At 73.5% G+C, this 55,960-nt stretch carries 50 protein-coding genes and 2 pseudogenes; 23 read left to right on the forward strand and 29 right to left on the reverse strand.

All coding sequences use genetic code 11. The annotated features are described in order from the left end of the window. Positions 1 to 36: 36 nt before the first annotated feature. Positions 37 to 1,113: pseudogene (locus OP86_RS18645) on the forward strand (polysaccharide deacetylase family protein); the annotation flags it as partial. Between the two features lie 61 nt (positions 1,114 to 1,174). Here OP86_RS18645 and OP86_RS18650 read toward each other — a convergent pair. Then, entirely contained in the window at positions 1,175 to 3,205 is a 2,031-nt protein-coding gene (locus OP86_RS18650; protein ID WP_234434916.1) for a transglycosylase domain-containing protein, read from the reverse strand. A gap of 184 nt (positions 3,206 to 3,389) precedes the next feature. Here OP86_RS18650 and OP86_RS18655 point away from each other — a divergent pair, with 184 nt between their 5' ends. Beyond that, complete coding sequence (locus tag OP86_RS18655) at positions 3,390 to 4,499, forward strand: hypothetical protein (protein ID WP_030257172.1); 1,110 nt, start codon at positions 3,390 to 3,392, stop codon at positions 4,497 to 4,499. Positions 4,500 to 4,576: 77 nt separating this feature from the next. Here OP86_RS18655 and OP86_RS18660 read toward each other — a convergent pair whose 3' ends face one another. The 7 genes from OP86_RS18660 to OP86_RS18690 form a co-directional block, all read right to left on the reverse strand. Then, positions 4,577 to 5,476 (reverse strand): Gfo/Idh/MocA family protein, encoded by a 900-nt coding sequence (locus tag OP86_RS18660; RefSeq protein WP_030257170.1) that lies wholly within the window; start codon positions 5,474 to 5,476, stop codon positions 4,577 to 4,579. 64 nt (positions 5,477 to 5,540) lie between these two features. Beyond that, the gene (locus tag OP86_RS18665) at positions 5,541 to 6,212 is read right to left on the reverse strand and encodes an O-methyltransferase (protein WP_030257168.1); all 672 of its coding nucleotides are present in this window, start codon (positions 6,210 to 6,212) and stop codon (positions 5,541 to 5,543) included. 101 nt (positions 6,213 to 6,313) lie between these two features. Next, on the reverse strand, positions 6,314 to 6,982 hold the full coding sequence (locus OP86_RS18670) for a DedA family protein (RefSeq protein WP_030257166.1): 669 nt from the start codon (positions 6,980 to 6,982) through the stop codon (positions 6,314 to 6,316). Positions 6,983 to 7,271: 289 nt separating this feature from the next. After that, positions 7,272 to 8,087, reverse strand: coding sequence for a class I SAM-dependent methyltransferase (locus tag OP86_RS18675; RefSeq protein WP_030257163.1), 816 nt, complete (start codon positions 8,085 to 8,087; stop codon positions 7,272 to 7,274). A 204-nt stretch (positions 8,088 to 8,291) separates the two neighbouring features. After that, complete coding sequence (locus OP86_RS18680) at positions 8,292 to 9,095, reverse strand: spermidine synthase (protein WP_051830254.1); 804 nt, start codon at positions 9,093 to 9,095, stop codon at positions 8,292 to 8,294. 53 nt (positions 9,096 to 9,148) lie between these two features. Next, positions 9,149 to 10,120, reverse strand: a complete 972-nt coding sequence (locus OP86_RS18685; RefSeq protein ID WP_030059341.1) for an alpha/beta hydrolase — start codon at positions 10,118 to 10,120, stop codon at positions 9,149 to 9,151. Positions 10,121 to 10,289: 169 nt separating this feature from the next. Beyond that, complete coding sequence (locus tag OP86_RS18690; RefSeq protein WP_234434915.1) at positions 10,290 to 11,393, reverse strand: D-alanyl-D-alanine carboxypeptidase; 1,104 nt, start codon at positions 11,391 to 11,393, stop codon at positions 10,290 to 10,292. 148 nt (positions 11,394 to 11,541) lie between these two features. Between OP86_RS18690 and OP86_RS18695 the strand changes: the two genes are divergently transcribed. After that, a complete protein-coding gene (locus tag OP86_RS18695) occupies positions 11,542 to 12,945 on the forward strand; it encodes a selenium-binding protein SBP56-related protein (RefSeq protein WP_030059343.1) in 1,404 nt (467 codons plus the stop codon). Positions 12,946 to 12,964: 19 nt separating this feature from the next. Here the strand turns inward: OP86_RS18695 and OP86_RS18700 are convergent, their stop codons facing one another. Together OP86_RS18700 and OP86_RS18705 are read right to left on the reverse strand one after the other, a co-directional pair. Beyond that, complete coding sequence (locus OP86_RS18700) at positions 12,965 to 13,381, reverse strand: ferredoxin reductase domain-containing protein (protein ID WP_030257153.1); 417 nt, start codon at positions 13,379 to 13,381, stop codon at positions 12,965 to 12,967. Positions 13,382 to 13,488: 107 nt separating this feature from the next. After that, the gene (locus OP86_RS18705) at positions 13,489 to 14,382 is read right to left on the reverse strand and encodes a helix-turn-helix domain-containing protein (RefSeq protein WP_051830248.1); all 894 of its coding nucleotides are present in this window, start codon (positions 14,380 to 14,382) and stop codon (positions 13,489 to 13,491) included. Between the two features lie 157 nt (positions 14,383 to 14,539). On the opposite strand from OP86_RS18705, the gene OP86_RS18710 reads away from it, so the two are divergent. Continuing rightward, positions 14,540 to 15,658 (forward strand): NAD(P)-dependent alcohol dehydrogenase, encoded by a 1,119-nt coding sequence (locus tag OP86_RS18710; protein ID WP_078588646.1) that lies wholly within the window; start codon positions 14,540 to 14,542, stop codon positions 15,656 to 15,658. A gap of 120 nt (positions 15,659 to 15,778) precedes the next feature. Here OP86_RS18710 and OP86_RS18715 read toward each other — a convergent pair whose 3' ends face one another. The 3 genes from OP86_RS18715 to OP86_RS18725 all read right to left on the reverse strand — a co-directional run bounded on the left by OP86_RS18715 (position 15,779) and on the right by OP86_RS18725 (position 17,893). Then, a complete protein-coding gene (locus OP86_RS18715) occupies positions 15,779 to 16,141 on the reverse strand; it encodes a DUF6114 domain-containing protein (protein WP_051830256.1) in 363 nt (120 codons plus the stop codon). Between the two features lie 203 nt (positions 16,142 to 16,344). Further along, entirely contained in the window at positions 16,345 to 17,001 is a 657-nt protein-coding gene (locus OP86_RS18720; protein WP_030059348.1) for a DUF6230 family protein, read from the reverse strand. A gap of 139 nt (positions 17,002 to 17,140) precedes the next feature. Beyond that, entirely contained in the window at positions 17,141 to 17,893 is a 753-nt protein-coding gene (locus OP86_RS18725; protein WP_051830249.1) for a TetR/AcrR family transcriptional regulator, read from the reverse strand. Between the two features lie 429 nt (positions 17,894 to 18,322). On the opposite strand from OP86_RS18725, the gene OP86_RS18730 reads away from it, so the two are divergent. From OP86_RS18730 to OP86_RS18740, 3 genes are all read left to right on the forward strand, one after another. After that, entirely contained in the window at positions 18,323 to 18,991 is a 669-nt protein-coding gene (locus OP86_RS18730) for a hypothetical protein (RefSeq protein WP_030059350.1), read from the forward strand. 135 nt (positions 18,992 to 19,126) lie between these two features. After that, a complete protein-coding gene (locus OP86_RS18735) occupies positions 19,127 to 20,017 on the forward strand; it encodes an AAA family ATPase (protein WP_030257142.1) in 891 nt (296 codons plus the stop codon). Further along, positions 20,014 to 21,453 (forward strand): VWA domain-containing protein, encoded by a 1,440-nt coding sequence (locus tag OP86_RS18740; RefSeq protein ID WP_030257139.1) that lies wholly within the window; start codon positions 20,014 to 20,016, stop codon positions 21,451 to 21,453. Before OP86_RS18735 ends, OP86_RS18740 begins: the two co-directional genes overlap by 4 nt. A gap of 80 nt (positions 21,454 to 21,533) precedes the next feature. Here the strand turns inward: OP86_RS18740 and OP86_RS18745 are convergent, their stop codons facing one another. The 3 genes from OP86_RS18745 to OP86_RS18755 all read right to left on the reverse strand — a co-directional run bounded on the left by OP86_RS18745 (position 21,534) and on the right by OP86_RS18755 (position 27,529). Beyond that, the gene (locus OP86_RS18745; protein ID WP_030257136.1) at positions 21,534 to 22,514 is read right to left on the reverse strand and encodes an alpha/beta fold hydrolase; all 981 of its coding nucleotides are present in this window, start codon (positions 22,512 to 22,514) and stop codon (positions 21,534 to 21,536) included. A 176-nt stretch (positions 22,515 to 22,690) separates the two neighbouring features. Further along, a complete protein-coding gene (locus OP86_RS18750) occupies positions 22,691 to 26,191 on the reverse strand; it encodes a S8 family serine peptidase (protein WP_030059354.1) in 3,501 nt (1,166 codons plus the stop codon). 486 nt (positions 26,192 to 26,677) lie between these two features. Beyond that, the gene (locus OP86_RS18755; protein WP_030257133.1) at positions 26,678 to 27,529 is read right to left on the reverse strand and encodes a siderophore-interacting protein; all 852 of its coding nucleotides are present in this window, start codon (positions 27,527 to 27,529) and stop codon (positions 26,678 to 26,680) included. Positions 27,530 to 27,610: 81 nt separating this feature from the next. On the opposite strand from OP86_RS18755, the gene OP86_RS18760 reads away from it, so the two are divergent. Next, the gene (locus OP86_RS18760) at positions 27,611 to 28,405 is read left to right on the forward strand and encodes a TetR/AcrR family transcriptional regulator (RefSeq protein WP_030059357.1); all 795 of its coding nucleotides are present in this window, start codon (positions 27,611 to 27,613) and stop codon (positions 28,403 to 28,405) included. 174 nt (positions 28,406 to 28,579) lie between these two features. Beyond that, positions 28,580 to 30,367 (forward strand): S8 family peptidase, encoded by a 1,788-nt coding sequence (locus OP86_RS18765; RefSeq protein WP_418952600.1) that lies wholly within the window; start codon positions 28,580 to 28,582, stop codon positions 30,365 to 30,367. A gap of 73 nt (positions 30,368 to 30,440) precedes the next feature. Here OP86_RS18765 and OP86_RS18770 read toward each other — a convergent pair whose 3' ends face one another. Next, entirely contained in the window at positions 30,441 to 30,638 is a 198-nt protein-coding gene (locus OP86_RS18770; protein ID WP_033332425.1) for a hypothetical protein, read from the reverse strand. A 152-nt stretch (positions 30,639 to 30,790) separates the two neighbouring features. On the opposite strand from OP86_RS18770, the gene OP86_RS18775 reads away from it, so the two are divergent. The 3 genes from OP86_RS18775 (at position 30,791) to OP86_RS18785 (ending at position 33,172) form a co-directional block, all read left to right on the forward strand. Beyond that, positions 30,791 to 32,161: a D-alanyl-D-alanine carboxypeptidase family protein gene (locus OP86_RS18775; RefSeq protein WP_418952599.1), complete on the forward strand. Its 1,371-nt coding sequence runs from the start codon at positions 30,791 to 30,793 to the stop codon at positions 32,159 to 32,161. A gap of 39 nt (positions 32,162 to 32,200) precedes the next feature. Further along, a complete protein-coding gene (locus OP86_RS18780) occupies positions 32,201 to 32,611 on the forward strand; it encodes a PPOX class F420-dependent oxidoreductase (RefSeq protein ID WP_033332427.1) in 411 nt (136 codons plus the stop codon). A 162-nt stretch (positions 32,612 to 32,773) separates the two neighbouring features. Beyond that, on the forward strand, positions 32,774 to 33,172 hold the full coding sequence (locus OP86_RS18785; RefSeq protein ID WP_030059360.1) for a PIN domain-containing protein: 399 nt from the start codon (positions 32,774 to 32,776) through the stop codon (positions 33,170 to 33,172). A gap of 178 nt (positions 33,173 to 33,350) precedes the next feature. Here the strand turns inward: OP86_RS18785 and OP86_RS18790 are convergent, their stop codons facing one another. Beyond that, positions 33,351 to 34,520: an RNA-guided endonuclease InsQ/TnpB family protein gene (locus OP86_RS18790; protein ID WP_033332429.1), complete on the reverse strand. Its 1,170-nt coding sequence runs from the start codon at positions 34,518 to 34,520 to the stop codon at positions 33,351 to 33,353. 370 nt (positions 34,521 to 34,890) lie between these two features. On the opposite strand from OP86_RS18790, the gene OP86_RS18795 reads away from it, so the two are divergent. The 3 genes from OP86_RS18795 to OP86_RS18805 are packed head-to-tail and all read left to right on the forward strand — an operon-like array spanning position 34,891 to position 37,891. After that, the gene (locus tag OP86_RS18795) at positions 34,891 to 35,082 is read left to right on the forward strand and encodes a hypothetical protein (protein WP_030062015.1); all 192 of its coding nucleotides are present in this window, start codon (positions 34,891 to 34,893) and stop codon (positions 35,080 to 35,082) included. After that, positions 35,079 to 37,394: a heavy metal translocating P-type ATPase gene (locus OP86_RS18800; protein WP_063832408.1), complete on the forward strand. Its 2,316-nt coding sequence runs from the start codon at positions 35,079 to 35,081 to the stop codon at positions 37,392 to 37,394. Before OP86_RS18795 ends, OP86_RS18800 begins: the two co-directional genes overlap by 4 nt. After that, a complete protein-coding gene (locus OP86_RS18805; RefSeq protein WP_078588645.1) occupies positions 37,391 to 37,891 on the forward strand; it encodes a copper chaperone PCu(A)C domain-containing protein in 501 nt (166 codons plus the stop codon). Before OP86_RS18800 ends, OP86_RS18805 begins: the two co-directional genes overlap by 4 nt. Before the next feature lie 49 nt (positions 37,892 to 37,940). Here OP86_RS18805 and OP86_RS18810 read toward each other — a convergent pair whose 3' ends face one another. Then, positions 37,941 to 38,129: a hypothetical protein gene (locus tag OP86_RS18810; protein ID WP_030062018.1), complete on the reverse strand. Its 189-nt coding sequence runs from the start codon at positions 38,127 to 38,129 to the stop codon at positions 37,941 to 37,943. Between the two features lie 236 nt (positions 38,130 to 38,365). After that, on the reverse strand, positions 38,366 to 39,241 hold the full coding sequence (locus tag OP86_RS18815; RefSeq protein ID WP_030062019.1) for a universal stress protein: 876 nt from the start codon (positions 39,239 to 39,241) through the stop codon (positions 38,366 to 38,368). Positions 39,242 to 39,660: 419 nt separating this feature from the next. Here OP86_RS18815 and OP86_RS18820 point away from each other — a divergent pair, with 419 nt between their 5' ends. Next, positions 39,661 to 41,358 carry a sensor histidine kinase gene (locus OP86_RS18820; protein WP_030062020.1) on the forward strand — a complete coding sequence of 566 codons (1,698 nt, stop codon included), beginning with the start codon at positions 39,661 to 39,663 and terminating at the stop codon, positions 41,356 to 41,358. A gap of 958 nt (positions 41,359 to 42,316) precedes the next feature. Then, positions 42,317 to 42,760: a class I adenylate-forming enzyme family protein gene (locus OP86_RS18825; protein ID WP_030062021.1), complete on the forward strand. Its 444-nt coding sequence runs from the start codon at positions 42,317 to 42,319 to the stop codon at positions 42,758 to 42,760. 85 nt (positions 42,761 to 42,845) lie between these two features. Here the strand turns inward: OP86_RS18825 and OP86_RS18830 are convergent, their stop codons facing one another. The 9 genes from OP86_RS18830 to OP86_RS18870 form a co-directional block, all read right to left on the reverse strand. Next, positions 42,846 to 43,565, reverse strand: coding sequence for a response regulator (locus OP86_RS18830; protein ID WP_030062022.1), 720 nt, complete (start codon positions 43,563 to 43,565; stop codon positions 42,846 to 42,848). Between the two features lie 108 nt (positions 43,566 to 43,673). Further along, positions 43,674 to 44,207: a hypothetical protein gene (locus tag OP86_RS33650; RefSeq protein WP_051830250.1), complete on the reverse strand. Its 534-nt coding sequence runs from the start codon at positions 44,205 to 44,207 to the stop codon at positions 43,674 to 43,676. Between the two features lie 45 nt (positions 44,208 to 44,252). Next, positions 44,253 to 46,070, reverse strand: a complete 1,818-nt coding sequence (ctaD, locus tag OP86_RS18840) for an aa3-type cytochrome oxidase subunit I (protein ID WP_483414670.1) — start codon at positions 46,068 to 46,070, stop codon at positions 44,253 to 44,255. Positions 46,071 to 46,342: 272 nt separating this feature from the next. Beyond that, positions 46,343 to 46,615, reverse strand: a complete 273-nt coding sequence (locus tag OP86_RS18845; protein WP_157849780.1) for an NHL repeat-containing protein — start codon at positions 46,613 to 46,615, stop codon at positions 46,343 to 46,345. 55 nt (positions 46,616 to 46,670) lie between these two features. After that, positions 46,671 to 47,756, reverse strand: a complete 1,086-nt coding sequence (locus OP86_RS18850; RefSeq protein ID WP_234434914.1) for an AI-2E family transporter — start codon at positions 47,754 to 47,756, stop codon at positions 46,671 to 46,673. A gap of 98 nt (positions 47,757 to 47,854) precedes the next feature. After that, complete coding sequence (locus OP86_RS18855; RefSeq protein WP_033332435.1) at positions 47,855 to 48,952, reverse strand: winged helix DNA-binding domain-containing protein; 1,098 nt, start codon at positions 48,950 to 48,952, stop codon at positions 47,855 to 47,857. After that, a complete protein-coding gene (locus OP86_RS18860) occupies positions 48,949 to 49,659 on the reverse strand; it encodes a glycerophosphodiester phosphodiesterase (protein ID WP_030056716.1) in 711 nt (236 codons plus the stop codon). The genes OP86_RS18855 and OP86_RS18860 overlap by 4 nt, the downstream gene beginning before the upstream one ends. Positions 49,660 to 49,815: 156 nt before the next feature. Beyond that, the gene (locus tag OP86_RS18865) at positions 49,816 to 50,232 is read right to left on the reverse strand and encodes a TOBE domain-containing protein (protein WP_030056715.1); all 417 of its coding nucleotides are present in this window, start codon (positions 50,230 to 50,232) and stop codon (positions 49,816 to 49,818) included. A 112-nt stretch (positions 50,233 to 50,344) separates the two neighbouring features. Then, positions 50,345 to 51,529 carry an ROK family transcriptional regulator gene (locus tag OP86_RS18870; RefSeq protein WP_030056714.1) on the reverse strand — a complete coding sequence of 395 codons (1,185 nt, stop codon included), beginning with the start codon at positions 51,527 to 51,529 and terminating at the stop codon, positions 50,345 to 50,347. A gap of 186 nt (positions 51,530 to 51,715) precedes the next feature. On the opposite strand from OP86_RS18870, the gene OP86_RS32985 reads away from it, so the two are divergent. From OP86_RS32985 to OP86_RS18895, 6 genes and pseudogenes are all read left to right on the forward strand, one after another. Next, positions 51,716 to 52,963 carry an MFS transporter gene (locus OP86_RS32985; protein WP_106973451.1) on the forward strand — a complete coding sequence of 416 codons (1,248 nt, stop codon included), beginning with the start codon at positions 51,716 to 51,718 and terminating at the stop codon, positions 52,961 to 52,963. 64 nt (positions 52,964 to 53,027) lie between these two features. After that, positions 53,028 to 53,174 (forward strand): annotated as a pseudogene (locus OP86_RS39195) (dienelactone hydrolase family protein); the annotation flags it as partial. Between the two features lie 91 nt (positions 53,175 to 53,265). Then, positions 53,266 to 53,967 carry a TVP38/TMEM64 family protein gene (locus OP86_RS18880; protein ID WP_051830251.1) on the forward strand — a complete coding sequence of 234 codons (702 nt, stop codon included), beginning with the start codon at positions 53,266 to 53,268 and terminating at the stop codon, positions 53,965 to 53,967. A 52-nt stretch (positions 53,968 to 54,019) separates the two neighbouring features. After that, positions 54,020 to 54,535: a DinB family protein gene (locus OP86_RS18885; RefSeq protein ID WP_030056710.1), complete on the forward strand. Its 516-nt coding sequence runs from the start codon at positions 54,020 to 54,022 to the stop codon at positions 54,533 to 54,535. A 283-nt stretch (positions 54,536 to 54,818) separates the two neighbouring features. Continuing rightward, positions 54,819 to 55,211: a cell division protein SepF gene (locus OP86_RS18890; protein ID WP_051830252.1), complete on the forward strand. Its 393-nt coding sequence runs from the start codon at positions 54,819 to 54,821 to the stop codon at positions 55,209 to 55,211. 159 nt (positions 55,212 to 55,370) lie between these two features. After that, positions 55,371 to 55,960, forward strand: a 590-nt coding sequence (locus tag OP86_RS18895; RefSeq protein ID WP_063832409.1) for a TetR/AcrR family transcriptional regulator, incomplete at its 3' end; no start/stop codon positions are given.

Consider the following 55,960-nt stretch of genomic DNA (forward strand, 5'->3'; position numbering starts at 1 on the left):
AGATGTGTATAAGAGACAGCCCCAACCCCCACCCCCACCTGGGACGGCCAGGTCAAGGTGCTCGGCGACGGCTCCACCTCCTACACCGGCCCGCAGCCCAAGCAGCCGACGCCCGAGAAGCTGAAGCCCGGCGAGAAGCCGCCACAGTTCGTCGTCTTCTCCTGGGACGGCGCGCTGGAGGGTGACGACCGGCTGTTCTCCCGCTTCCGCAAGCTGGGCGCGGAGAACAACGCCCAGATGACGTTCTTCCTGAGCGGCATCTACACCCTGCCCAAGTCCAAGCGCACCCTCTACCACCCCCCGCAGCACGACCCCGGCTCCGCCGCCATCGACTTCGCCACCGACGCCCACATCAAGGACACCCTGGAGCAGCTGCGCCTGGCCTGGCAGGACGGCAACGAGATCGGCACCCACTTCAACGGGCACTACTGCGAGTCCAAGGGCGGCAAGGACTGGAGCGCCGAGGAGTGGAAGAGCGAGCTCGACCAGGCGGTCTCCTTCGTCACCAACTGGAGGACCAACACCGGGTTCAAGGACCTCCCGCCGCTCCCCTTCGACTACACCAAGGAGCTGGTCGGCGGGCGTGCCCCCTGCCTGGAGGGCCAGAAGAACCTGCTCCCGGCCGAGAAGGCGGCGGGCTTCCGCTACGACGCCAGCTCGCCGGGCGAGTTCCAGGTCTGGCCGGTCAAGAAGGAGGGCATCTGGAACTTCCCGCTCCAACTGCTGCCCTACCCGGGCAAGTCGGCCCAGGTCCTCTCGATGGACTTCAACTTCCTCGCCAACCAGTCCGGGAACACCACCAAGGGCGACCAGAGGAAGTACGACGCGTGGGAGAAGGAGACCCGGGACGGCTACCTCGCCGGCTTCGAACGGGTCTACAACGGCAGCCGGGCCCCGCTCTTCATCGGGAACCACTTCGAGGACTGGAACGGCGGCATCTACATGCAGGCCATCGAGGACGTGATGAAGAACGTCTGCACGCGCGAGGAGGTCCGCTGCGTCTCCTTCCGGCAGGTCGCCGACTGGCTGGACGCCCAGGATCCCCAGGTGCTCGACAAGCTGCGCCAGCTGGACCCCGGGCAGCCCGCCGACTGGCCGCGTCTGGTCAGGTGAGCCCGGCCGTGGGGCCCGTGACAACACCACGGGCCCCACGATCCCCCCGCTCACACCCGACTCACCTTCCGCTCGCCGCCTTCATGTACGAGGTCCAGATCCGGGTCGGCAGCGCCGAGTCCGGGGTGTCCGGGGCGGCCCCGCCCAGGCCTTCCAGCGAGAGCAGCTTCATGTCCTTCAGGTCCGCCCGGAAGACGGTGACCGCCGTGGCCATCCGCCCGTCGTAGCCGACGGACCACCCCGCCGTACGGTCCGCCGTCGTGCCGGGCAGCGCGGCCACGTCCGGCCCGGCCTCCGCCGCCGGCCGGGCGCTCCCGTCGCGCACCGCGCCCTTGAGCGCCGCGTCCACCTCTCCCGCGACGGCCGGGGTCAGCGCCTGCGCGGCGGCGGGCAGCCGCAGCGCGAGCGGTGCGCCGTTGCGGCTGATCCTGAGCACCGAGTAGGGGTCGGTACGGCTGCCTCCCGCGGCGAAGGCGGTGTACGCGTCGGCGGTCCTGATCGCGCTCGGGGTGGAGTTCCCGACTCCGAAGGCCGGCACCAGTTCGCCCATGCTGTTCGGGAGCAGGCCCAGGTCGGCGGCGGTCTTCTGCACCCGGTCGAGGCCGACGTCCATGCCGAGCTGCATCATCGGCCCGTTGACGGACTGCTCCACCGCGCTTCGCAGGCTGACCGGGCCCCAGTTCCGCTTGCCGTCGTTGGCGGTCTTCACGATCTTCCCGTCCCGCCCCCAGTACGGCCCCTCGGGGGTCAGCACGTTCACGCCGTTGTCCCCGTTGTACGTGGTGGTGGGCGTCACCGGGGTCCGGCTGCCGCCGCGCTCGCGCTGTACGCCCTGGCCGAGCCCGGCCGCGTACACGACCGGGGTGAAGGCCGAACCGACGGGCACTGTCGAGGTGTTGGCGTTGTTGAAGCCCTGTTTCAGGTAGTCGGGGCCGCCGTAGAGCGCGACGATCCGCCCGTCCAGGGCCACCGAGGCCGCGCCGACCTTCAGCGCCTTGTCGGTCTCCCGAGTGCCGGGATCGATCCCCTTGGTGGCTTCCTGGACGGCCGCGGCGAGGGCGTCGACCTTCGGCTTCTCGAAGGTGGTGTGGATCTGGTAGCCGCCGAGGTCCAACTGGGCCGAGGTGATGTCGCTGTGGCTCTCCACGTAGGCCCTGGCCATGTCCACCAGGTAGCCGACCTGCCCGCTCAGCCCCGCCGACTTCGGCTGCGGCCTGGGCTCGGGGAACACCGTGTACCGGGCCCGCTCGGCGGCGGAGAGCTTTCCGACGTCCACCATCCGGTCCAGGATCCAGGCCCACCGGTCCTCGGCCCGCTGGTGGTTCTCCGGGCTGAGCGCCGGATCGTACTGCCCGGCTCCCTTCAACAGGGCGGCCAGGAAGGCGCCTTCGCTCGGATCGAGCTGTGAGACGTCCTTGCCGTAGTAGGCCGCCGCCGCGCGTTCGATGCCGTAGCTGCCGCGCCCGAACCAACTGGTGTTCAGATAGCCGGCCAGGATGTCCTGTTTGCTCATCCGGTGGTCCAGCTTGACCGCGATGACGATCTCGCTGAGCTTGCGGGACATGTCCTGGCGCTGGTTCAGGTAGGTGTTCTTGACGTACTGCTGGGTGATGGTCGAGCCGCCCTGGGTGTCGCCGCCCGAGAGCATCGTGTAGACCGCCCGGCCGATGCCCTTCACGGATATCCCCGGGTCCGAGTAGAAGGTCTCGTTCTCGGCGGCCAGCACCGCCCACTGCACCGACTGCGGCACCTGGTCGAGCGGCACCTCCTGCCGGTTGGTCGGGCCGATCCGCGCCATCTCGGTGCCGTCCGCCCAGAAGTAGACGTTGTTCTGCTGGGTGGCGAAGGCGTTCAGGTCCTCCGGGACCTTGGTGATCGTGTAGAACCAGGCCGCCAGGCCGGTCAGTGCCGCCACCCCGATCCCCGACAGCAGGAGCAGCTGCCGCCAGGACGGCAGCCAGCGCCGCACCCCTCGCCGCCCGGCGCGCGGATAGTCGATCCACCGGAACGGGCGCCACCGCCGACGCCCGGTCTCCTCCGGCTCCTCGCCCTCGCCGCCGCCCTCGCCCTCGCAATCGCCGCGTGTGCGCACAGTCCGGTCTCCGATCCGCTCGTGGGACAGCCCCCTCCGTACAGATAGATGCGTCGGGGCCCTTCCAGGGAGGTCAGGAACGGTTGTGATCATGGTCATACCGCGCGACTGCGCAGCCGTCTCCCCCGGCCGGCACCGGCGCCCGACGCCGCGACCGCGCCGATCGACCGTCAGAATGGGCGCCATGAGGTTGATCCACACCGTGCTCGGCGCGCTGCTGCTCCTGCTGGTCGTCGGCAGCATCCTGCGCACGCTGGTCGTCCCGCGGGGGCTCTACTCATCCCTGGTGAACCGGCTGTGGGCGGTGCTGCGGGCGGTGCTGCGGCTCTCCGCCGCGCCGATCGGCGGCTACCGCGCGCAGGACCGGGCGCTGACCTGGCTGGCGCCGCTGGTCCTGCTGGGCATGCTCACGGTCTGGCTCAGCGGGATGCTGCTCGCCTACACCCTGCTGCTGCACGGCACCTCGGAGTTCAGCTGGACGATCGCCATCCGCGAGGCCGGCTCCAGCCTCTTCACCCTCGGCTTCGCCAGCGGTGAACGGCTGCAGCTGTCCGCGATCGACTTCATGGCCGCGGCCAGCGGCCCCCTGGTGATCGCCCTGCAGATCTCCTACCTGCCGACCCTCTACGCCGCCTACCAGCGGCGCGAGACCGAGGTGACGCTGCTCCAGTCCCGGGCCGGCGAGCCCGCGTGGGGCCCCGAGCTGCTGGCCCGCCAGTCCCTGGTCGACACCGAGACCGCGCTCCCCCAGCTCTACCGGGACTGGGAGCGGCTGGCCGCCGACATCGGCGAGAGCCACTCCAACTACCCGGTGCTGCTCTCCTTCCGCTCCCCGCAGCCGAACCGCAGCTGGGTGGTCGGCCTGATCGCCGTGATGGACGCCGCGGCCCTGCACCTCGCCCTGTGCCCGCGCTCGGCCCCGCCCGAGGCCCGCCTGGTGCTCCGCGCCGGGTTCACCGCGATGCGCGACATCGCCACGTCACTGCGGATCGACTTCGACCCGGACCCGGACCCGAGCGTGCCGATCCGGCTGAGCTACGCCGAGTACCTGGGCGCCGTCGCGATGATCAGCGCGGCCGGCTTCCCCCGCGAACGCCCGGTCGAGGACGCCTGGCCGCACTTCCACGGCTGGCGCGTCAACTACGAGGCCGTGGCGTACGAACTGGCCCGCCGCAGCGACGCCGTCCCCGCCCTCTGGACCGGCCCGCGCGACTTCCGCGCGGCCGTCATCCCCCCGGCCCGCCCGACCGACCGCCGCCCGGGGCCGTCCCAGCCGCCCCTGCCGCCGGTCTGACCGGACTGGCTGACGCACGACGCCGGGCGGGGCACGTCGGTGCCCCGCCCGGCGTCACGTCTCCCCTCGGACGGCTTTCAGACCTCCACCGGTCCGCCGACGGCCAGCGAGCGTTCGGCCGCGGCGAGGATCTCCACCACCCGCAGGCCGAAGTCCGCCCCGCACGGATGCGGCTCCCCGGAGGCTGCGGCGGACCACAGGGCGTCCAGCGCCCGGTGCAGGGCGGCGAGCGGGCCCTCGCCGCGCTCCGGCAGGTGCACCACGCCGTGCTCGCCGCGCAGCTCCATGCCCGTCCCGCCCGCCGCGACCGGCGCGGTCAGGCTGAGCGCCAGCGTGCTCGACGCGCCGCCGGCGTGCCGCAGCACCAGGTGCACGGCGTCCAGCGGGCCGGCCACCGCCGTCACCTGCGTCACGTCGCCCAGCACCGGCAGCAGCACGGACAGCGCGTGCGGGCCGACGTCCCACAGCGAACCCTTCTCCTGGCGCCACGGCGAGGCCGCGTACGGGCTGGAGCTGCCCGGCGCGAACACCGAGCCCAGCCAGTCGGAGCGGCCGGTGTACCAGCCGCCCAGCGCCGCCTGCTCCTCGATCCACGGGATCTGCGGGCCGCCGAAGCGCACCGTGAAGAACACCACCGAGGCGACCCCGTGCTTGCGCACCGCCTCGGCCACGGCCCTGGCGTCCGGCACGGTCAGCGCGACCGGCTTGTCCAGCAGCAGGTGGCAGCCGGCCTCGGCGGCCCGCACCGCGAGGCCCGCCTGCACGGTCGGGGGCAGCGCGATGGAGACCGCGTCCACGTCGGCCAGCAGCCGGTCGAGGTCCGCGTACCCGGGCACGCCGTGCGCCGCGCCCAGCGCCTCGGCGGCCTCCGGGCGCCGACCCCAGACGCCGGCGAACTCCAGCCCGGGGTGTTCGGCCAGTACGGGCGCGTGCACCCGCTCCGCCCAGGGGCCGGTGCCCAGCAGTCCGATCCGCACGATGTCTCCGTTCCTCTTGTTCCGTGATTCAGCCCTGTTCGCGGGCTCAGCCCTGGACGCGGGCTCAGCCCTGGACGCGGGCGAGCGTGAACCCGTCGTAGCCCTTGCTGCCGACCGTCTGCACCGAGGTCGCGGAGACCCTCGGCTCGGCCGCGATCAGCTCGTGCAGGGCCCGGGTGCCGACCACCGCCGGGTCGGCGCTGTCCGCGTCGGCGACGGTGCCGCCGCGCACCACGTTGTCGACGATGATCAGCGAGCCCGGCCGGGTCAGCTGGAGCGCCCGGCGGAAGTACTCGGGGTTGCTCGGCTTGTCCGCGTCGATGAAGACCAGGTCGAAGGGCTCGACGCCCTGCTCCACCAGCTCCGCCAGCGAATCGGCGGCCCGGCCGACCCGCACCTCGGCGACCCGATCCAGCCCGGCGGCGGCCAGGTTGCCGCGGGCGACCTCGGCGTGCCGGGGGTCGATCTCCAGGGTGATCAGGGTGCCGTCGGCGGGCAGTGCCCGGGCCAGCCAGATCGCGCTGTAGCCGCCGAGCGTGCCGACCTCCAGGATGCGCCGGGCGCCCTGGGTCAGCGCCAGCAGGTGCAGCAACTTGCCCTGGTTGGGGGCCACCGCGATCTGCGGCAGCCCGGCCGCGTCGGCAGCGGCCGCCGCGTCCTCCAGCACCTGGTCGTGCCCGACCAGCTGCTCGGAGAAGTAGGCGTCCACGGCATCCCACGTCGACTGTGACGACATCGGGCCCTCCAGAGTGCAAGATCGGCAGGTGCTCCGCCGATGCTACTCCGAGGGCCCGATGGCTCCGGGACGGCCGTCGGGCGACCGTCAACCGTTTCCTGTCACTCCGCGACCGGGGCCTTGGCCGCCGCAGCGGCGGCCGCCGCTGCCTCCTCCGCCTCGATCCGAGCGTGGGTCTTCGCGGCCCGGCGCTTCATGATCCAGGCCGAGAGGGCGCCGATCACCACGGCCGCGGCCAGGCCGGCCCAGGAGAAGCGGGCCAGCCACGGCTCGATGCTCTTGCCCACCTTGTAGACCAGCAGCGTCGTACCACCGGCCCAGACCACGCCGCCCAGCACGTTGGCGATGAGGAACTTCCAGTACGGCATCTTCAGCGCGCCCGCCAGCGGACCGGCGAAGATGCGCAGCAGGGCGATGAACCGGCCGAAGAAGACGGCCCACATGCCCCACTTCTGGAAGGAGCGCTCCGCGGTGGCCAGGTGGGAGGGCCCGAAGTGCTTGGGGAACTTGCGTCCCAGCTTCTCGAAGAGCGGCTTTCCCCCCTTGCGCCCGATCGAGTAGCCGATCGAGTCGCCGATGATCGCGCCGGCGATCGCGCAGGCCGCGACGCCCCACGGGCTCACCACGCCCTTGACGGCCATGAGCGACGCCGTGACCAGGGCGATCTCGCCGGGCAGCGGGATGCCCAGGGACTCGATGCCGATGATCAGACCGACGACGGCGTACACCGCGGTCGGCGGAATGCCCTCGATCCAGGCGTCGATGTGCAAGGCCAGTACCTCCGTGGCAGGAGCGGGACGGGCCCGGCTCCCCGTGGAGCCGCGGGCCCGTCCCGTCATTTGTCATCCGATGGCGGCAGTCAGGCCGCGCCCCCTCAGGGCAGCCTAACGTGCCGGGCGGCCTGTCCCCCCGGCCGATCACCCGTGGTTACGACGTACGCCCCCCGGGCCATGGTTCCAGCTTGACCAGCATTTCCTCAAGATTCGGCAAAGTCACTCAGCGTTCGGCGCCCAGTGCCCAGCGCTCAGCACTCAGTGCCCAGCGCTCAGTGCTCAGTGCTCAGTGCTCGGCGAACCGCAGGGCCACCACGGACGGCCGCCGCTTCACCCGGCGCGCGAGCGGCAGCAGGGCGCGCACCGCTCCGCGTCCGCCCTCCGGGTACACCTCGCGCACGTCGGTGACCGCCGGGTGGGCGGTGGCCAGTTTGCCGTGCTCGTCCGCGTCCATGCCGAACGGCATCGGCGGCGCCTGGTAGTTCCGGTCCTTCAGCTTGCCCTCGGCGGCCCTGCGGCTGAACCAGCGCGGCACCGCGTCGAACACCAGCGACCCGCCGGGGAAGCGCTCGGCACAGGCCGCGATCAGGGCGCGGACCTCCTCCGGCCGCAGGTACATCAGCAGGCCGTCGGCGCTGATCAGCACCCCGTTGGTCGGGTCCACCGCGTCCATCCAGCCCGGGTCGGTGGCCGAGTGGGCGAGGATCCGGTGCCGCTCGTCCGGCGGCAGCAGCCGCTCCCGCAGCGCGGCCGTCTCCGGCAGGTCCACCGACAGCCAGTCCGCCCGCCCGTTGTCGACCCGCCAGGCCTGTGTCTCCAGCCCGTCCCCGAGCCCGACCACGGTGCCGCGCGGGCACCGGTCCAGGAAGTCGGCCACCTCGCGGTCGAAGCAGGCCGCCCGCAGCGCCTGCAGCTGGCTGACCGTCGCGTTGCTGCCGAACCGCGCCTCGAACGGGAAGTCGATCCGGTCCACCAGCTCGACCGCCTTCGGGTCCGCCAGCACGGTGTCCGGCCGCCGTGCCTCCACCGCCCGGTGCCACAGCGTCCACAGCGCCGTCTCGGGCACCGCTCCCAGCTCGGGCCGCTCCGCGCCGCCAGTCATCGCTCGCTCCTTCGACGTGCTCCACGCTCGGGCATGAACCCGCCGATTCTGACACCCCGTCCGGGCCGCCCGATCCGCCGACGCGCCGGGCCGGCGCGGGCGGGCCAGGGTCTGTCCGGCCCGGGCGGGCCGGCGGTTCGACGTGAGAAGTCGGCCACGCCGACTTCTCACGCGCGGCCCTTGCCGGGATCGGCTCGACTCCGCTCAGCCGACGCTGAAGGCGCCGTCCGGCGGGGGCGGGGAGTCGGTGGCGTCCGCGTCCGTGACCGGGGCGGCGCGGCCGACCAGCGCGGCCAGGTCCTCCCCCTCCACCAGCCGGGCCGGGAAGATGTCGCCCGCGAAGAGCCGGGCCAGCTCCGCCGCCGGCAGCGGCGCCGTGGAACCGGCCAGCAGCACGTTGCCGTACCGGCGCCCGCGCAGCACGGACGCCTCCGCGACCAGGCAGACGTACGGGAACACCGCGCGCACCGTCGCCGCCTGCGCCCTGGCGAAGGCCAGCGGCGGGCCGTCCGCCAGGTTGGCCGCGTAGCAGCCGCCCTCGCGCAGCGCGGCCGCCGCCAGGCGGACGAACTCCACCGAGGTCAGGTGCGCCGGAGTCCGGGACCCGTGGAAGACGTCCGCGATGACCAAGTCCCGCGATCCCGAAGGGAGTTCGGACAGGGCCACCCGGGCGTCGCCGACCGTCGCGGCGATCCCCGCGCCGTCCGGATCCGGGCCCGGCCAGGGCAGGTGCTCGGCGACCAGCTCCAGCAGCGGCCCGTCCACCTCCACCACCCGCTGCCGCGAACCGGGCCGGGTCGCGGCCAGGTAGCGGGGCAGGGTCAGCGCGCCGCCGCCCAGGTGCAGCACGTCCAGCGGCTGCCCGGCCGGGGCCAGCGCGTCGGCGAGGTGGCCGAGGCGCCGGGTGTACTCGAACTCCAGGTGCGTCGGATCGGCGAGGTCGACGTACGACTGCGGGGTGCCGTCCAGGGTGAGCAGCCAAGCGCCGTCCCGGTCGATGTCCGGCATCAGCTTGGCGAAGCCGAGGTCCGTCCGCCGGCCGACCGGCACCGGCTCGTCCGTCACGCGCTCTCCCCGACGGGCCGCACGTCCAGGTACGCCGCGAGCCACTGGTCCAGCTCGGCGAAGACCTGGGTGCGAGCCTTCTCGCCGGAGAGCACGAGGTCGTGCATGCCGCCCTCGATCCGGACGATCGTCACGTGCCGGCCCAGCCTCGGGCCCTGGGCCGCGATGTCGTCGGCGCGCAGCACGGCGTCGGCGTGGTGCAGGGCGTTGTGCCACTTGGTGGTGGCGATGGACTTCGTGGAGGCCATCAGCAGCACCGGCACGTCGATCCCCAGCCCGTGCCGCAGCCGGCGGTGCCCCTGGTGGATCGCCGACAGCCAGCCCGCGAACAGCGGGAAGCCCTCGGCGGGCTTCAGGGTGAGGTCGAAGTCCCACTCGCCCTTGTGGTCCTTGTGCAGGCTGTGCGTGTAGTGCGGGTTCAGCGTCGACGGCAGGACGCGGGTCGGCGCCAGCCGCGCGATCGCCGTCACCACCGGCCCGCCCGCCGTCCGGACCGCGGGCGCGGCCGGCATCGACAGGAACGGGCTGTTCAGGAACAGCCCGTCCACGACCCCGCGCCCGGCCCGGCGCCCCGCCCACAGCGCCCCGACCAGCCCGCCGGTGGAGTGCCCGTTCAGCAGCAGCTGCCGGTGCCCGTCCACCTCGCGGATGATCCGCACCGCCTCGTCGATCTCCTCGTCGTACTCCGCGAGGTCCCGGACGAAGTTCGGCGACTGGTGCGGCCGCAGCGACCGCCCGTACTTGCGCAGGTCGAGCGCGTAGAAGGAGAACCCGAGCGCGGCGAAGTGGTCGGCCAGGTTGGTCTGGAAGAAGTAGTCGTTGTACCCGTGGATGTACAGGACGGCCCGCTCCGCCCCCGGTACCAGCCGCCGCACGAGCGTCGCGCACACGGCCCCTTCGGCATCAGGCCGCAACTCCAGCTCCGCCGCCTCGTAGGGCGCACCCAGGATGTCTTCCCGAAACTCCATGGGCCTGACTGTACTGGCTCGTCCGCCCCCGTCCACGGCATCGATGAGCTGGCGGGATGTGATGCTCGCAATGCTCTCGCGACGCCGATGACCGACGAGGCCCCCGGCCGGCTGGCCGGGACGTGGGATAGCCCGCTCGACCCGCCCGGGAGCCTCGTCGGTCCTTCCGTCACAGGACGGGCTTGTGGTCCGACCGGTGGGCGGCGTCCTCCCGGCACGCCTCCTGCTGGAGGATCACGGCGATCTCGTCGACGTCGTCGTTGACGTCGAAGAAGCCCTGGATGTTCGGTACCGCCGCGCCGTTGACGCCGACGAAGAAGGTGTAGAGGTGGCCGTCGTCCGCCTCCAGGTAGCCCGCGAACGTCTGCGCGTTGATGGCGAACTGCTGGTTGAGCTGGTCGAAGCCGATGATGGTGCCGGGCTTGGCGAAGACCTTGCCCTTGGCCGGGCAGTCGGTGGTGCAGAAGAGCGCGCCCGTGCCGGACACCCCGAGGATCGGCAGTGAGGTGCGGAACGCGTCCGCGTCGGGGGTGCGCAGCCAGTACGCGAGCAGCTGGTTGAGCCCGGTGGGCGTGACGCGGTCGACCGGGACGTCACCGCGGCCGTCCGCCAGCTGGAACTGGGTCGGGTCGACCTTCGCCGTCTGGCTGAGGAAGTCGTGGACGACCGGGAAGCCGTCGAAGCAGTTGCTGCTGCCGCGGTTCACGGCCATGTTGCACAGGGCCAGGTTGGCGCCGAGGTTGTGGCTGACGTTCAGGATCAGCTTGGCGTACTCGCGGTACGGCGGTGAGACGAAGGCGGCCACCCTGGGGTCGCCGGTGTACGAGGCGGGCAGCTTGCCGTCCGGGTTGGGCCCGGTCGGCAGGTCGATCACGTTGTCGTTGATGATGAGGGGTGTCGGCTGGGGGTTGAGCTCCGGGGGCGTGAACAGCCGCGCGTCGATGACGACGTCGCCGTCGACCGTGGTGATGCCCGAGTCGCGGACCTGGTGGGCGATCTCGTCCAGGCCGGCGAGCGGGTCCTCCGGCGTGAGGGTGGCGCCCGGGACGTCGTCGGCGTAGGTGTGGTCGATGGGGGTGAAGTCGACCGACCCGTCCGGCTTGGTCCGGCCGCCCATGGTGAGGTCGCCCTGGGCGACGAGCGCCAGGTTCCCGGTGAGGGTCGACCCGTTGCGGACGCCGACCGCGTTCACCGGCGTGGTGAAGCGGTGGTCCGGGCCGAGGGCGTGCCAGGCACCGGAGATGGTGATCAGCTTGACGGTCGAACCCGGCATGAAGAACTGGTCGGGGTACAGCCGTCGGGGCTGTCGGAGGGGGCCGTCGGTGCTCTCTGCGCCTCTCCACCACTCCTCGTGCGCCTGCTGTGCGCCGGTGCTCGTGTGGAACGCTTCCCGGACGGACAAGGCGAGTTGGGGAGTCTGCATGCAGCACGAGCACAGCGATCCGTCGCTCTACCGGTCGGCCTCGGAGGCGATCGCCGCGCCGCCGGAGAGGCTGGCGTACGTCGCGGGGTTCGACCGGGCGGGGCAGCAGCCGGACGCGTTGCTCACCGTCGACACGGATCCGGCGTCGGCGAGCTACGGGAAGGTCCTCAACTTCGCCGAACTTCCCACCCTTGGCGACGAGTTGCACCACTTCGGATGGAACGCCTGCTCCAGCGCGCTGGCGCACGCCTGCCACGAGAACCCGGAGCGGCGCTACCTCCTCCTCCCCGGACTGCGGTCGTCCCGGCTGCACGTGATGGACACCCGGCCGGATCCGGTGCGGCCCCGCCTGGTCAGGACCGTCGAGGCGGAGGAGCTGGCCGCCAAGGCCGGCTACTCGCGCCCGCACACCCTGCACTGCGGCCCGGGCGGCGTCTTCCTCTCCTGCCTCGGTTCCGGCGAGGGCTCCGACGGGCCGGGCGGGGTGGCGGTCCTCGACCACACCACCTTCGACGTGCTGCGCGCCTGGGAGACCGAGCGGGGGCCGCAGCACTTCGCCTACGACGTCTGGTGGCACCTGGGCACCAATGTGGCGGTGACCAGCGAGTGGGGCACCCCGTGGATGGTCGAGAACGGGGTGGTGCCGGAGCTGCTGCTGGGCCGCAAGTACGGGCACGCGCTGCACTTCTGGGAGCTGGACTCCGGTCGGCACCTCCAGCGGATCGACCTCGGCGACCAGTACCAGATGGTGCTGGAGCTGCGCCCGGCGCACGATCCGCAGGCGGAGTGGGGGTTCGCCGGGGTGGTCGCGAACGTGGAGGACCTCTCGTCCTCGATCTGGCTCTGGTACCGGGACGGGGCGGCGTTCACCGCGCGCAAGGTGATCGACATCCCGGCCGAGCCGGCCAAGGCGGAGGACCTGCCGCCCGCCCTGCAGCCGTTCGGCGCGGTGCCGCCGCTGGTCACGGACATCAACCTGTCGGTGGACGACCGCTGGCTGTACGTGTCCGCCTGGGGCACCGGCGAGTTGTTCCAGTTCGACGTGTCGGACCCGTTCCACCCCCGGCTCGCCTCCTCCGTACGCCTCGGCGGGGTGACCGCCCGCACCCCGCACCCGGCCGAGCCGGGGCGGCCGTTGAGCGGGGCGCCGCAGATGGTGGAGATCAGCCGGGACGGCCGGCGGCTGTACCTCACCAACTCCCTCTACGGCGCCTGGGACGACCAGTTCTACCCGGGCGGGATCGAGCCGTGGCTGGTCAAGCTGGACGCCGACCCGGTGGCCGGCGGGCTGAGCATCGACGAGCGCTTCTTCCCGCACGGCGCCGACTTCCGGGGCCTGCGCGTCCACCAGACCCGTCTCGCGGGCGGCGACGCCTCCTCGGACTCGTACTGCTTCCGCTGATCACGCAGCGACCGGCCCGTCAGCGTTGCCATGCGTGGTCGTACCGGACCTGCCCCAACGGGACTCCGGTCGCCACGAGTCGGCTTCGGACGGAGGACACCATGCCGACCGGGCCGCTGACGCAGGCCAGGTGGTCGCGCCAGTCGCCGGCCGCCGCGACGGCGTCGGCGAGGCGGCCGGCCGTCACCGGGGTGAGGCTCAACCACGGTTTGTGCAGGACGAGTTCGGCGAGGTCCTGCCAGTCGTAGAGGTCGGCGCGGTCGCGGGCGCCGACGAACAGGTGCACCCGGCGCCCGGTGGGGCGGTGGGCGGACGGGGCGAGGAGTCGGCGCCGTAGGCGCATCGCGTGGTGGCGGGCGATCAGCCGGTCGTACTCGGCGGTGGTGGCTGCGGTGGCGGTGCCGTCGGCAGGGTGTGTGCTGCTGCTGTTGTCCATGTCCTGCCCAGTCAACTGCGGGGCCGCCGAGCACGAGAAGGGCCGATCGCCCCGGGCGGACCCGGGACCATCGGCCCCTTGCGCCTCCGCGCGCGACCCGGGTGCCGCTACCGGGCCTGTTCGGCGGCGGACCCGGCCGTCTCCTCGGCGGCCCGGGCCTGGAACTCGGTGGCCGCCCAACTGGCCAGCAGACGCAGCGACTCGGCGGAGGTCGAGCCCGGTTCGGCGTGGTAGGTGACGAGCACCTGGTCGGCGTCGGCCGGGCGCAGCGTCTCGTACTGCAGGCTGAGCCGGCCGACCACCGCATGGTGCAGCCGCTTGGTGCCGTGGCCCTTGTCCTGGATGCCGTGGGCGGCCCAGAGGCGGCGGAACTCCTCGCTCTTGACGGAGAGTTCGCCGATCAGCGAGGCGAGCCGAGGGTCGTCCGGGTCGCGTCCGGCGTCCAGGCGCAGCATGCCGACGACGTCGGAGGCCTTGCCCTCCCAGTCCAGGTACAGCTCGCGGGCACCCGGGTCGAGGAAGAGGTGCCAGGCCATGTTGCGCTGCTCGGGCGGCATCGCGGCGAAGTCCCCGAGCAGGGCGGTGCCCAGACGGTTCCAGGCGATGATGTCGAGGCGCCGGCCGAGGACGTACGCGGGCACGCCCTCCATCGCGTCGAGCAGTTGCTGCAGCTCGGGGCGGACCCGCTGGACCCGGGCGGCGGCCCGGCCGGGGCGGCGGCGGGCGGGCTTGGTGAGCCGGCCGAGGTGGTCGCGCTCGGCGGGGGTGAGCCGCAGCACCCGGGCGATGGCGTCCAGTACGGCGGTGGAGACGTTCTCGCCGTGGCCCTGTTCGAGCCGGGTGTAGTACGCGGTGCTGACTCCGGCGAGCTGGGCCAGCTCCTCGCGGCGCAGCCCGGGCACCCGGCGCCGGGTGGTGGTGTCCGGAAGTCCCACGTCCTCCGGTCGCAGCCGGGCGCGGCGGGATCGGAGGAACTCGCTGAGTTCGGTGCGCTGGTCCATGTCTGCAGTATGCGGGCGATCCGCCGGCCGGGGACGGGCGAGGCTGATACTGCCGTGCGTACGTTGCGGGGTCGTACGTCCGGCCTGCCTAGGTCCGCCGCTCGTACGATGATCTCTGGTCTGGTTGCCCCCATCGACCCGGCGCACGCTTGGGGACATGACGAACGAGACGACGAACAGCACCACCACGACGAGCACCACCACGACGAGCACCACCGCCGCCGGCACCACCCGCACCGTCGCCGCCTACGCGGCGCAGCAGCCCGACGCCCCGCTGGCGAAGACCACCGTCACCCGCCGGGCCGTGGGCGCGCAGGACATCGTGATCGACATCAAGTACTCCGGCATCTGCCACTCCGACATCCACCAGGTCGGCGAGGACTGGGGCACCGGCATCTTCCCGATGGTCCCGGGCCACGAGATCGCGGGCGTGGTCGCCGAGGTCGGCTCCGGCGTCACCCGCTGGAAGGTCGGCGACCGCGTCGGCGTCGGCTGCTTCGTCGACTCCTGCCGCGAGTGCGACAACTGCCGCGCCGGCCTCCAGCAGTACTGCACCGGCGAGGGCGGCGTCGTCTTCACCTACAACAGCACGGGCAAGGACGGCCTGCCGACGCACGGCGGCTACTCGGCGGAGCTGGTGGTGGACGAGGCGTACGCGCTGCGCATCCCCGACAACCTGCCGCTGGACGCCGCCGCGCCGCTGCTGTGCGCGGGCATCACGCTCTACTCGCCGCTCGCCCACTGGGGCGCGGGCCCGGGCAAGAAGGTCGCGATCGTGGGCCTGGGCGGCCTCGGCCACATGGGCGTGAAGCTCGCCCACGCGATGGGCGCGGAGGTCACCGTGCTCAGCCAGTCGCTGCGCAAGCGCGAGGACGGTCTGAAGCTCGGCGCCGACCACTACCGCGCCACCGCGGACCCGGCGACCTTCACCGAGCTCGCGGGCAGCTTCGACCTGATCGTCAACACCGTCTCCGCCGACCTCGACCTCAGCGCCTACCTGGGCCTGCTGCGCGTCGACGGCACGATGGTGCAGGTCGGCGCGCCGGAGAAGCCGGTCTCGGTCAACGCGCACGCGCTGCTCACCGGGCGCCGCTCGCTGGCCGGGTCGATGATCGGCGGGCTGCCGGCGACCCAGGAGATGCTGGACTTCTGCGGTGAGCACGGCATCACCGCCGAGATCGAGCTGATCCGGGCCGAGCAGATCAACGAGGCGTACCAGCGGGTGCTGGACGGCGACGTCCGGTTCCGCTTCGTGATCGACGCCTCGACCATCTGATCGCAACGCCCCGGCGGTCAGGTCCTCCGACCGTCAGGCGATCCTCCGCAAGGAGGCGGCCCGCCCCGCGTCCCGGTGCTCTCCCTTCACCGGAACGCGGGGCGGTGCCGTCGGCGCCCGTCAGGCCCCGGCGGCCCCGGCCGTCCGCCGCTCCTCGCGGCGGTCCAGCCGCCGCTGCCGGCCCCGGCGCAGCGGCTGGTCGGGCAGCCACCCGAAGGTGAGGCAGGAGCCCACCACCCCGAGCAGCATCCCGATCAGGAAGCCGCCCAGGTTGGAGGTGACCCAGCTGCCCAGCGAGGCCAGGACGGCGAGGATGGAGTAGAACAGCCGCTGCGCCGGATTGAACAGGATCAGCAGGCCGCACAGCACCATCACCGCCGGTACCAGGTACCCGGCCAGCCCCTCCATCCCGATGTGCAGGATGACGGGCAGCGGGGCCTTCAGCGTGAACAGGATCTCGGCGCCGCCGAGCACCACCAGCAGCCCGCCCCAGAACGGTCGCCTGCCCCGCCAGTCGCGCTTGGCCGGGCGGGCGGCGGGCCCACCGGTCGGCCCGGTGGCGGGCGCGGCGGGGGCCGGGGCGACGGCTCCGGGTGCGGCGGCCGTCCCCTCGGCCGCCGCCCCCTCGGCGCGGGCCGCGGCGCTCTCGCCGGCTCCGTCCGGCTCCGGTACGGACGCCGCCATGCTCAGCAGCCCGTGGAGCTGAAGCTCAGCCGCAGGTTGGGCAGTTTGAACCCGACGGCGGTGCTCGCGTAGTTGTGCTGGTTCACGTGCGTCATCTTGACGGTGTCGGCCTGCTGCCCGAAGACGCCGGGGTTGCCCTTGCCGATCGGTCCGGCCTTGGTGTAGGTGCTGGCGTCGCCGCCGATCTCGATGTTGGTGAACTCCGCGTCGCCGGACAGCAGATCGGAGTCGGTGGTGAGGTTGCTGGCGGTGACGGGGGTGCCGCCGTCGCCCGCGTGGATCACCAGGTTGACGCCGCCGAGGTCGACGCTCTGGCACAGGTTGGTGATCTGGGCGCTTCTGATCGCCGACACCGCGACCAGCACCTGGCCGCCGGTGGAGCCCGCGTTGGGGCTGTCCGGGATCATCGAGTCCAGGGCGCCGAACTGTGCGAAGCCGTCGCCCTTCAGTTCGTCGGCGGTGATGGTGAACGGCATGCCGGAGATGGAGAACTGCGCGGCGAGCACGCCCTGGGCGGTCAGCGCCATCAGGACGCCCCCGGCCGCGATGGCGGGTACGGCCATCAGGGCGGTGCGCTTCAGCCGTACCCGGCCTCTTCTCGGCCCGGTCGGCGTCTGCTCGGTCTCGGCCGCCGCGGCGGCGTCCTCGGACATGGCCATGTGTGCTCCCTGTGGGTGGATTGGGTGTGCAGGCACTGGCACGTTGCCCTGGCGCGGACAGCGTTCCACCGCACGACCTTGCCTTCCGGCCCTCGGCAGCGGGGCGGATCCGGTCGGAGCGCGGTGAGTAACTGGGAAGCTACTGCCCGGTATTGGCCCGGTCAATACGGGTGCACGAAGGATCTTCACCGATCTCCGTCGCGAGCCGTACGGCCGCCTCCGCCGGGCCGAGGAACGGAGCCAGGCAGAACATGCTCAACATCGGTAGGAGTTCCGGCAGTTGCTCGGTCCCTCCGGAGTCGACCCGCCGGTGGATCGCACTGTAGACGCCGCCCACCACGGCATCCACGAGGTCCTGCACCCCTACGCCGCACGGCAGTTGGGGCACCTCGGCGAAGAACCCCCGGAACTTCTTGAGGAGTTGCTCGCGCTCCTGCCGCCCGGCGCGGCCGACGGCCTCCACCTCGATCACCGCCATGGTGGCGAACGCCGGTGTTCCCGCGAGGAGTTGAAGCAGCACGCCGAGCGACTTGCGGATCCCCTGACACCAGTCCGATTCGGCCGAGAAGGCCGCCGACATCCGCCGGATCACCACCCCGGTGCCGTACCGGTGCGCGGCCAGGAAGGCGTCCTCCTTGCCGCTGAACAGCTCGTAGAAGACCGGCCTGGTCACACCCGCCGCGCGGCAGATGTCGCTCACCGTCGCATGCTGGTAGCCGCGTTCGGCGACGGTCTGCACCAGCCCGTCCAGCAGCCGCTCGCGCTGGGTCGCGGCGACCACACACGCGGGCATCCGGCGCGGGCCCGGCTTGATCGACCGAGCGGGGTCACGGCCCGTCCGCGCACCGGGCAGCAGGACCACGTCGGCACTCCGCAGGTAGTCCCGATCCATCACCAACTCCTGTGTCCTGTATTGACATTGACGTAATACCGGGTTTACAACACTGGCAGGTTTCCAACCGGTGGGCGAGCAGGCCCCCACCGGCCGACCCCCAGGGGCTCCCACGGCGGACCCAGGCCCGCGGCGGTGGCAGCCGCCGACGTGCACCCCCACTCAGCACCGCACGTCCGCACCGGCTTCGGCGCAGTGCCGCAATGCTGCTGTGTTCGGCAGCGCCGTTCCACCGTCTCCGCCGTAGCGCCGTACCGCCGTAGCGCCGTACCGCCGTACCGCACGAGCGGGCCCGTGGCGCCGGGCCCGTCCGATCCCGCAGCCCCGCCGGAGCCCCCGGTACGCCATGCACCTCCCCCGTCGTGCACACCACCACACCCGCACACGGGGATTCCCCCACCCGTCCCCCGGACGGAGAGAGGTACCCTCATGCGCATCCGCCGCACCCTCGCCACCGCCACCCTGGCCGCCCTCGCCCTCGCCGGCGCGGCCGTGGCACCCGCCGACGCCGCCTCCGCCGTACTGACCACCGGAAGCCCGAGCGGCCCGGCCGTCGCCGTCGGCGACGTCCTGACCGCCAACCTGGTCTCCGGCAGCTACGCGACCTTCTACAACAGCGCCACCGGGACGAGCGGCATCAAGTGTGCCGCCTCCGCCTTCTCGGCGACCGTGACCGACAACCCGGCCGCCCCGGGCAGCGCCGTCGAACAGCTCAACTCCCAGACCTTCGGCTCCTGCAGCTCCAACGTCCTCGGCGTCACGGGCGTCAAGAGCATCACCGTCACCAACCTGCCGTACACCAACACGGTCAGCGACGCCCCCGGCAACCCGGTCAAGCTCACCCCCGGCGCGGCCGGCACGATGGGGACCACCGTGGTGCTCAGCACCATCCTGGGCAGCATCAACTGCAACTACCAGAAGTCCACCGGGATCAACGGCACCACCTCGAACACCGGCAACACCATCGGCTTCTCGGCGCAGCCGTTCACCCTGGTCTCCGGATCGGGCCTGTGCTTCGCCACCGGCTACTTCAGCGCCACCTACGGCCCGGTCACCGACAGCTCCGTCGCCGGCAGCCCGGCACTGTTCGTCAACTGACCCTCCGGCGGCGTACGGCACCGGCACCACGCCGTACGCCGCTCCCCCACCCACCCGTCCACCCCCGAGACACCGAAGTGACCGGCCGGTAGGGTGGCGCCGCACGGACACGGCGACGCGGAACGGGGCAGGCGGATGACCAGCGGCAGCAACGGGAACGGCGACGGCACGGGCTTCTTCACCTCGGTCGCGGACGCCGCCGAACGGCTCGCCGCCACCGGCTACCTGGCCTCCACCGCCGTGGCCACCACCGTCTTCCTCGCCGACCGGCTCGGCAAGCCGCTGCTCGTCGAGGGCCCCGCCGGGGTCGGCAAGACCGAACTCGCCAAGGCCCTCGCCGAGATCGGCCGTGCCCGGCTGGTCCGCCTCCAGTGCTACGAGGGCATCGACGAGGCCCGCGCGCTCTACGAGTGGAACCACGCCAAGCAGCTGCTGCGGATCACCGCCGGCCGCGACCAGGGCTGGGAGGAGGCCCGCACCGACATCTTCGGCGAGGAGTTCCTGCTCACCCGCCCGCTGCTCACCGCCATCCGCGGCGAGGAGCCGACGGTGCTGCTCATCGACGAGATGGACAAGGCCGACGTCGAGGTGGAGGCGCTGCTGCTGGAGGTGCTCAGCGACTTCCAGGTCACCGTCCCCGAACTCGGCACCATCACCGCGACCCGCCGCCCCCTCGTCCTACTCACCTCCAACGCCACCCGGGAACTCTCCGAGGCCCTGCGCCGCCGCTGCCTCTTCCTCCATCTCGACTACCCGGACGCCGAGTTGGAGCGCCGGATCGTCCGGCTCAAGGTGCCGGGACTGGACGACACCCTCGCCGAGTCGGTGGTCCGGATCGTCGGCGCGCTGCGCGCCATGGAGCTGCGCAAGGCCCCGTCCGTCGCCGAGACCATCGACTGGGCCCGCACCCTGCTCGCCCTCGGCGCCGATACCCTGGACGACACGGTCGTCCGCGACACCCTCGGGGTGATCCTCAAGCACCAGGACGACGTCCGCAAGGCCGCCCAGAAGCTCACCCTCGGATGACCGCCCCGGCCCCCGCCGACACCGCGGCCCGCCTCACCGGCCTGGTCCGCGCCCTGCGCGGGCACGGCCTGCGGATCGGCCCGGCCGAGACGGTGGACGCCGCCGCCGTCCTGGACGTCCTGGGCTTCGCCGACCGCGAGCAGATGCGGGCCGGCCTGGCCGCCGCGCTGCTGCGCTCCGACGGCCAGCGGGCGGTCTTCGACGCGACCTTCGACCTGTTCTTCCCTCTCGGCGTCGGCACCCCCGAAGCCGTCCGCGCCGAGCCGCCGCCCGTCCCCGACGACCCGGAGCCGCCGCGCTTCGGCCGCCCCGACCCGCTGCGCGACGCCCTGCGCGAACGCCTCGCCGCCGCCCTCGCCGCCGACGACCGCGCCGCCCAGGCCCGGCTGGCCGGCGAGGTGGTGGAGGCCTTCGGCCGCTACGGCGCGGGCAGCACGCCCGGCTCCGACGGCTGGTCCGCCCAGCAGGCGCTCGGCCGGCTCTCCCCCGAGACCCTGCTCGCCCGGATCCTGGCCGCCCTGCGCGAGCGGCACGGCACGGCGGACCCCTCCGACCGCGACCTTTCCGACCGCGTCCTCGCCGACGAGATCCGCCGCCGCATCCGCGACTTCCGCGCCCTCGTCTCCGGCGAGGCCCGCCGCCGGGTCGCCGAACTGCGCGGCCCCGAGCGGATCGCCGAACGCGCCGTCGCCCCCACCGCCGATCGGATCGACTTCCTCTACGCCGGCCGCGACCAGCTCGCCGAACTGCGCCGCACCGTCCACCCCCTGGCCCGCAAGCTCGCCACCCGCCTGGCCGCCCGACGCCGCCGCGCCGCCCGCGGACAGATCGACCTGCGCCGCACCCTGCGCCGCTCGCTCACCACCGGCGGGGTCCCGCTGCGCCCCGCGTACCGGCTGCGCCGCCCGGCCAGGCCGGAGCTGGTGCTGCTGTGCGACGTCTCCGGCTCGGTCGCGGGCTTCGCGGACTTCACCATGCTGCTGGTCCAAGCGATGCGCGAACAGTTCAGCAAGGTACGGGTGTTCGCCTTCGTCAACCGCACCGCCGAGGTCACCGACCTGCTCCGCCACGGCGACGACCCCGCCCGGCTGGCCGCCCGGATCCTCGCCGAGGCCAAGGTCATGGGCTACCACGGCAACAGCGACTACGGCTCCGCCCTGGGCGACTTCGCCGAACACCACCTGGACGCCGTCGGCCCCCGCACCTGCGTCCTGGTCCTCGGCGACGCCCGCAACAACCACCGCGACCCCAACCCGGACGCACTGCGCCGGATCGCCGCCCGGGCCCGACGGGTCTTCTGGCTCAACCCCGAACAGCCCGCCCTCTGGCCCACCGGCGACTCCGCCGCCCTCACCTACGCCGGCGTCGTCGAGATGCACCCCTGCCGCAACGCCCACCGCCTCGGCGAACTGATCACCCGCCTCCTGCCGGTCTAGGCCCCAGGTCGTCTCCTCGGCAGCACCCGGGCGGCCGGAGCACCGGCCGCCCGGGCCTGTCGAGACGTTCGAACCGGCCGTCAGTCCAGCGACTTCAGGAAGTCCAGCAGCGCCTCGTTGACCTCGGCCGGCCGCTCCTGCTGCGTCCAGTGCCCGGTGTCCGGCAGCCGGACGTGCCCGCGCAGCTTCGGCAGCCGGCCCAGCAGGTGGGTCAGCACCTCGGGCGGGACGATCGCGTTCACCAGGTCCTGCTCGCCCGCGATGAACAGCGCCGGCACCTCGACCGTCACCCCGTTGAAGGCCGCCAGCAGTTCGGCGTTGCGGTCGATGTTGCGGTACCAGTTGAGCCCGCCGGTGAAGGCGCGCTCGCCGTGCGTGGCGTACTCGGCCGTGAAGGCGTCGAGGTCGGCGTCGGTGAGCCAGTCCGGCAGCCGCTCCGGCTCCGGGATGGTGTCCAGCAGCTTCCCGCCCGCGGGGACGATCCACGGCCGCGGCACGCCGTCCGGCTGCTTGCCGGACAGGATGCGGCGCAGGCTGGACTTCACGTCGGCGGCCAGCTCGGCGTCGGCGCGGCCGGGCTCCTGGAAGTAGATCTGGTAGAAGCCCTCGCCGAAGGCCGCCCGGGAGGCCTGGAGCGGCGGCGGCCCGCCGACGGGCAGCGGCGGCACGCTCAGCCCGGCGACGCCGCGCACCAGGTCCGGGCGCAGCGCGGCGGTGGTCCAGGCGACCGGGGCACCCCAGTCGTGGCCGATCACGACCGCCTCTTCCGCTCCCAGCGCGCGGATCAGCGCCGTCACGTCGCCGACCAGGTGCAACAGGCTGTAGGCGTCCACGTTCTGCGGCTGCTCGCTGCGGGCGTAGCCGCGCTGGTCGGGCGCCACCACCCGGTAGCCGGCCTCGGCGAGCGGCGCGAACTGGTGCCGCCAGGAGTACCAGCTCTCCGGGAAGCCGTGCAGCAGCAGGACCAGCGGCCCCTCCCCCTGTTCGGCGAGGTGCAGCCGCACCCCGTTGACCTCGATCTCGCTGTGCTTGATCGCCTCGTACGACACGGAACTCCCCATCGGTAGAACATCGGTAGGAACGTCGGTAGGAACATGCGTCCGTTTCCGTACGTGCCCAACCGCCCGCCCCCGGAACCCTCGCCCTGCCGCCGGTGGGAAAGCAGCCGAGGCCGCCCCGGGAATCCGGGACGGCCTCGGCCTCACAGTGCTCGGACGACGTGTCGATTCACCGCGTGTCAGTTCACCGTGTAGCTGTACGGGATCGCCGCGAGCACCGAACCGGTGGTGCCCAGGGAGTTGTTGGCGGTGGCCACGCCGGTCGGGCCGGACACCAGGTACAGCACGCCCTTGACGGTGCTGCCCTTCGGGCCGGTCGGGGTCAGCGTCACCTGCAGCGAGCCGGTGGCGCCCGGCGCGACGGTCACCGGGTTGGCGGCCTGGGCCGAGGCGTTCACCGCGGCGGCGTACGGGTCACCGGTGCTGGAGGCCAGCGCCGGGTCGAACGCCTGGGTGTGGGCGGTCGCCGTGATGGTGGAGGTGCCGGTCGGGGCGCCGCCGTTGCCGAACGGGCCGATCTGCTGGACGAAGGTGCTCCAGTTGCCCTGGACGATCGGCTGCTCGGCGCTGCCGTTGTCGGTCACGACCGAGATGGTGGAGCCGTTCTGGGCCTTCTTCAGGTCGCCGAACATGTCCGGCGAGCCGGTGGTGGCGCTGACCTCGATCTGGGCCGGCGTCGAGGACGCCGCGACGGCCTTGAGCTGGTCGGTGCCCGGGGGCACCAGGAAGCCCGGCACCGAGGAGCTGAGGCTCAGCGGCAGGTTGACCGACCCGGAGGTGCCCTGCGGCACCAGCGGCACGTCCACCCGGCGGTCGAGGCGGCCGTCGGCCGCGATCTTCTGGGTGGCGACGGTGTTGTTGGTGTAGTTCACCTGGACGGTGACCGGCTTGCCGGCCGCCAGCTTGGTGTGCGCGTCGTTCGGCAGGCCGGCCGCGGTGGCCTGGTTCTGGTTGAACGCGACGGTGCCGGTGAAGTCCTGGGCGAGCTGCTGGCCGCTGACCGGGCCGAGCACGTTCAGGACGAACCGCCAGCGGCCGGCGGCCGGGTTGACGGTGGTGGCCGAGACGCCGGCCGCGGAGCCGGTCAGGTTGCCCTGCGCGTCGAACAGGCCGTTGCCCTCGATGTCGATCGGGGTGCCGTTCGGGCTGATCAGCGCGCCCTGCATGAGCAGGTTGGAGTCCTTGCCGACGGTGACGCCGACCCGCAGGTCCTTCTGGCCCTTCGGGACGTCGAAGCCGTAGGTGAAGCTCTGCGTCGGGGAGGCGCTGCGGCCGTTGCCACCGGTGATGGTGCCGGTGAAGGTGCCCTTGTCCTGGTTGACCGGGACGAGGCTGCGCAGCACGACCGGGACGCTGGTGCTGTTGCCGTTGGAGCTGGAGACGACGATCGCCTCGCTGGAGTCACCGCTGGTCGCCGGGGTGGTCAGCTGGACCTTGAGGGTCTTGGTCTGACCGGGCTGCAGCTCGGTGCTGCTCGGGCTCACGGCGCCGGCCGGCACCGCGCGCTGGGTGGCGGTGCCCAGCTGGACCGGGCCGGTGAAGCCCTTGCCCGCCGGGGTGTAGAGGATCGCGGTCCACTCACCGGCCACCGGGTGCGGGACGTCGACCAGGCCGAAGTCGGCCGGGGTGGCGCCGCCCTGCGGACGGGTGTTGGTCTCGAAGCGGCCCGACGGGTCGAGCAGCGTCATGCGGACCACCGGGCCGTTGGTGACCGGGTTGGGCGCACCGTGCCAGGCGATCGAGGCCGCCAGGCGGTCGGCGCCGGCCGGCACCGTGAACTTGACCTGCTTCTGCACCCAGTCCGTACCGTTGGTGGCGTACTTGAAGGTGTCCTTGGAGGACGCGTCCAGCTGGACGGTCTGCTGGTTGCTCGACTGCGGGGCGAAGCTGCGGGTCGCGGCGCTCACCGTCTGCGGCTCGTCACTGGTGTTGGTGACGGAGACGTCGGTGGTGTGGGTCGAGCCGGGGGTGCCGGCGATGTCGACCTGGCCGGTGTTGACCACGACGGTCTTGGCGCCCTCGGTGCCGTCGCCGTCGTCGTAGCCGCGGGCGGCCTCGACGGCGGCCCGGACGTTCAGCAGGCCGGCGCCCTGCTCCTCGGCCGGAACGCCGAGGTCGCTGGCGGTGCCGGTGAGGAACTTCTTCACCAGCGCCGGGGTGGGCGAGTCGCCGCCGTGGGTGTCGCGGTAGGCCTGGATGACCAGGGCCGCGGCGCCGGTGACGAACGGGGCGGCCTGGCTGGTGCCGCCGAAGGGCTGGATCGGCGAGGCCTGGCCGTTGAAGCCGGTGCACTCGGTGTACTTGGTGACGTCGGGGGTGCACAGCGCCCAGTCCGACTCACCCGGCGCGACCAGGTCGACCGTGCGGCCGGCCTGGGTGAAGCCGCCCGAGGACAGCGCGGAGATGCGGCTGTTGCTCCAGGTCTTGTTGGAGAACTGGGAGGCCGCGTAACCGGTCTGCTGGTAGTTCTGGTTGTCGGTGGACGCGCCGACCGAGATCACGTACGGGTCGGTCGACGGCGTGCCGACGGTGCCGCTGATGCCGGCGTCGCCGGAGGAGACGGCGACGGTGACACCGGCCTTGACGGCCTGCTCGTTGAAGAGCGAGATGGTGTCGTGCGCGCCGCTGTCCGGGGTGACGTTGCCGCCGAAGGACTCGTTCAGGACGTCCACGTGGGCGACCCGCACCGCGTAGTCGATCGACTGCAGGATCGACGAGTTGGACATCAGCTCGCCGCCGGCCTTCAGGGCGACCAGGTCGGCGTCCGGGGCGAGGCCGCGGATGCGGATGTTGCAGCCGGCCGGGAGCGGGTGCGAGGCGTTGACGAACTTCGAGACGTCGTAGGTCTGGCGGCCCTGGGCGATGACCGCCGAGGCGTCGCCGAAGGCCTCGGCCGCGCCGGTCGGCGCGTCCCAGCCGTCGCCCGCGAAGTCCTTGTAGTCGACCACGGCGTGCGAGCCGTCGGCCCGGATGAAGTCCGGGTTGTTGGGGTCGAGGCCGTCCGCGATGTAGGCGACCTTGACGCCCTTGCCGGTCGCCAGGTTCTCGACGCCGGGCTTGCCGTTGCCGGTGTAGGCCCGGACCGAGTACAGGCCCTCGGGCTCCAGCAGGGGCTTGCTCGGGTCGGAGGGGCAGACCGTGTTGGTCGCGTTCTCCTCGGCGCCCTGGCCGTTGCTGCCCGTCACGGCCTGCGCGGCGGCGGCCTTGGGCGCCTTCGCGCCGGAGGCGGCCGCGGTGTCGGCGGCGTCCTTGGCGGTCTTGGCCTTGCCGGCGGCGGCCGGGGCGACCTGGACCTGGGTGTCCGCCACCACGGAGGAGACGGCCGGGTCCGCCTGCAGCTGGGCGCGCAGGGCGGGGCTGACCGTGGCCGAGAAGGCGTTGCCGACCACGAAGCTCTTGATGTTGGTGCCGCCACCCGCCTTGACCTTGTTCAGCAGCGGCGCCTGGGAGTCGGCGGTCTTCTGCTGGCGGGCCCCCAGGTGGCCGTGGTCGGCCGGGGCGTCGGCTATCTGGTCCTTCAGGATCACGATCACCGGCACCGGGGTCCCGTCCGCGGACGCCTGGGCGTTCTGCGGGTCCGGGGTCGGAGCTGCGTTGGCGCCGGTCCCGAAGCTCAGGACCATGGACGCGGTGGTGACCGTGACGGCAGTTGCTAGCAGGGATTTCCGCCAGCCGATCATGGACATCCTTTCGTCTGATGAGACGTCAGGTAGCACGGGCGAGCGTACGCGGATCCTGGTCGGACGCGTGGTTGCTCGGACCGCGCGTCCCGACAGCGCTCGAATTCCAGCGCATCCGACACGACCACGACAAGGGGGGAAATCCCCATCAGAAAGTAAAAATGACCATCAGAAAGTAAAATTCACGGCAGAAATCGGGCCATGTCCGCCCCTTTTCACCGATCAGACCCGCCCGGAACCGACCGAACCCGCACCGGAAATGTCGGTGGCGAACTCTCGTCAGTGGCGAAACACCGCCACCGGCCGCAGGTCTGCCGACAGCTGCCTATTTGTCGACTCGGCCATAATCCCGGCCCCTCCGCCCCACCGTTCCTTCCCCGCCGACCCCGGCTGAAACCGGACATGACAGCCGGGGCCGACCAAGCCGCGCCAGAGCGGCCGGGAGTTCGCCCACGCACCTGTGGCCCGCGGGATCGACGTGCGGGATCAGTAGGCGGCCGACCGTTCCTGAGCGTCCGCCAGGTCCTCCGCGGTCGGCGCGTCGTCCTGGGTCAGCCGGTGGCGCCAGTACCCGGCGAAGTCCACCGAGGGCCTGGGCACGCCGCGCTCCTCCACCAGGTGCCGGCGCAGCGCCCGTACCGCACCCGCCTCCCCGGCCAGCCAGGCGAACGGCGTGCCCGGCGGCAGCTCGGCGGCCCGGACGGCGCCCGCCAGCACGACGCCGGGGGCCGCGCCGTCCCGGTGCAGCCAGTGCACGGCCAGGTCGGCCCGGCTCTCCAGCGGCTGCCGCTCGGCCTCGTCCGCGACCTCGACGTACGCCAGCGCCCGCACCCCGGCCGGCAGCGCCCCGACCAGCGTCGCGATCGCGGGCAGGGCGGTCTCGTCCCCGGCCAGCAGCACCCAGTCGGCCGCCGCGGCGGCCTCGGCGAAGGGGACCGGCGGGGCGTACAGCGCCGAGGGGCCGACCATGCCGAGCCGGTCCCCCGGCGCGGCCCGCAGCGCCCAGGCGGCGGCCGGGCCGGTGTCGCCGTGCAGCACGAAGTCGATCTCGACCAGCCGGGTGCCGGGGCGCCGGCGGCGCAGCGTGAAACTGCGCATCAGGGGGCGCTCGGCCTCGGGGATCGCCAGGTAGGCCCGGTACCAGCCCATCGGGTCGTCCTGGTGCGCGGGCAGCACCGGCTCGGCCTGCCCGGCGCGCGGGAAGCAGAGCTTGAGCTGCTGGTCGGGCGCGGTGCCGACGGTGTCGGCCAGTTCCTCGGCCGCGAAGGTGATCCGGGCGGTGCGCGGCGTGATCCGGCGGACCTCGACGACCTCGACGAAGGTGACGGGCAGTGTCATCGCGAAACCCCTTCGATTGGTAACCTTACGGCATAAAGAGTTGCCGTCGCGGCGATACTTTACGCCATAAGGAGATGTCGGATGACCGTCTACGCCGGACAGGGAGACGCCCGCCGGTCGCTCGCCCTGCTGTGGGGCGCGCCCGAAGAACCGCGCGCCGGGCGCAGCGGCCCCAAGCCGGGCCTGAGTGTGGACGCGATCGTGTCCGCCGGAATCGCCGTCGCCGACGCCGAGGGCATGGCCGCACTGTCGATGCGCGCCGTGGGCGAACGACTCGGCCGCACCGCGATGGCGCTCTACACGTACGTGCCCGGAAAGGCCGAACTGCTCGACCTGATGCACGACCGGGCACTCGCCGAACTCCCGGCCGGGCCACCGCCCGTGGACGACTGGCGCGCCGCCGTCACCGCCTGGGCCGAGGAGCTCCACGCCTGCTACCTGCGCCACCCCTGGGTGCTCCAGGTCTCGCAGGCCCGCCCGGTCCTCGGCCCGGCCGAACTCGCCGCGATGGAAGCCCTGTTGCTCGCCCTCCGGCCCGCCGGCCTGGCGCCCCGGCGGCTGCGCGGGGCCGTCGCCGCCCTCTGGCAGTTCGTCCGCGGCCTCGCCGCCACCACCGCCGACGCCCGCGCCGCCGCAGCCGCCACCGGTGTCACGGACGAGGCCTGGTGGACCTCTCGATCCATCCAACTCGCCGACCTGGCACCGGACTTCGCCGACCGCTTCCCGCTGCTCACCGCCCTGCAGAGCGCCGCCGACGGCACCCCCGGCGGCGCCCCCGAGGACAGCCACCGGGAGGCCTTCCACACCGGCCTCGGCATCCTGCTGGACGGCATCGCCTCCCCGGCCCCCGCCGACCCTGCGGCCGGCTCGGAGTAGAAGGCGTACGGCGGTCGCGGAAAGTCGTCGGGCGTAAAGTCTTCCCCAAGTCCTCCCCTATCTGGCATGTTTCCTTCAATTCCTGTGCGATCCCCCTCACGCACGGACCGAATCGGAGGACACGTGTCATCCCTGATACCCCGGCGGCTCGGCCGACCGGCCGCAGCCCTCGCCGTGCTCTCGGCCATGGCGCTCGCCACCCCCACGGCATTCGCGACCGCCGCCCCCACGACCACCACGCCCACCGTCCCCGGCGGCGTCCCGGCGCCCGCCGCCCCCGCGGCCGCGCAGGCCCCCACCGCGGCGGGCACCGCCGCCGGCTGGGCCGCCGGCACCCGCGCCTACCTGGTGATCAGCGCACCCGCCGACATCGCCGCCGCCAAGGCCGCCGTCACCGCCAAGGGCGGTACGGTCTTCGCGAGTTACGACCCGATCGGCGTCCTCGTCGCCCACTCGACCGACACCGGCTTCGCCGCCGCCCTGCGGACCGTCACCGGCATCCAGCAGGTCGGCGCGACCCGCACCTCCGACGTGCCGGCCGACGCCTACACCCCGGCCCTGCCCGCCAACCCCGCGCAGTCGGCCACCACGCTCACCGAGTCCAACCGCTGGGACATGACCCAGATCAAGGCCGACCAGGCCTGGAACGTGACCACCGGCTCCCCGTCCGTCAAGGTCGGCGTGCTCGACACCGGCGTGGACGACCAACACCAGGACCTCGCGCCGAACTTCGACGCCGCCGACTCGGTCTCCTGCGCGTACGGCAAGCCCGACACCCGCACCGGCGCCTGGCGCGACGTGGACACCCACGGCACCCACGTCGCCGGCACCATCGCGGCCGCGAAGAACGGCAAGGGCGTCATCGGCGTCGCGCCGGGCGTCAAGATCACCTCGGTCCGGATCGCCGAGCCGACCAGCACCCTGTTCTACGCCGAGAACACGGTCTGCGGCTTCGTCTGGGCCGGCGACCACGGCTTCAAGGTGACCAACAACAGCTACTACACCGACCCGTGGCAGTTCAACTGCCCGAACGACCTCGACCAGGCGGCCGTCATCGAGGGCGTCAAGCGCGCCCAGGAGTACGCCGAGGGCAAGGGGTCGCTGCAGGTCGCGGCCGCCGGCAACGCCGACTACGACCTGGCGAACAAGACCACCGACACCGCGAGCCCGAACGACTCCACTCCGACCACCCGGACCATCAGCAACGCCTGCCTCGACATCCCCACCGAACTCCCCGGCGTGGTGACCGTCGCTGCCACGGGCAGCGGCAGCGGCAAGGCCTCCTACTCCAACTTCGGCCGGGGCGTCATCGACGTCGCCGCGCCCGGCGGCGACGGCGCGACCGGCGTCTACTCGACCCTGCCCGGCGGCAAGTACGGGACCAAGAGCGGCACCTCGATGGCCTCCCCGCACGTCACCGGGGTGGCCGCGCTGATCGCGAGCACCGACCCGACGCTCACCCCCGCCGACATCCGGGCCCGGCTGGCGGCCCAGGCCAACGACCTGGCCTGCCCCGCCACGGACAGCCGCTGCACCGGCACCACCGCCGTCAACTCCTTCTTCGGCGAGGGCCAGGTCGACGCACTGAAGGCCGTCAGCGGCAGCACCCCGCCCACCGGGAAGTACTTCGAGAACACCGCCGACGTGGCGATCCCCGACAACACCACGGTGGAGAGCCCGATCACCGTCACCGGTGTCACCGGCAACGCGCCCGCGGCGCTCAAGGTCGGCGTGGACATCAAGCACACCTACCGCGGTGACCTCGTCCTCTCCCTCGTCGCCCCCGACGGCACGGTCTACCTCCTGGAGGACTTCCCGAACAACGACAGCGCCGACGACGTCGCCAAGACCTACACCGTCAACGCCGCCGCGAGCGCGGCGAACGGCACCTGGAAGCTCCGGGTGAAGGACGGCGCCTCCGGCGACACCGGCACGATCGACGCCTGGAACCTCACCTTCTGACCGCACCGCACCACCCCCGCGGCCCCGCCGCCCGCCGCCCGCCGCAGGACGCCCGCCGCAGGACGCAGGACGCCTAACCGCGGCGGGCGGCGGGGATCGCCAGCAGGACGCCGAGCAGCAGCAGGGTGGCGTACCCGACGGTCTCGTGACCGTCCGGCACCAGGAAGCGGACGAAGCCGAACAGCCGGAAGCCGCCGAGCCAACCGGACAGCAGGCCGGAGGCGCCGCCGAGGATCAGGACGAAACCGAGGTAGCCGAGCAGGGTCTTCATACCCCCGAGCCTAGGAATCCGCCACCGCCCGGACATCCGACTTTCGGCGCGACCGCGTACCACCAAAGTCGTGCGCGCCGACCGCACCCCGGCCGCCACCGGACGGAGCAGCAGGCACGGCGGCGCGGCGGCGGCCCGGGTACGTTCGCCGTGTGCCTCCCAAGCGCATGCAGCAGAAGCCCCCGTCCGCCGCCAGGGCCGCGGCCGGCGCCGCCGCCTCGGCCCTGGTGCTCGCCGTCGGCGCCCCGATGGCCCTCGCGGCCCTCGAACAGGACGCCGCCGGCCCGGTCGGCGGGGAGCGGCTCGCCAGCCCGAACGTCCAGGTCGCGCCGCTGGCCGGGGCCCCCGCCCTGCCGTCCGAACTGTCCGGCCGCTCCTGGCTGGTCGCCGACGCCACCACCGGCGAGGTGCTCGCCGCCCGCAACGCCCATCTGCAGCTGCCCCCGGCCAGCACCCTCAAGATGCTGTTCGCGGACACCGTGCTGCCCAAGTTCGACCGCTCGCTGGAGCACCAGGTCACCCCGGCCGAGCTCGCCAACCTCGGCGCCGGCAGCAGCCTGGTCGGCGTCAAGGAGAACCTGCCGTACCGGGTCGAGGACCTGTGGCGGGGCGTCTTCCTCAGCTCCGGCAACGACGCCGTGCACGTCCTCGCGCACATGAACGGCGGCATCGCGCAGACCGTCGCCGAGATGCAGGCCCGCGCCCGCACCCTGCAGGCCAAGGACACCAAGGTCGTCTCCCCCGACGGCTACGACATGGACGGCCAGGTCTCCTCCGCGTACGACCTCACGCTCTTCGCCCGCGCCGGGCTGCGCAACGCCGACTTCCGCTCCTACTGCGCCACCCGCACCGCGCGCTTCCCCGGCGGGCTGGACAAGCTCAGCGGCCAGCGCACCAGCTTCGACATCGCCAACACCGACCGGCTGCTCGGCAAGTACCCGGGCCTGATCGGCGTCAAGAACGGCTACACCACCAACGCGGGCGCCACCTTCACCGGCGCCGCCGAACGCGGCGGCCGCACCCTGCTGGTGACGGTGATGCACCCCGAGGCGCAAGGCAAGGTCTACGACGAGGCCGCCAGCCTGCTCGACTGGGGCTTCGCGGCCGCCGGAAAGGTCCAGCCGGTCGGACAGCTGGTCGAGGACACCGCCGCCCCGGCCTCCTCCCCGGCCCCGGAGGCCGCAGCCCCGGGCGGCTCGACGCCGGAGGCCGCGGCCGCCTCCCAGCTCCCCCCGTGGGCCCGGCCGCCCGTCACCAGCAGCGACACCCCCGGCCTGGCTCCCGCCGTCTGGACGGCCGCCGTCCTCGCCACCGCCCTCGCCGCCTGGGCCACCGCCCACACCGCCGCCCGCCGCCGCACCGCCGCCGCCGCACCGGCCCCGGCCCCGGCACGGGCCCACCGCGGCGGCGCCACCGGCATCGGCGGCGCCACCGGCGTCGGCGACCGCAGCCACCGCCGCCTCACCCGCCGCGCCCGCGCCCTGGTCCACTCCGCCCGCACCAGCCGCCGTGTGCCACGCTGACCAGCCGCCGCACACCGGACAGGCCCTAGACTTCCGGCCATGACCACGCCCGACCCCTCCGCCGCGGACCGGCTCGCCCGGATCGTGCGGCTCTCCTCCGGGAGCTACCTGCTCGTCACCACGTACAAGAAGGACGGCACCGCCGTGCCGACCCCGGTGTGGGTGGTCCGGGACGGGGAGGCGCTCGGCGTCTGGACCGTCGCGGACTCCTGGAAGGTCAAGCGGATCCGCAACCGGGCCGACGTGCTGGTCGGCCCGTGCGACGTCAAGGGCCGCCCGACCGGCGACCAGTACCCGGCGACGGCCGAGATCCTCGGGCCCGAGCGCACCGCCGCCTACCGCACCCTGCTGCGCCAGAAGTACGGCCTGCTGGGCGTGCTGACGCTGCTCGGCAGCCGGCTGCGACGCGGCGAGCGCGGCACCGTCGGGATCCGGATCACGCTCGACTGACCCGGGGACAGGTCCTGGATGCGCTCGGCGATCTCGTCGATGCGTGTCTCCATGGGCTCGCTGCCTTACGGACGGCCGGACGGCCCCCGCGCAGGCGGCGCCGGACCTGCCGGGCGCGTCGCCGGTTCGGCTGAGCGCGGCCCGGGGTGGCACGCTCAGGCCATGAGAGAGAACGAGGCCGCCCCGGCCCTGCTGGTGGTGGACGGCGCGAATGTGGTCGGCTCGGTGCCGGACGGCTGGTGGCGGGACCGGCGGGGCGCCGCCGAGCGGCTGCGGGACGCGCTGGTCGCCGTCGCCGCGCGGGGCCTGCCGGAGCGGCCCGGGCCGTTGGAGGTGGTCCTGGTCGTGGAGGGCGCGGCCCGGAGCGTCGCCGGGCTGCCCGAGGTGCGGGTGGTCGAGGCGGGCGGCAGCGGGGACGACCGGATCGTGGAGCTGGTCCGCGAGGCCCGCGCCGGGGATCCGGCGCGGGCCTGCCTGGTGGTCACCGCCGACCGCGAACTGCGGGCCCGGGTGGGCGCGTTGGGCGCCGACGTCACGGGCCCGCGGAGCGTGCGGCGCTGAACCGGGGCCCGGGTCAGCGGGTCTGGACGGCGTGCATGCCCCAGTGGATCGACGGGTCCGAGGTGAGCACGTTGACTGCTCCCCTGCCTGAAGGCGGGGGATGCCGCCTTCGTCCGGGGGATTTCTGACTCGGGCTGCATGGTGGCCCTGCGGGCCGCCGTGTCTTATGCCCTCAACGTCAGCCGGGTACGAGTCCAGCCCGGATGAGCATCACGTGTGCGGAGTTCTTGTCCCTGGGGGATGAGACTCCGCACGCGGTGCAGGTGTAGGTGCGCATTCCCAGCGGCAGTGCATGCTTGGCTCTCGCCATGCAGTGCGCGCAGTCCATCGTGGTGTGCGCGGGGTGGACCAGATGCACGGCCCTGCCGTGCTTGCGGCCCATCTCGATCAGGGCTCGCTTGGTCGCGCCGATGGCGGCGTCGGCGGCCTTCTTGGCCATGGTGGTCCTGGCGAGGAACTTCGGTCGGAAGTCCTCGACGGCTATCGCGTCGTGGTCGCGAACGACCGTCTTGGCCCACTTGCGGGCGGTGTCGTTCCGCTGGTCGGCGACCTTCCTGTGGAGCTTGGCGGTCTGCCGCTTCGCGTCGCGGTAGCCCTTGGACGCGGGCTTGCCCTTGGGGGGCTTGCGGCGTGCCATACGGCGCTGGTACTTCGCGAGTGCGGCGGCGGCGTTCTTCCCGTGCTGCGGGTGGGGCAGATCGTACGGGTCGCTGGTGGTGGTCGCGATCTCGCGCACGCCCCAGTCGATACCGATCACGTTGCCGGTGGCGGGCAGCGGCTGCGTCTCGGTTGCCACGACGAACGAGGCGTACCAGTGCCCGACGCTGTCGCGGTACACGCGAACGCTGGTCGGGTCGGCGGGAAGGCCGCGGGACCACACCACGGTCAGCACGATCCCGCCTGCAAGATGCAGACGACCGTCCTTGATCCGGAATCCTCGCCGCGTGTAGTTCAGGGAGGGCAGCGCCTCACGCTTCTTCTTCGGCTTCGGCATCCCGGCGCGTCGATTGACCGGCAGCTTCGCCTTGACGTCCTTGATCGCCTTCGCACGGGACTTCGCGAAGTCCCGGATGATCTGCTGCTGCGGAACCGAGCTTCCCTCGCGCAGCCATCCCATCGCCGCACGGGCCTGCGTCAGCATCCGGTCCAGCTGCGCCGGACCGGCAGTGCGCTTCTCGGTCCCGTCGGGACGACTGCGGTTGAACACGTGCGCCTGCCGGGACTGGTGGACGCACTCGTTCCAGATCCACCGGCACCGCCCCCACTCGGCTTCAAGGGCTGCGAGCGCGGTGGACGACACGCGCAAGCGGTAGGCGTACCGGGCATGCCCGGTCTCCTCCGCCGACATCGATGTCGTCACGACGGCATCACGATCCTTTTCGCACTCAGACTCCCCGAAGACTTGCACACACGACTGACAGCCAAGCAGCTATGGACCGAAGTTCCATCAACTCCGAGATCCTGCACCTGCTTGAGGCCGCTCTCAACGCCGTCCATTCCGAGACACCGGACCGCCTCGACGGCGATTCAGCTGCCCCTGACCCGCTACGCGGGAAGCCGGATTCCTCCCCCGGCTGAAGCCGGGGGCATCCTCCGGATACTCGGTGATCGTAGACGGCGCACCGACGGCACGGGGCGCTGCCCGGAGGATCTCCGACTACGCAGAGGATTGTGGAGCGTACGGGAACTGACGGCGGTGCCCGTCCGACTGGTGGGAGGTGAAAGCGAAGTCGCCGGGCGTCCGGCCGTTGAGTGTGCTGGCGGGGTTCGCCCTGCTGCTGGTGGTGGTGTTCGTGGTCGCCTACGGGGTGGGCCGGCAGGTGGGGCCGGTGGCACCCGGGCTGCGGCCGAGCAGCGGGGGCGGGGAGTCGCCGGGGATGGGCGGGCACGACATGGGCGGGATGCGATGAGCGCGGTCGCGGGGGCCGGCGCCGACGCCGACGCCCTGGTGTCCACCGATCTGGCGGTCGGCGGGATGACCTGCGCGGCGTGCGTGGGCCGGGTCGAGAAGCGGCTGGGCCGGATCGACGGGGTGACGGCCGGGGTGAACCTGGCCACCGGCCGGGCCCGGGTGCTGCACCCGGCCGAGGTGCCGGTGGCCGAGCTCGTGGCGGCGGTCGAACGGGCGGGCTACACCGCCGAGCCGGTGGCCGCCGGGGCGCCGGTCGGGGCGGCGGCGGAGGAGGAGCCGGACGAGCGGTGGCGGCTGCTGGTGACCGCCCTGCTGGCCGTGCCGGTGCTGGTCCTGTCGATGGTGCCCGCGCTGCAGTTCACCGCCTGGCAGTGGGTCTGCTTCGCGCTGGCCGTCCCGGTGGTGACCTGGGGGTCGGCCGCGTTCCACCGCCGGGCCTGGCAGGGCCTGCGGCACGCGGCGGCGACCATGGACACCCTGGTCAGCCTGGGCGTGGTGGCCTCCTTCGGCTGGTCGGCGTACGCGCTGGTGTTCGGCGGGGCGGGGGATCCGGGCATGCGGATGCCGTTCTCGCTGACCGCCGACGGCGGCGGCGCGGCGCACGTGTACCTGGAGGCGGCGGTCGGCGTGCCGCTGTTCGTGCTCGCCGGGCGGCTGCTGGAGGGCCGGGTGCGCCGGCGCAGCGGCTCCGCGCTGCGGGCGCTGGCCGAGCTGGGCGCCAAGCAGGTGTGCCTGCGCGGCGCGGACGGCGAGGAGCGCCTGGTGCCGATCGAACTGCTGCTGCCCGGGCAGGAGTTCGTGGTGCGCCCGGGTGAGCGGGTGGCCACCGACGGGGTGGTGGTCGAGGGCGGTTCGGCACTCGACCTGAGCCTGCTGACCGGGGAGAGCGTGCCGGTGGAGGTCGGCCCCGGGGACGCCGTGGCGGGCGCCACGGTGAACGTCGGCGGCGCGCTGGTGGTCCGGGCCACGGCCGTCGGCACGGACACCCAACTGGCCCGGATCACCGCCCTGGTGGCGGACGCCCAGGCCGGCAAGGCGCGGGCGCAGCGGCTGGCGGACGCGGTGGCCGGGGTGTTCGTGCCCTGTGTCCTCGCGGTCGCGGCCTCCGTGCTCGGTTTCTGGCTGGGCGCGGACGCGGCCCCGCAGGCGGCGGTCACGGCGGCCGTCGCGGTGCTGGTGGTGGCCTGCCCGTGCGCGCTGGGGCTGGCGACGCCGACGGCGCTGCTGGCGGCGACCGGGCGGGGCGCCGAACTGGGCGTGCTGGTGCGCGGCCCGGAGGTGCTGGAGAGCCTGCGCCGGGTGGACACCGTGGTGATGGACAAGACCGGCACGCTGACCACGGGCCGGATGGAGCTGGCGGCGGTGGCCACGGCCGACGGCGTCGCGGAAGCCGAGGCGCTGCGGCTCGCCGGGGCGGTCGAGCACCGCTCCGAGCACCCGATCGGCCGGGCCGTCGCGGCGGCGGCCCGGGAGCGCTGCGGGGCCCTGCCGGCCGTGGACGGCTTCGCGGCGGTCACCGGGCTCGGGGTGTCCGGGACGGTCGAGGGCCGGGCCGTCCGGGTGGTCCGGCCGGACGACGCCGTGCTGCCCCCGGCGCTGGCCGAGGCGGTGGCGCGGGCCGGGGACGCGGGCCGCACCGGCGTCGTGGTCGAGCTGGACGGGCGGCCCGCGGCCGTCCTGGCGGTCGGCGACACGCTGCGCTCGGGCAGTTGGCGAGCCGTCCACCGGCTGCGCGGGCTGGGCCTGGAGACGGTGCTGCTGACCGGGGACGGCCCCGGCGCCGCCCGGGCGGTGGCGGCCGAACTCGGCATCGAGCGGGTGCACGCCTCGGCCTCGCCCGAGCGCAAGGCCGAGGTGGTGGCCGAACTGCGCGCCGCCGGACGGACCGTGGCGGTCGTCGGCGACGGCGTCAACGACGCGGTCGCCCTCGCCTCGGCCGACCTCGGGGTGGCGCTGGCCTCGGGCAGCGACGCCGCGATCGGCGCGGCCGGGCTGACCCTGGTGCGCGGCGACATCGAGGCGGTGGTGGACGCCGTACGGCTGGCACGGCAGACCCTCGCGACGATCCGAGCCAACCTGCTGTGGGCCTTCGGGTACAACGTGGTGCTGATCCCGCTGGCAGCGGTCGGGCTGCTCAACCCGATGTTGGCGGCGGTGGCGATGTCGCTCAGTTCGCTGCTCGTGGTGGGCAACAGCCTGCGGCTGCGCACCTGGGCGCCGGGGCGCGGCGGCGCCCGGGTGCACGGCGACGGGGTGCGCGGCGACGGGGTGCGCGGCGACGGGGTGCGCGGGAAGGGGGCGCGGCGATGAACGCACCGGCGATGAGCGTGCTGGAACGGCTGAAGGTCGTCGGCCCGCCGGTCGGCGCGGCGGCGCTGGCGCTGGTGCTGCTCACCGGGTGGACGGCGGTCGGCGGGGCCGGCCGCTCCCGCCCGGTGGAGGCCGGGCCGGGCTGGGTGCTGCTGCCGACGGCGGGCGCGGCCTCGGCCACGGCGGCCTTCTTCACGATCCGCAACCCCGGCGACATACCGGACGAACTGACCGGCGCCGAATGGGAGTTCGGCGGGCGCATCATCCCCAAGCGGCACCTGCACCAGGGCGCGGCGGGCAGCTGGGAGCCGGTGGCCGCGCTGCCCGTACCGGGCCGTGGCGAACTGGCGATGTCCCCGGAAGACGCGGACCTGATGATCCCCGCCCCGCCGCCCCTGCGGGCCGGCCAGTGGGTGGAGTTCACCCTCACCTTCCGCCACAGCCCGGAACTGCGGCTCAGGGCACAGGTACTGGCCCCGGCCGACCGGCCGCGCTGAACGGCCTCCGGGGCTCGGACCGCCGGCGGGCGCTGCGCGGCCGGGCCCCTCAGGACCCCGCCGGCCCGGCCAGTGTCTCCGTCACCGCCCGGCGGGGCGTGGCCGCGCCGGGCGGGCCGTAACCGGCGCGCAGCACCAGCTGCACCTGGCTCGGTCCGGTGGCCGGGTCGCGCAGCGCCCACCGGGTGTCCGGCCACTCGACGGCCTGGTGCCAGACCGTCAGCCGTACGCCGTGCACGGTGGCCAGCAGCCAGACCCTCCCCCAGCCTCCGGCTGGGAGGTGCCCCCATCAGCGCCTGGCCCGTGCGCAGCCGGGGCGGGGGTCCGGGTGCGCGTCATGACGATCCACTCCTTCGACCGGAGAGCGGTCCACTCCCTCGACCGCGTGGTCCGCACTACCTCACTACGTCCGATCCTGCGCGCTGGCCCCGGCGGGCGACAGGGCCGTACGCCCTGTGCCCGGCAGGGCCTTGGTCACCCGTGCGGGACGACGGCGACCGGCGCCTCGGCGTGGTGGAGCACAGCGTGCACGACGCGGCCCAGCCGGGGGCCGAATTCGAGCGGGCGGCGGCGCCGGCCGACCACGACCAGCGAGGCCGCGGCCGAGGCCTCGACCAGCGCGCGGGCCGAGCCCAGCCGGACGTCCTCGACCACCGCGACCTCCGGGTGCCGCTCGCGCGGCCCGGCCAGGGCGAGCGAGAGCAGCTTCGCCTCCAGCGCCTCCAACTGGTCGACCTCGCCCGCCGGGACGGCCCCGCCCGCGTAGCCGAACAGCGGCGGCAGCTCCCAGCCGTGCACCGCCCGGACCGGGGCGCCGCGCAGCGCGGCCTCACGGAAGGCGAAGGCCAGCACCTCCTCCTCCGGGGCGTGGGCGTCGACGCCGACCACCACCTCGGCCGCGCCGTCCGCGTCCTCGCCGGCCTCCCGCACCACGACCACCGGCGCGCCGCTGCGCCCGGCCACGGACATGCTGACCGAGCCGAGGAGCAGCCCGGTGAAGCCGCCGCGGCCGCGCGAACCGAGCACCAGCAGGTCGGCGTCCGCGGCGGCGGCCACCAGGCCGTCGATCGGCGCGTCGAGCACCGCGTCGGTCTGCACGGTCAGCTCCGGGTGGCGCGCGCGGACGGCCTCGGCCGCCTCGGCCAGGGTCCGCTGGGCGGCGTCGGGCAGGTCGTCGGGCTCGGCGAAGGAGGACACGCCGTCGGTCAGCCACGGCCAGGCGTGCACCAGGCGCAGCGACGCGCCGCGGCGCAGCGCCTCCTCGGCGGCCCAGTGGGCGGCGGCGGTGCTCTGCGGCGAGCCGTCGACTCCGGCCAGCACGGTTGACGTCGACTCGCTGCGCTCGCTCATTCGCGTTCCTCCACGGTGTCGGCACTCGGTGGTTCGGCGTCGGCGACGGTGCGCGCTGACGCCCCGTCCGTTCCTCCGCTCCTCCTCCACCCTGGCAGCCCCGGACGGCCCGGGAACAGAGGCCGCAGGGCCCTCGGCCACGGGACCTAAGGCCCGCCCGGGGGAGCCTACGGCCGACCCCGCCGTGCACCCGGACGACACGTGGGCACTACCGTGATCACGGCGATCCCGCTGGTCGGACGGCACCCGAGCCGCGCCACGGCGGGGGCGGGCCGGTCGGTCGGGGCAGGCCGGTCAGGGCAAGCAGGCCGGCCGGACAAGCCAGTCGGGCAGGCCGGTCGGGCAGGCCGGTCGGGCAGGACACGAGGAGGACAGCGGTGGGCGGAGCGGACGGCAGCGCGGCGGGCGGCGGCGCGCGGATGCCCCGGCTGCGCCTGGACGAGCTGCTGGAGGAGCTCCAGTGGCGGATCGACGCGGCGCGCGGGACGCAGAACCGGGTGCACAACCTGCTGGAGGCGGTGCTCGCGGTCGGCCGTGAGCTGGACCTCGCGCAGGCGCTGCACCGGATCGTCGAGGCGGCGGTCGACCTGGTGGACGCCCGCTACGGCGCGCTGGGGGTGATCGGGCCGGACGGGCATTCGCTGTCGCAGTTCCTGACGGTGGGTCTGTCCGACGAGGAGATCGCCGAGATCGGGCCGCCGCCGTCGGGCCGGGGCATCCTGGGCGAGCTGATCCGTGAGCCGCGGCCACTGCGCTGCCCGGTGCTGTCGGAGCACCCGGCCTCGGCCGGGTTCCCGCCGAACCACCCGCCGATGCACACCTTTCTGGGGGTGCCGGTGCGGGTGCACGGCGAGGTGTTCGGCAACCTCTACCTGACCGACAAGCGCGGCGGGCTGGACTTCGACGAGGACGACGAGGCGGTGATCGCCACCCTGGCGGTCGCGGCCGGGGTGGCGATCGACAACGCCCGGCTGTACGAGGAGGCGCAGCTGCGCCAGCGCTGGCTGCGGGCGAGCACCGAGATCACCCGCAGTCTGCTGTCGGGCGCGCCGCGCCTGGAGGTGGTCGAGCTGATCGCCCGGCGGGCCCGGGAGATCTCGGGCGCCGAGCTGGCGGACGTCTCGGTGGCGCTGGCCGGCCCGGAGGAGCGGGCCGAGGAACTGGCCGTCGAGGTCGCGCTGGGCGGCACGCCGTCGGCGCGGCTGGGGGTGACGGTGCCGGTGGACGGCACGCTGTCCGGCGCGGCGTACGCCTCCGGTTCGCCGGTCACCAGCGACGAGCTGGCCTGTGACGCCCGGTTCCCGGCCGGCCCGGCGGGCCGCTTCGACGGGCTGGGCGCGGCGGTGGCGGTGCCGCTGGGCACCGGCGCCGGGTACGGGCGGGGCGTGCTGCTGCTGGCGCGGGCGCAGGGGCAGCCGGCCTTCGGGCCGGAGGAGACCGGCCCGCTGCTGGGCTTCGCCGACCAGGCCGCGCTCGCCCTGGAGTTGGCCGAACGGCGGCGTGACGCCGAGCAGTTGACGCTGCTGGAGGACCGCGACCGGATCGCCCGCGATCTGCACGACCTGGCGATCCAGCGGCTGTTCGCGACCGGCATGACACTGCAGAGCGCGGGCCGGCTGATCGACAGCCCGGCCGCCGCGGACCGGGTGGCCCGGGCGGTGGCGGACCTGGACGAGACCATCAAGATCATCCGCTCGACCATCTTCGGCCTGCGCGCCCACAGCGAACCCGACCGCGGCCTGCGCGCCCGCGCCACCCGGGTCGTCACCGAGGCGCAGGGCCCGCTCGGCTTCGCGCCCCGGCTGAGCATGGAGGGCCTGCTGGACACCGACGTGCCGCAGGAGCTGGCCGCGCACGTGGTGGCCGTCCTGGCCGAGGCGCTCAGCAACGCCGCCCGGCACGCCCGCGCCACCCGGGTCGAGGTGACGCTGCGCGCCCTCGCGGGGCGGGTGGTGCTGACCGTCACGGACGACGGCGTGGGCGTGCCCGAGGGCGGGCGCCGCAGCGGGCTGCGCAACCTCGCCGAGCGCGCCGACCGGGTCGGCGGGGCCTTCGCCGTCGACCGGGCCGAGGGCGGCGGCACCCGGCTGCTCTGGGAGGCCCCGGTCGGGTCGTAACGGCCCGAGCACGCCGTTCGGCCCCGGTCTCCAACGTCGTCAGCCCCAACGGCCGGGCGCCCCCGGTGGCCACCGCACGGGGAACTCCGCCGCGCCGCGCGCCGTTGCCGCTGATCGCCAACGTGCCGACCAGCTCCGGATGTTCGAGGCGAGGCGGCCGTGGCCGCTGTCGAAGGAGCGCAGTTCGGAGGGGGATTCGGCATGTGCGGAGTGCATCATGGCGACAACTCCGGGTCCGCCGGTAACGCGACAGCGGCACGGTCCTTATCCGAACGACCGGACCGTTCGGGCACGGTTCACAACTCCGCCACGACTTCCTGGAAGAACACCCCCAACGTCCATTGTCGCCATGCATGTTCGAAGGTAGAGTCGCCGTTCACCGAGGACGGAGGAGTACTTCTCGGCGCCATTGGGGCGGGCATGTCAAATATTTGTGGTTCCCGGGTCGTTCCTGACCTGCTCGACGTGTTCAGCGATATCGCACGTCGAAATCCCGGTCGTCCGGCGATCGTCCACCGTGGACGCGCCCTGGGCTACGGCCGGCGCCCGGAGTCGGCGAACGCCCTGGCCACACGCCCGGGCCACACGCCCGTGCCCGGCTCCCCGCACGGTCGCCGTGCCGACGGTCCACGCGCCGGAAACGGTGGTCGCACGTCCCTTCGTGCCGGCCGCCGCGGTCACCGATTGCCCCGTCGATCCGGCATTCCCGGCGGCCCGCCGACAGGCCAAGGCGGCGGCCCGGTGCCGTACCGCGGTGTCCGGAAGGTCCGGCGACACACTCCGACTCGGCGCCCGATTGCCGGAGTCACCGGACCCGACCGAATTCCCTGGGAATCCCCCGGAAAGCCTCCGCGTGGCCGGCCGCGGGCTGCCCGGAACAACCGGCCTGCATTCCCTTCACGCGCCCTGCCGCACGTCGAGAACCCACCCCCTGGAACCCCACGTCCCGGAGACCGCCATGAGTGACCAGAGCCCCATCGCACCCCTCGCCATCCGCGGCGACGTCGCGCGCCGCGACGCCGAGGGCCGCTGCTACCACCTCGACCGCACGGTGGACGTCATCGACACCGTCGACGGACCGCTCCACAGCCTGCCGATCGAGGAGGTGCTGCTGGCCGACTGCGCCGACCTCATCCGGGACTGCTCGGTGGTCGGCTTCCCGGGAGCCCCCGGGGAGGGCCAACGAGCCGTCGCCATCGTGCAGTTGCAGGACGCGGCGGCGGAGGCCGGCGCCGAGGAGGTACTGGCCGCGGCCAACGAGGCGCTGACGACGTTCGGGCTGGCCGCCCTCGCCGCCGTCCGGATCGTCCGGACACCGGAGGACGTCCCGCACGGACCGACCGGCAAGGTGCTCAAGCGCGAGCGGCGCACCCGCCACGCCGGCTCCCCCGCGGGCCAGTAGTCCGCCGTGGACCACCCCGCGCCCGTGATCCGCCGGCCGTACCGGTACCTGCGGACGGCGCTGGTCGAGCCCGACGGTCGTCCCGTCAGCCGCGGCCCGCGCGCAGCGGGGACGGCTGTGCGGCGGCGGACGCCTGGCGCAGTTCGGTGGCGATCAGGGCCGCCTGCACCCGCCGCTCCACACCGAGCTTGGCGAGCAGCCGCGAGACGTGGTTCTTCACCGTCTTCTCGGCGAGGTAGAGCCGCTCGCCGATCTGCCGGTTGGTCAGGCCCTCGCCGATCAGCGCCAGCACCTCCTGCTCGCGGGTGGTCAGCCCGGGCCCGGTGGTCGCCGGCTGGGCCGGTTCGGCGTCGCTGCGCAACCGGTTGAGCAGGCGGGTGGCCGCGCCGGGGTCGAGCATCGAGCGGCCGGAGGCGACGGTGCGGACGGCGGCGACCAGGTCGGTGCCGCTGATCTGCTTCAGCACGTACCCGGCGGCGCCCGCCATCACGGCGTCCAGCAGCGCCTCCTCGTCGTCGAAGGAGGTGAGCATCAGACAGGCCAGCCCGGGCATCCGGGAGCGCAGTTCACGGCAGACGGAGACGCCGTCCCCGTCGCCCAGCCGGACGTCCAGCACGGCGACGTCGGGCCGCAGCGCGGGCACCCGGACGAGCGCCTGCTCGGCGGTCGCCGCCTCGCCGACCACCTCCAGGTCCGGCTCGCCGTCCAGCAGGTCGTGCACCCCGCGGCGGACCACCTCGTGGTCGTCCAGCAGGAACACCCGGACCGGCGCCGAGGCCTCGGCGCCCTCCGTCTTGGTCGCCATCACGCGGCTCCACCTTCGTCACCCCCGCACACTCCCGGCGGGGCCCAGGGCATCATCGCCCACCGGGCGGCCGGGCCCCAGGGCCGAACGGCCCCATTGCGCCCGGTTTCAGCGGCCCCGCCGCCGCACGTCCCCCAGCCCCACCAGCAGGAAGGCGAGCGCGAGGGCCGCCCCGCCCACTCCCGCCGGCACCACACGCGGGCCGACCCCGCCCGACAGCAGGATCGCCACCGCGCCGAGCGACGCGACGGCCACGCCGACCACCAGCCACCCCGCGAGGGCGAGGGCGCCGGTCGACGGCCGGCCGGTGAGCGGCGCGGGCCCGGCGTCCAGCGCGGCCCAGCTCGCGGCCGCCTCCCGCACCTCCCGCCGCCGGTCCCACCGGGCCCGCACCCGCAGCGCGGTGCCGCCGACCAGGCCGGCCAGCGCGATCTGCGCGGCCGGCCGCCAGTCCGCCACGACGAGCAGCAGTCCGCCCGCGAGGGCGAGCGCCGCCCACCACAGCACGCACGCGGCGGCGGCCGTACGGGTGGAGCGGGGCCGGTCGGCGCCGGCCTGGAGGTCGGCGATGGCGGGCAGGTACCAGACACAGCCGCTCGCGGTGAGGGCGGCGGTGCCGATGGCGAGAACGGTGTGGTTCACGACCCGGCCTTCCTGGTCACGAAGGGGTGAGGGAGGGGAGCGGTCTCAGGCGCTCTCTGGTGACGAGTCGGTGGCCGCCGGAGCGGAGGAGGCCGCCGGAGTGGAGGAGGCCGCCGGAGTGGTGGCCGCCGCCGAGGACGCCGCCGCCACCCGGGCCCGGTCGGCCCGGCTCAGCGGCCGGTCGTACGTCGCCGGTTCGACGTCGCCGAGGTGGGTGGCCGGCTTGCCGCTGTTCTCCAGTACGTCGCGGGCCGCGATGTCCGGGTGGTGCAGGTCGAAGGCCGGGGATTCGGAGCGGATCCGCGGCAGCTTGACGAAGTTGTGCCGCGGCGGCGGGCAGGAGGTAGCCCACTCCAGCGAGCGGCCCCAGCCCCACGGGTCGTCCACGGCGACCTTCTCGCCGTACTTGGCGGTCTTCCAGACGTTGTAGAGGAACGGCAGGATCGACAGGCCGAGCAGGAACGAGCCGATGGTCGAGACGGTGTTCAGGGTGGTGAAGCCGTCCGAGGCCAGGTAGTCCGCGTAGCGGCGGGGCATGCCCTCGGCGCCGAGCCAGTGCTGCACCAGGAAGGTCGTGTGGAAGCCGACGGTCAGTGTCCAGAAGGTGATCCGGCCGAGCCGCTCGTCGAGCTTCTTGCCGGTCATCTTGGGCCACCAGAAGTGGAATCCGGCGAACATCGCGTACACCACGGTGCCGAACAGCGTGTAGTGGAAGTGGGCGACGACGAAGTACGAGTCCGAGACGTGGAAGTCGATCGGCGGGGCCGCGAGCAGCACGCCGGTCAGACCGCCGAACAGGAACGTCACCAGGAAGCCGACGGTCCACAGCATCGGCGTCTCGAAGCTCAGCGAGCCCTTCCACATGGTGCCGACCCAGTTGAAGAACTTCACGCCCGTCGGCACCGCGATCAGGAAGGTCATGAAGGAGAAGAACGGCAGCAGCACCTGCCCGGTGACGTACATGTGGTGCGCCCACACCGTCACCGACAGACCCGCGATGGCCACCGTCGCGGCGATCAGGCCCGCGTAGCCGAACATCGGCTTGCGGCTGAACACCGGGATCACCTCCGAGACGATCCCGAAGAACGGCAGCGCCAGGATGTACACCTCGGGGTGCCCGAAGAACCAGAACAGGTGCTGCCACAGCATCGCCCCGCCGTTGGCCGGGTCGAAGACGTGCGAGCCGAACTTGCGGTCGCACTCCAGCGCCAGCAGCGCGGCGGCCAGCACCGGGAAGACCAGCAGCACCAGCACCGAGGTGAGCAGCACGTTCCAGCAGAAGATGGACATCCGGAACATGGTCAGCCCGGGGGCGCGCATGCAGATGATGGTGGTGATGAAGTTGACGGCGCCGAAGATGCTGCCGAAGCCGGAGAGCGTCACGCCCATGATCCACATGTCGGCGCCGACGCCGGGCGAGTGGATCGCGTCGGACAGCGGCGCGTAGAGGAACCAGCCGAAGTCGGCGGCGCCCTGCGGGGTGGCGAAGCCGGCGGCGGCGATCAGCGAGCCGAACATGAACAGCCAGTAGGACAGCATGTTCAGGCGCGGGAAGGCGACGTCCGGCGCGCCGATCTGCAACGGCATGATCCAGTTCGCGAAGCCGGTGAACAGCGGCATCGCGAACAGCAGCAGCATCACCGAACCGTGCATGGTGAAGGCCTGGTTGAACTGCTCGTTGGAGAGGATCTGTGTCCCCGGCCGGGCGAGTTCGGCACGCATGACCAGGGCGAGGATGCCACCGATCAGGAAGAACGCGAACGACGACACCAGGTACATGGTGCCGATCGTCTTGTGGTCGGTGGTGGTCAGCAGCCTGACCACCGCCGAACCGGGCCGCCTGGCCCGAACCGCCGTGGCCAGTACGGCCGTTGGCGGTCGTACGGGGTCGCCCTGTGCCTGGGTGGCGCTCAAGGACCGCTCCTTGGGAACGTCGTGCGAATGGATGGCGATCCATGATCCGAACAGACCGCCTCCACACCCCAGGGCCCTTGGACCCGCCACCCCGGGGCCCCAGGACCCGAATCCCCGCCCCCCGCCCGGGACTTCCCGACCCCGCCCGCCTGGGACGTCCCGGCCTCACTCGCCCGGGACGTCCCGGCCCGACTCGCCGACCCGGAGGAGCTGCTCCGCCGTCAGCCCCGGGCGTCCAGCCGGGCGATCTGCCCACGCTCCAGCGCCGCGTACACGGTGCCGTCCGGGGCGACGGCGATGCCGTGCGGCTCGGCGCCCTCGCCCGGGAGCGGATGGCCGTCGAGCCGCCCGTCCGGGGTGAGCACCCCGATCTTCTCGGTGAACCACAGCGCCCCGTCCGGCCCGGCGGCGATCCCGTACGGCCCCGCACCCGCGCCGCCGACCTCGAACAGTTCGATGTCACCCCTCCAGTACTGTCGCGACTCACGTCGCATCAGCGATGCTGCCGCGACCACCCCGTCAGCAGCAACTCCGTCATCAGCAACCCCGTCAGCGGTAACCCCGGCCGGGGGCGCCTCGCAGGACCGAGATGACGCCCATGCCCGCCGCGCAGACCGGGACGGCGAGCAGCGCGCCGATGATGCCGGCGATGCCGGAGCCGGCGACCACGGCGACCATGATGGTCGCCGGGTGCAGCTCGACGGTGCGGCTCTGGATGACCGGCTGCAGGATGTTGCCCTCGATCATCTGCACGGTGAGCACCACCCCGAGGGCCCACAGGGCGGTGCCGAGGCCGCCGTCGGCGAGGGCGACCAGGACCGCCACCGTGCCGGACAGGAACGCGCCGACGAAGGGGATGTAGGCGCCCATGAAGACCAGGGCGCCGAGGCCGGGCGCCCCGGGCACGCCGAGGGCGACCAGGCCGATGGTGATGAAGCCCGCGTCGATCAGGGCGATCAGGGTGGTGCCCCGCATGAAGCCGGCCATCGCGTCGAAGGCCCGCTCGGCGCAGGCGACGACGGTCTCGGCGCTGCGGCCGGGCAGGTAGGAGCGGATGGTGTCGCCGGTACGGTGGCCGTCCCGGAGGAAGAAGAAGACCAGGGCGAGGGCCAGCACCCCGCCGGTGATCAGCTGGGTGAGCAGGCCGAGCCCGGACAGCAAGCCGCTGGTCAGCGTGGAGAGCAGCGAGTTGGTCTCGCCCTTGGCGTTGTCCAGGGCGTGCCGGATCTTCGCCCCGACGGGCCCCAGCCACTCGGACAGGCGCTGGCCGGCCTCCTGCAGCGAGGTGGCGATCTGCGGGGCGCTGTGCACCAGGGAGTTGACCAGCAGCGCGATCACCCCGCCGACCGCCACCACCAGGACCGCGCAGGTCAGCCCGGCCGCCAGGCCGCGGCTCACGCCCCGCCGCACCAGCCAGGGCACCACCGGGTACAGCAGCGAGGCGCCGAGCAGCGCGAGGACGATCGGCACCGTCGCCGCCCGCAGCTCGACCAGGGCGAAGACCACCAGGGAGGCGACGGCGATCAGCAGGATCACCGCCGCGGACCAGGCCGCCGACTGCCGCAGGGCGGGCGGCAGCATCAGGTACGGCCTGCGGTGGTCGGGCTGCCCATCGGGCGGGCGCTCCACCGACACGGTCACCTCCGCCGGGGGGTCGTCGATTCCGAACCGACCCAGCTCAGCAGAGCGCCCGACGACGCGCCCGCCGAGCCACCGCCAAACACCCGAACGGCCTATTCCGCCGCCTCGATCTTCACAGTCCCGGCCCCGCCCGCGAAGGCCCGTACCCGCTCCGCCTCGGCCTCCGCCGCCTGCCGGTCGGCCCGCCGCAGCGGCGCGAACGGCTGCACGACGACGTCCTGCTCCGCCGTCAGCCGCCAGGAGCCGGCGACCAGCCCGTCCACCAGCAGCGTCCCGAGCACGATCCCGTTCTGCGTCATGACCCGCCCCCGGTACTCCTCGGGCAGCACCCGGGTGCGGTCCGCGTGCGAGAGCAGCAGGTTGTCGAACGGCGCGACCAGCCGCACCGGCGCCGGGGTGGACTCGTCCGGCCGGGGCGCCTCCGGCAGGTCGTACAGCAGCCGGTCCTGCTCGTCCCGGAAGGTCAGCAGCCGCGGCGCGAGCCGTTTCAGCACCGGGGTGAGCCCGCCGAGGCCGCTCCACTTCCTGAGGTCGGCGGCGGTGGCCGGCCCGAAGGCGGCGAGGTAGCGCAGGACGAGGTCGTCCGGGGAGGGCGCCGGGTCGAGCGGGCGGCCGAGCCAGGCCTCGGCGGTGGTGTGCGCGGCCGGACCGGCGTGCCCCCACAGGCCGCGCGGCGGCACCTGCACCAGCGGCAGGAGGCAGCGGGCGGCCTGGGCGAGCGCGGCCGGATCGCGGTCGGAACGGGTCGCGGCGAGCAGCGCGCCGAGCTGCTGGAAGGTGCGCGGCTGCGCCTCGACGAGGGCCCGGGCGTCGGCGGCCAGCGCGTCGAGGTCGAGCCCGGCGAGCCGCTTGCCGTAGGTGGTGCGCAGTGCCTGGTCGAGTACGGGCTGGAGCAGTGGGCGCAGCGTCAGGCAGTCCTCGGCGGTGACGAGGTGGATGGTGCCGCGCTGGAGGGCGATCCGGACCGCCGCCCGCTGCTCGATGAGGGTGCTCAGCTGCTCGGAGGTGAAGCGGTCGAGCCGGGCGAGCAGCCCGAGGTAGGGCGGTTGGGGTGCGGCCTGGGCCTGGAGCCCGCCGAGGTGGTGGATCAGTGCGGCGGGCGTGAGGCGGCTGCGGGTGAGCAGGTGCTGACGGGCCAGCAGGGCCCGTCCGAGGGCCCGCCGCCCCAGCACGGGCCCGGGCTCCGTCACCGGCGGCCGTCCAGGACCGAGCGCAGGACGCCGATCCGGTTGGTGGTGATGGAGGCGACGCCGGTGTCGCGCAGGCGGCGCATGGTGCGGCGCAGGTCGGCGGTCCAGGTGGAGACGGCGAGGCCGGCGTCCGCGGCGGCGGCGGTGAACTCGGGGGTGACGAGGCCGAAGGGCGGGTTGAGGTAGCGCGGGCGCAGGTCGTCGAGCAGGGCGCGGACGGGCATCCTCGGCTGCTTCCAGGTGAGTGCGATCTCGGCGTCGGGGGTCAGTTCGCGTACGGCGAGCATGGCGGTGACGGGGCCGCAGAAGGCGACCTGCCGCTCGGCGCCGAGTCCGGTGACGGCGGACCAGGTGGCGGCGGCGGGCCCGGGTTCGTCCAGGTCGATCAGCAGCCGGCGGCCTTCGACGGCGGTGACCGCCTTGATCGCCTCGGCGAGGGTGGGGACGGTGAGCGGGCCCTGCCGGAGTTCGTCGAGCTGCTCGGCGGTGACCCGGTCGATGGAGCGCGGGTCTCCCCAGAGCCGTTCCAGGGTGCGGTCGTGGAGCAGGACGGGCACCTTGTCGCGGGTGAGTTGGACGTCCACCTCGACGGCGTCGGCGCCGGCGGCGAGCGCGGACTCGACGGAGGGCAGGGTGTTCTCGCGGTAGCGGTACGGGTCGCCTCGGTGGGCGACGGCCAGCACGCGGGCGCTGCGGTCGGTGCTCATCGGATCCTCTCCGCGAGTCAGGGGGTGAGGTTGTGGACGCCGATGCCCTCGCGGTGGCTCGGCTCCCCGGGGACGGTGACGATCAGGGTGGTGGTCGGCAGGTGCGGGGGCGGCATCCGGGCCTCTCGTTCGGTTCCGGGACTCGTCGGTGGGGCGTCAGCGCCGTTCGATCATCACGTTGGTGGACTTGATGACCGCCGTGGCGGGTGCGCCGGGGACCAGGTTCAGCTCCTCCGCGGACTCCCGGCTGATCAGCGACACCACCCGGAACGGCCCGGCCTGGATCTCCACCTGGGCGGCCACGTCGCCGAGCACGACGTGGGTGACGATGCCCGGGAAGCGGTTGCGGGCCGAGGACGGGCGGCCTTCGGCTTCGGCGTTCTCCGGCCGGGCCAGCTCCCGGGCGAAGGCGGCGAGCTCGGCGCCGGGGATGATCCGGTGGCCGTGTTCGTCGCGCGCGGCGGCGACCCGCCCGGCATCCACCCAGCGCCGCATGGTGTCGGCGCTGACGCCGAGCAGCGCCGCGGCCTCGCCGATGCGGTACGGGTTGGCGGGCGCCTCGGGCTGGCCCATGAGCGACTCCTGACGGTGGTTCGAGGGACAAGGGTCCTGGTGGTGCGCGCCCCTCGGGCGCCATCCTGCCGTACTGGCGGCGGCGGGCAGAAGCGAGGGCGGCACAGCGCGGCTACGGTTCGCCGAAGAGGTCCCGCCGCACCGCGTCCCCGGCGGTCAGGACCGCGCCGGCGAGTACGGCGCCGCCGCCCGCCGTTCCGGCCCGTACCTCGGTGCTCAGCGGGGAGAGCCGGGCCAGCCGCCGTTCGACCCGGCCGGCCAGTTCGGCGCCGCCGGCCCGGCCGATCTCGCCGCCGAGAACCACGCAGCCGGGGTCGAGCACGACGCAGACGCTCGCCGCGCCGATCGCGATCCGCTCGGCCAGCTCGTCCAGGAAGCGTCCGCCCGCCTCGCCGGCCTGTGGCGCCGCGCGGACGACGGCCTCGGCGGCGGAGGCGTCCCCGGCAGGGGCGGCGGGCAGTTGGTGGGCGCGGGCCAGTTCGCAGATCGCCACGCTGCCGACCAGGTCGTGGAAGCCGCCCTCGCAGCTGTCGGCGCTGGGCAGGCCGACGGTGCCGGGGACGGGCAGGAAGCAGATCTCGCCGGTGCCGCCGGAGAAGCCGCGGCGCAGCCGCCCGTCCAGGATGACGGCGGCGCCGACGCTGTGGCCGAGCCACATCAGGACGAAGGTGTCGCGGTCGCGGGCGGCGCCGACCCGGTGCTCGGCCCGTCCGGCGAGGTTGACCTCGTTCTCCAGGATCACTTCGGTGCCGGGCAACCGGCGCAGTTCGGCGAGGAGTTCGGCGTGCCAGGCGGGGAGGTTTCCGGTGCTCTGCAGCCGTCCGGTGGCCGGGTCGACCAGCCCGGGGGCGCCGACCGCGACGGTGTGCAGCCGTTCGACGCCGGCGACGCGCGCGGTCCGCAGGAGGGTGGCGGTGATCGCCGCGGCGGTGTCGGGGGTGCCGTCGCCTTCGACCGGGATCTCGGCGGTGGCGAGGGTGTGCCCGGCCAGGTCGGCGACGACCAGGCTGACGCCGCCGGCGCGGACGTCGAAGGCGGCGATGTGCGCGCGGGAGGCGACGAGGGCGTAGAGCCGGGCGTTGGGGCCGCGCCGCTGTTCACCGCGTTCGCCGACGACGGCCACCAGGCCGGTGCGCTGGAGGCGTTCGAGCAGGTCGGCGACGGTCGGCCGGGACAGGCCGGTGAGGTCGCGCAGCTCGGTCGCGGTCAGGGGTCCCTGTTCGAGCAGGAGGTTGAGGGCCAGCCGGTCGTTGATCGCCCGGGCGGTGCTCGGCGTGGCCGTACGCGCGGTGGTCATGGCCGCTCATCCTTCCATTCCTGTCGGAGTGTTTCTATCAGGGTCCCTTCCTGATAGTTTATCGAACCGTCCGGTCGTGCGGTCGGACGAGACCGCGCAGCCCGCACGCAGCTGCGCTTGACTGCCAGCAGGGCCACCCACAGGGCACCGTCGCGCCCCGCACCGCGCGACCGGGAGGGAACGCCGATGAACCGGACCACCGCACCACCGCCGGAACCACTGACCGCCCCGCGCCGGGCCCGGGCGAGCATCGCCGTGGTCTTCGGCGTGCACGGCGCCGTCAGCGGCAGCTTCGTCACCCGCATCCCGTGGCTCCAGGACCGCCTCGACCTCTCCCCCGGCCAGCTCGGCCTGGCCCTGGTCATGCCCGCCATCGGTGCCTGCCTCGCCATGCCGCTGGCCGGCCGCGTCGTCCACCGCCACGGCGGGCGGGCGGCGGTGCGCGGACTGATCTCGCTCTGGTGCCTGGCGCTCGCCCTGCCCGCACTCGCCCCCTCGCTGCCGGCGCTGTGCGCGGCGCTGCTGGCGTACGGGGCCACGGCCGGGATGGCGGACGTCGCGATGAACGCGCAGGGCGTGGAGATCGAGGAACGGCTCGGCCGCTCGATCATGTCCGGCCTGCACGGGATGTGGAGCGCCGGCGGCCTGGTGGCCTCCGGCTTCGGCATCCTCGCCGCCCACCTGGACCTCGACGCCCGGCTGCAGCTCGCCGTCACCGCGCTGGTCCTGCTCGCGCTCGCCCAGCCCGTCTGCCGAGGCCTGCCGGCCCTTCGGACACCGGAGGGCGCGGAGGAGCCGCCGCGCTTCGCCCTGCCGCCGCGCAGCTCGCTGGCGATCGGCCTGGTCGGCTTCTGCGCGGTCTTCGCCGAGGGCGCCTCGATGGACTGGAGCGGCGTCTACCTGCGGGACGTCACCGGCTCCTCGGCCACCCTCGCGGCCGCCTCGTACACCGCCTTCTCGCTCACCATGGCGGTCAGCCGCCTCGCCGGGGACGCCGCGATCCGCCGGCTCGGCGCCGTCCGCACCACCCGGATCGGCGGCGCCGTCGCCACCGCCGGCGGCCTGCTGGTGGTCGCCGCCGACAGCCCCGCGCTGGCCATCCCCGGCTTCGCGCTCATCGGCATCGGCATCGCCGTCATCGTCCCGCTCGCCTTCGCCGCGGCCGGCCGCAGCGGCAACAACGCCAGCCAGGCCATCGCGGGCGTCGCCACCGTCACCTACACCTCCGGTCTGATCGCCCCCGCGGTCATCGGCACCCTCGCCCAGGCCACCTCGCTGACCGTCTCCTTCGGGCTGGTCACCGCCCTCGGCTTCGCCCTGGTGCTGAGCGCCGGGGCGCTGCGCCTGGCCGAACGGCCCACCGCCGAGCACGCAGCCGCCCCCGAAAACGTGACCGCCGGCCGAGGCCGCGCCACTCGCCCTGACCTCGGCTGACGGCACCCGGTTCGCCGCCTTCCTGGCCCGCCCGGAGGTCGCCACCGGAGCCGGCGTCCTCGTCCTGCCGGACACCAAGGGAATTTCCGCGTTCTACCGGCAGACCGCCGCCCGGCTCGCCGAACAGGGCCATCCGGCGCTCGTCCTGGACTGTTACGGCCGCACCGCCGGAGCCGCCCCGGAAAACCGCCCGCCGGAATTCGACGAACTGCCGAACCTGCTCCCCCACCTGCTCGCGCTCACCCCCGAGGAGCTGGACGCCGACCTCACCGCCGGCCCGGCGCACCGGTTACGCTCGGGCGGTGTCCCAGCCCGATGCCGCCCCCGCACCGCCCGCCGCGCCGCGTTCGCCCTGGTGGCGGTTGGCGCTGCTGATCGTCCTGCTCGGTGCGGCGGCCGGGTCGCTACTGCTGTGGAGCCCGACGGAGCTGCTGTCCGGAGGGCTGGCGGACCGGATGCCCGGGTACTGGTTCGGGCCGCTGTTCGCCCTGGTGTACGCGGTGGGGACGCTCGCGTTCGTGCCCCGGCCGGCGCTGAACGCGGCGGCCGGGCTGCTGCTCGGCATCCAGCAGGGGGTGGCGCTGGCCGTCCTCGGCACCACGCTGGGGGCGGCTCTGGCCTTCGCGCTCGGCCGGGGCCTCGGACGGGAGGCCCTGCGCCCGTACCTGCGCGGCAAGGTGCTCGGCGCCCTGGACCGGCGGTTCACCGAGCAGGGCTTCCGCAGCGTGCTGGTGCTGCGGCTGCTGCCCGGCATGCCGTTCCAGGCGGCCAACTACGGCGCGGCCTTCTCCGGCGTCGGCTTCACGCCCTTCCTGCTCGCCACCGCGATCGGCGTGGTGCCGACCACCGCGGTGTACGTCACGGCGGCGGCCAGCGCGGACCGCCCGGGCTCGGCGGCGTTCCTGCTCTCGGCCGGCGTGATCGCCCTGCTCGGCCTGGGCACGGTGGTCGGGCTCTGGCGCACGGCGAAGGCCCGTCGCCGGACTCCCGTCGTCCGCCCGTAGGGCGGGAGAAATCGATCGCGCCCGTCCGGGTCCGGGCGCCAGGATGGCCCGCATGACCGAACTCGACCCGCGGGTGGACCCGCCGATGGCCGTCGACGAGACCGCCACCCTCACCGCCTTCCTCGACTACCACCGCAGCACCCTCGCGCTCAAGTGCGGCGGGCTGACCGACGACCAGCTGCGGCTGCGCTCCGTCCCGCCGTCCGGCCTCTCGCTGCTCGGCCTGGTCCGGCACATGGCCGAGGTGGAGCGGTACTGGTTCCAGGCCGTCCTGCTCGGCGAGGAGATCGCCACCGGCCACTACTGGACCGAGGCCGAGCCGGACGGCGACTTCGACAACGTCGACACCGCCGACGTCGCGGCCGACTTCGCCACCTGGCGCGCCGAGATCGAGGCCTCCCGCCGCGCGGCGGCCGGTCTGCCGCTGGACACCGTCGGCAAGCGGCTGCGCCACGGCCGGGAAGTGACGCTCCGCTGGATCCTCGCCCACCTGGTCGAGGAGTACGCGCGACACAACGGCCACGCCGATCTTCTGCGCGAGTTGGTGGACGGCTCGACCGGCGAGTGATCGGCCGGGCGAAATCGTTTCCGCATTGTTGACAGAAGGTCAATTACGCCGTGACCGCTACCGATATGGTCTACGCGCGCAACCGTACGGCGCCGTGCTGCGTCTGCTGGTTTTGCCCGGGTCCGCCCGGGATTCCGGCGCGGCACGACTCGTACGGGGGTCGCGAGCGGGCACGGGACCGGTGATCAGTGCGATACTCGGACAGTTCCGACGAGTGGATGACGTGTCAAAAACGACACGCACCCCCGGGGGACCAGGACGGGACGAGGCAGGGAGGCGCGGCATGGGAGCACTTCGCGACGAGCACCACAACGGGTGGCTGATGCCCTCGGGGAACTACCCGGCCGCGGTGTACGACGACGAGTGGGTCGATCAGGAGACGGTTCCGTCCGTCGCCGCGCCCGCGAAGATCGTCTCCCTGCGGCCGACGGGCTTCGAGGCGGCCCGCACGGTCGGTGAGCACATCCGGGCGTGCATCCCGGTGGTCATGGACCTCACCGAGATGGAGGAGGCCGAGGCCAAGCGGATGGTCGACTTCGCCTCCGGGCTGATCTTCGGCACCCGGGGCGGCATCGAGCGGATCGCCCGCAGGGTCTTCCTGCTCACCCCGGCCGAGGTCGAGGTCATGGTGATCGACCGGCCGCTCGACGAGACCGGCTTCTACAACCAGAGCTGAGCGCGGCCCGCGGCCGGGCCGCGGCACACGGCACCCCGACCGGGGACGGCACCCGCCGCCCCCGGTTTTTGCTGCCCGGACCTCGAAGGCCGGCGGCTCATTTGAGACTCGGAAAATAATTCTGAGACATCGATGTCTCACCTGAGCTAAACTCGGCTCATGGCCACCGATCGCGACACCGTCCTCGAAGCCGCCGTCGGCGTGCTCTCCCGCCGCCCGACCGCGCACCTGGACGAGATCGCGCGCGCCGCCGGCATCAGCCGTGCCACGCTGCACCGGCTCTTCCCGGGGCGCGAGGCGCTGATCCGCGAGGTCGGCCTGCTCGGCCTGCGCCGCTTCGCCGCCGCGCTGGACACCGCCGCGGTCGAGCACGGCGACGCGGAGGCCGCGCTGCGCCGCCTGGTGGACGCCGCCGTCCCGGACGCCGCGCTCTGCGCCTTCCTGGCCGGCGAGAACCAGCTCTACGAGAACGACGACATCAACGACCTCTGGGAGCTCCAGATCGCCCGGCTGCACGCGCTGTTCCTGCGCGGCCAGCAGCAGGGCGCGTTCCGCATCGAGCTGAGCGCCGCCTGGCTGAGCGAGGCCTTCTTCGACCTCGTCGCCGGCGTCGGCTGGTCCATCCAGGACGGCCGGCTCGCCCCGCGCGACGCCGCCTTCTCGCTCACCGAGCTCTTCCTCGGCGGCGCGCTGCGCAGACCGGCGGCCGCCGCCGCGATCCACGGCACCCCGCCGCCCCCGAGCCCCGC

The sequence above is a fragment of the Streptomyces novaecaesareae genome, assembly GCF_000716875.1.
Lineage (GTDB): Bacteria > Actinomycetota > Actinomycetes > Streptomycetales > Streptomycetaceae > Kitasatospora > Kitasatospora novaecaesareae.

What these genes read in the sequence shown, in the direction of transcription:
- OP86_RS18655 (WP_030257172.1), top strand. Translation starts at nt 3,390, where the DNA reads ATGAGGTTGATCCACACCGTGCTCGGCGCGCTGCTGCTCCTGCTGGTC.
- OP86_RS18665 (WP_030257168.1), bottom strand. Translation starts at nt 6,212, where the DNA reads ATGTCGTCACAGTCGACGTGGGATGCCGTGGACGCCTACTTCTCCGAG.
- OP86_RS18675 (WP_030257163.1), bottom strand. Translation starts at nt 8,087, where the DNA reads ATGACTGGCGGCGCGGAGCGGCCCGAGCTGGGAGCGGTGCCCGAGACG.
- OP86_RS18680 (WP_051830254.1), bottom strand. Translation starts at nt 9,095, where the DNA reads ATGCCGGACATCGACCGGGACGGCGCTTGGCTGCTCACCCTGGACGGC.
- OP86_RS18685 (WP_030059341.1), bottom strand. Translation starts at nt 10,120, where the DNA reads ATGGAGTTTCGGGAAGACATCCTGGGTGCGCCCTACGAGGCGGCGGAG.
- OP86_RS18690 (WP_234434915.1), bottom strand. Translation starts at nt 11,393, where the DNA reads ATGCCGGGTTCGACCGTCAAGCTGATCACCATCTCCGGTGCCTGGCAC.
- OP86_RS18695 (WP_030059343.1), top strand. Translation starts at nt 11,542, where the DNA reads ATGCAGCACGAGCACAGCGATCCGTCGCTCTACCGGTCGGCCTCGGAG.
- OP86_RS18700 (WP_030257153.1), bottom strand. Translation starts at nt 13,381, where the DNA reads ATGGACAACAGCAGCAGCACACACCCTGCCGACGGCACCGCCACCGCA.
- OP86_RS18705 (WP_051830248.1), bottom strand. Translation starts at nt 14,382, where the DNA reads ATGGACCAGCGCACCGAACTCAGCGAGTTCCTCCGATCCCGCCGCGCC.
- OP86_RS18710 (WP_078588646.1), top strand. Translation starts at nt 14,540, where the DNA reads ATGACGAACGAGACGACGAACAGCACCACCACGACGAGCACCACCACG.
- OP86_RS18720 (WP_030059348.1), bottom strand. Translation starts at nt 17,001, where the DNA reads ATGGCCATGTCCGAGGACGCCGCCGCGGCGGCCGAGACCGAGCAGACG.
- OP86_RS18725 (WP_051830249.1), bottom strand. Translation starts at nt 17,893, where the DNA reads ATGGATCGGGACTACCTGCGGAGTGCCGACGTGGTCCTGCTGCCCGGT.
- OP86_RS18730 (WP_030059350.1), top strand. Translation starts at nt 18,323, where the DNA reads ATGCGCATCCGCCGCACCCTCGCCACCGCCACCCTGGCCGCCCTCGCC.
- OP86_RS18735 (WP_030257142.1), top strand. Translation starts at nt 19,127, where the DNA reads ATGACCAGCGGCAGCAACGGGAACGGCGACGGCACGGGCTTCTTCACC.
- OP86_RS18740 (WP_030257139.1), top strand. Translation starts at nt 20,014, where the DNA reads ATGACCGCCCCGGCCCCCGCCGACACCGCGGCCCGCCTCACCGGCCTG.
- OP86_RS18745 (WP_030257136.1), bottom strand. Translation starts at nt 22,514, where the DNA reads ATGGGGAGTTCCGTGTCGTACGAGGCGATCAAGCACAGCGAGATCGAG.
- OP86_RS18750 (WP_030059354.1), bottom strand. Translation starts at nt 26,191, where the DNA reads ATGATCGGCTGGCGGAAATCCCTGCTAGCAACTGCCGTCACGGTCACC.
- OP86_RS18755 (WP_030257133.1), bottom strand. Translation starts at nt 27,529, where the DNA reads ATGACACTGCCCGTCACCTTCGTCGAGGTCGTCGAGGTCCGCCGGATC.
- OP86_RS18760 (WP_030059357.1), top strand. Translation starts at nt 27,611, where the DNA reads ATGACCGTCTACGCCGGACAGGGAGACGCCCGCCGGTCGCTCGCCCTG.
- OP86_RS18770 (WP_033332425.1), bottom strand. Translation starts at nt 30,638, where the DNA reads ATGAAGACCCTGCTCGGCTACCTCGGTTTCGTCCTGATCCTCGGCGGC.
- OP86_RS18780 (WP_033332427.1), top strand. Translation starts at nt 32,201, where the DNA reads ATGACCACGCCCGACCCCTCCGCCGCGGACCGGCTCGCCCGGATCGTG.
- OP86_RS18785 (WP_030059360.1), top strand. Translation starts at nt 32,774, where the DNA reads ATGAGAGAGAACGAGGCCGCCCCGGCCCTGCTGGTGGTGGACGGCGCG.
- OP86_RS18790 (WP_033332429.1), bottom strand. Translation starts at nt 34,520, where the DNA reads ATGTCGGCGGAGGAGACCGGGCATGCCCGGTACGCCTACCGCTTGCGC.
- OP86_RS18800 (WP_063832408.1), top strand. Translation starts at nt 35,079, where the DNA reads ATGAGCGCGGTCGCGGGGGCCGGCGCCGACGCCGACGCCCTGGTGTCC.
- OP86_RS18805 (WP_078588645.1), top strand. Translation starts at nt 37,391, where the DNA reads ATGAACGCACCGGCGATGAGCGTGCTGGAACGGCTGAAGGTCGTCGGC.
- OP86_RS18815 (WP_030062019.1), bottom strand. Translation starts at nt 39,241, where the DNA reads ATGAGCGAGCGCAGCGAGTCGACGTCAACCGTGCTGGCCGGAGTCGAC.
- OP86_RS18820 (WP_030062020.1), top strand. Translation starts at nt 39,661, where the DNA reads ATGCCCCGGCTGCGCCTGGACGAGCTGCTGGAGGAGCTCCAGTGGCGG.
- OP86_RS18825 (WP_030062021.1), top strand. Translation starts at nt 42,317, where the DNA reads ATGAGTGACCAGAGCCCCATCGCACCCCTCGCCATCCGCGGCGACGTC.
- OP86_RS18830 (WP_030062022.1), bottom strand. Translation starts at nt 43,565, where the DNA reads ATGGCGACCAAGACGGAGGGCGCCGAGGCCTCGGCGCCGGTCCGGGTG.
- OP86_RS18845 (WP_157849780.1), bottom strand. Translation starts at nt 46,615, where the DNA reads ATGCGACGTGAGTCGCGACAGTACTGGAGGGGTGACATCGAACTGTTC.
- OP86_RS18860 (WP_030056716.1), bottom strand. Translation starts at nt 49,659, where the DNA reads ATGAGCACCGACCGCAGCGCCCGCGTGCTGGCCGTCGCCCACCGAGGC.
- OP86_RS18865 (WP_030056715.1), bottom strand. Translation starts at nt 50,232, where the DNA reads ATGGGCCAGCCCGAGGCGCCCGCCAACCCGTACCGCATCGGCGAGGCC.
- OP86_RS18870 (WP_030056714.1), bottom strand. Translation starts at nt 51,529, where the DNA reads ATGACCACCGCGCGTACGGCCACGCCGAGCACCGCCCGGGCGATCAAC.
- OP86_RS32985 (WP_106973451.1), top strand. Translation starts at nt 51,716, where the DNA reads ATGAACCGGACCACCGCACCACCGCCGGAACCACTGACCGCCCCGCGC.
- OP86_RS18885 (WP_030056710.1), top strand. Translation starts at nt 54,020, where the DNA reads ATGACCGAACTCGACCCGCGGGTGGACCCGCCGATGGCCGTCGACGAG.
- OP86_RS18890 (WP_051830252.1), top strand. Translation starts at nt 54,819, where the DNA reads ATGGGAGCACTTCGCGACGAGCACCACAACGGGTGGCTGATGCCCTCG.